The sequence below is a fragment of the Rhizobacter sp. P5_C2 genome (assembly GCF_054049715.1).
In genome coordinates this window covers 1-46,407 of sequence record NZ_JBFULV010000055.1, presented here as the reverse complement: position 1 = coordinate 46,407, position 46,407 = coordinate 1, and the positions used below count along the sequence as shown (strand labels likewise).

Sequence of the window (46,407 nt, the reverse complement as noted above, 5' to 3'; positions counted from 1 at the left end):
GCCCTGCACCCTCCCCGAGCCCGGCCCCTGCACCGAGCCCCGCACCCAGCCCGGCGCCAGCTCCGGCGCCGAGCCCTGCTCCCGCCCCCGCACCGTCCGCCAACACCTGGCCGGACCTCGGCAACACCCAGGCCCCCGCCCACACCGCGTCCCCGACCAGCAACAACGGCACGCCGTCGCTCGGCGGCACGCTGACCTTCACCAACATCGGCGCCAAGGGCTACTGGGGCCGCCGCACCGAGGCGCAGGCCGGCAGCGCGAGCTGCAACGTGCAGTCGGAAATCCTGAAGTTCCCGTGGGGTGATGAATCCTGCTGCCGCACCAAGCACGAGGTCACCAGCGACAAGATCAGCCCGTTCAACGAAGAACTCGGGCTGGTGCTCGACGGCCCGCTGCGCATCAAACAGCTGGTCGTCTACCAGCCGCTGGACGCCAACGACGGCAACTGGGCGATCCGCTCGTTCTGGGACCGCCGCACGCCCGACAAGCCGTACAACTTCCACTTCTCCGGACCGAAAGGTTCGAAGGTGCTGCCCAGCGAGCTCGGCAACAGCTGCACCGTCTTCGCTTCCCAGGAGAAGCCGTTCAAGTGCGGCCCCGGCAGCGACCCGTATTGCCCGGGATCCGACCTCGACTTCGTCGGCTGGAAGGGCTCCAAGCTCGTCGTGATGCTGGCCGGCATGCCCTACGCCGACGACGCGTCGATGAAGCCGCTGAGCTGCGTCACCGACGGCAAGGACGAGAAGGCGGAGGATTCGCCGTGGCTCGCGGTCGCCCCGTCGGAGCTGTACCGCGACGGCTGGTCGGGCTACAGCCCCTGCCACTGCTTCAGCAACACCCCCGGCAACGCCGGGCTCGGCGACGGCTGCGGCCAGATCAACATCCTCGAGGTCGTCTCCGAATCGCAGGGCACGCAGTACGGCAACCGCGACATCATCAGCACCGGCATCCGCTCCTACCAGGTCGGCTCGCTGGGCGGCTCGACCTGCGGCGTCAAGGGTTGCACGATGGACCACTTCGCGGCCGATGCCGACCTGCTCGATGCCAACAGCCTGACGGTGATGAAGCAGGGGGCGGTGATCGACGCCAACACCCGCGGCAGCGCCGGCCCGGTCTGGCGCCGCCCGGTGGACGACCGCTACTACCTGGTGCTGCTCGACGAGCAATCGCGCGCGGTGCAGGTGGCGATGGTCCACCCGGGCGCCATCCCGGCGTCGTTGAAGGCCATCGTGCCGGCCTTGCCGAACACGATCACCCGCGCGGCGATCGACAGCCTGATGGGCCTGCGCCTGCCGAACTAGGGTTCGACCGGATGCCCATAATTCACCAGGCGTTGAATTATGGGCGCCATGCCGTCGCCCGCCTCCGCCGCAGCCCATGCCGCCCCCAACGTCGTCGAGCTGCGCACCCGTGACGCCGAGCGCACGCAGCAGGAGATCCTGCGCGCCGCGATGCACGAGTTCGCCGAGCGCGGCCTGGGCGGCGCCCGCATCGACGGCATCGCCGAGCGCGCCGGCGTCAACAAGCGCCTGATCTACTACTACTTCGGCGGCAAGGACGAGCTGTTCCTCGCGGTGCTCGAGCAGACCTATGCCGACATCCGCAACGCCGAACGCGAGCTGCACCTCGAACGCCTGAGCCCGCCCGACGCGGTGCGCCGGCTGGTGTCGTTCACCTGGGAGCACTACCTCGCGCACCCGGAATTCCTGACGCTGCTCAACAGCGAGAACCTGCACCGCGCGCGCCACCTGAAGGCGTCCGGCCGCATCCTCGAGATGAACTCGCCGCTGGTGCAGACGCTCGGCGAGGTGCTCGAGCGCGGCCGCCGCGACGGCGTGTTCCGCGGCGGCGTCGACGCGGTGCAGCTCTACATCTCGATCGCCGGCCTCGCGTACTTCTACCTGTCGAACAACCACACGCTGTCGACCATCTTCGGGCGCGACCTGATGGCGCCCAAGGCCTTGTCGGAGCGCCTCTCGCACATCACCGAGGTGGTGATGGGCTACGTCCTGCGGGACTGACCGTCGCGGGACACGAGCCCCGACGTAATTCACCAACTGGTGAAAAGGACGGCACGATGACCCGCTGGCTCCTGTCCCCCGCGCTGCGCCCGGCCTGGCTGCTGGTGGTGCTGCTGGTGCTGTGGGACCTGGCGGTGCGGGTGTTCCGCATCCCGCCCTACCTGATCCCCACGCCGTGGTCGGTGGCGCACCAGCTGGTGGCCGAGGGGCCGATGCTGCTGCGCGAGACGCTGCCGACGCTGTACGCCACGCTGGCCGGCTTTGCGCTGTCGGCGCTGTTCGGCGTGCCGATCGCGATGTGGATCGCATCGTCGCGGCTGGTCGAGAGCTTCGTGTACCCGCTGCTGGTGTTCTCGCAGTCGATCCCCAAGGTCGCGATCGCGCCGCTCTTCGTCGTGTGGTTCGGCTTCGGCATCGTGCCCAAGGTGATCGCGGCTTTCCTGCTCGGCTTCTTCCCGGTGGTGGTGGCCACGGTGCAGGGCTTCAAGTCGGTCGAGGCCGACGTGATCGACCTGGCGCGCTCGATGGGCGCGAGCCCGTGGAAGGTGTTCCTCAAGTTCCGGCTGCCGACCGCGCTGCCGTCGATCTTCAGCGGCCTGAAGGTCTCGGTGACGCTGGCGGTGGTGGGTGCGGTGGTCGGCGAGTTCGTCGGCTCGAACTCCGGCATCGGCTACGTGCTGCAGAAGGCCACCGGCAGCTTCGACCTGCCGCTGATGTTCGCCGCGCTGGTGCTGCTGTCGCTGGTCGGCGTGCTGCTGTTCCTGGCGATCGAAGGGGTCGAACGCTGGCTGATGCCATGGCACGCGTCGCAGCGTGGCGGGCATCAGCCGATGCATTGAGCACACGAAACCGAACAACGAAGGAGACAAGCATGAGACGACGCACCCTGGCTCGCGCAGCTGCGCTGGCCGCCCTGGGCTCCACGCTGGCGCTGCCGGCCTTCGCGCAGTCGCGCGACAAGGTCGTGCTGCTGCTGAACTGGTACGTGTACAGCGAGCACGCGCCTTTCTTCATCGGCAAGGAGAAAGGCTTCTACGAGGCCGAGAACATCGACCTGGAGATCCAGGAAGGCCGCGGCTCGGCGGTGTCGATCCAGGCGGTGGCGGCGGGTTCGGCCACCTTCGGCTATGTCGACGTGCCGACGATGGTGAAGGCCGCTGCCAAGGGCGCGCCGGTGAAGGCAGTGGGCGTCGCGCTGCAGGTGAGCCCGATGTCGGTGATGGGCTTCTCCGAGAAGGGCGTGAAGACCGCGAAGGACATCGCGGGCAAGACCGTCGCGATGACGCCCGGCGATTCGATGAGCCAGATCTGGCCGCTGTTCCTGAAGAAGACCGGGCTGCAGGAAAGCCAGTTCAAGACCGTCTCGGGCGACGCGCAGACCAAGCTGAACGCGGTGATCAACGGCCAGGCCGACCTGCTGCTCGGCTACGTGATGGACCAGAACATCAAGCTGCAGGACGCGACGAAGAAGCCGGTGCAGGTGGTGCGCTTTGCCGACTACGGCGTCAACCTGATCAGCTCCGGCATCGTCGCCCACAAGGACACGCTGTCCGCCAAGCCCGACCTGGTGAAGCGCTTCCTGCGCGCCACCACGCGCGCACTCGAAGAGGCCGAGAAGAACCCCGAGGCGGCGGTCGACGCGACGCTGAAGGCGAACCCGAAATCGGGCCAGCGCGACACCATGCTGGCCGGCCTGAAGCTGACGACGGCGCTGTACCACACCGACGAGACGCGGGCGCTGCGGCCGCTGCGGGTGTCGATGAAGAACGTCGGCGAATCGCTGGACCTGCTGGTGCAGTACGGCGGCATGGACCCGGCCACGCGCGGCAAGCCGGAAGACTACGTCTCGCTGGATTACCTGCCGTGACCTGCCGATGAGCGCCGTGCTGAAACCCGTGGCCTTGGCCGAACCCGCGCCCGTGTTGATCGAGGCGCGCGGCCTGCACAAGACCTACCGCACGCAGGACGGCGACGTCGAGACGCTGCGCCCGCTCGACCTGTCGATCCGTGCCGGCGAGTTCGTCTCGGTGGTCGGCCCGTCGGGCTGCGGCAAGAGCACGCTGATGAAGCTGGTGGCCGGGCTGCTGCCGGCCAGCGGCGGCGAGTTGACGCTGTCCGGCCACGCGGTGCACGGCCCGCAGACCGACGTGGGCATCGTGTTCCAGAACGCGCTGCTGCTGCCGTGGCGGCGCGTCATCGACAACATCCTGCTGCAGGCCGAGATCCGCGGCCTGCCGATGGCGGCGGCCCGCGAACGGGCGCAGCAGCTGATCGAGATGGCCGGGCTGCGCGGCTTCGAGAACAAGTACCCGTGGCAGCTGTCGGGCGGCATGCAGCAGCGCGTGGCGATCCTGCGCGCGCTGCTGCACGACCCGCCGGTGCTACTGATGGACGAGCCCTTCGGCGCGCTCGACGCGATGACGCGCGAGCGCATGAACCTCGAGCTGCAGCGCATCTGGGGCGCCTCCGGCAAGACGGTGCTGCTGATCACGCACAGCATCCCGGAGGCGATCTTCCTGTCCGACAGGGTGTTCGTGATGACCGAGCGGCCGGGCGCCATCGCCGCGGTGTACGACATCGCGCTGCCGCGGCCGCGCTCGCTCGACGTGATGGGCAGCGAGGCCTTCGCCGCGTACGCGAAGACGCTGCGCGCGCACTTCTTTGCGCAAGGGTCGCTCGATGCGCACTGACTCTGGAACAAGCAAGTGAGAAGCGAAGGCATCCTGCTGGTCGTGCGCGCGGTCGACTGCGGCGTGCGGCCGGTCGCGCTGCGCCTGCCGTTCCGCTTCGGCGCGGTCACGCTGTACCGCTGCCCGCAGCTCTTCGTGCGCGTCACCGTCGAAGTGGCCGGCCGCGGCAGCTGGCAGGGCCATGCGGCCGAACTGATGGTGCCGAAGTGGTTCGACAAGCGCGCCGGCTTCTCGCATGCGCAGAACGTCGAGCACCTGGCCGATGCGGTCGAGCGCACGGTGCAAGCCTATGCCGGCGACGCATCGGCCAGCGCGTTCGAGCTGTTCCAGCGCCATGCGGCCGCGCTGGCCGACGCCGGCCGCCACGCCGGGGCGACCGAGCTGTCGAGCGCCTTCGGCCAGGCCGTGGTCGACCGCGCGGTGATCGATGCGCTGTGCCGGGCGCTCGGCCTGTCGATGTTCGATGCGGTCGCGCGCAATGCGATCGGCCTGCAGCCGAGCGCGCTGCTGCCCGACCTGCGCGGCTTCGACTGGAATGGCTGGCTGCCGACGCTGGTGCCGCGGCCGCACATCGAGGCCCGCCACACCGTCGGCATGCTCGATGCGTTGCAGGCGCAGCCCGCCGACGCCGGCCCGCTGCCGGTGAGCCTGCCGGCGGTGATCGCGCGCTACGGGCACCGGGTGTTCAAGATCAAGCTCGGCGGCGATCCGCAGGCCGACGCGCAACGCCTCGGCGAGGTGCTGGCGGTGCTCGACCGCGATGCGCCCGGCCACCGCTACACGCTGGACGGCAACGAGCAGTACGGCGACACCGCCGCGCTGCTCGACCTGTTCGCGCGGCTGGCCGCCCGGTCCGCGTACGCCGCGCGGCCCGATGCGCTGCTGTACCTCGAACAGCCGCTGCCGCGCGATCGCTCGTTCGACGGCGCACTGCCCGCACTGCCCTGCCCCTTGCTGATGGACGAGGCCGACGGCACGCTGGACGCCTTCGTGCGCGGCCGCGACGCCGGCTGGCACGGCGTGTCGAGCAAGGGCTGCAAGGGCTTCTACAAATCGCTGGTCAACCGCGCGCGCTGCGAGCGCTGGAACCAGGCCGCGCAACGCGACGGCCAGCCGCCCGCGTGGTTCATGTCGGCCGAGGACCTGACCTGCCAGGCCGGCCTAGCAGTGCAGCAGGACCTGGCGCTGGCCGCGCTGCTCGGCCTTTCGCATGCCGAGCGCAACGGCCACCACTACGCCGACGGCTTCGGTGCCGCGCCAGCGGCCGAACGCCAGGCTTTCGTGCAGGCCCATCCCGACCTGTACGACGCCGACGGCCGCCTGCGCATCGCCGGCGGCCGCATCGATCTCCATTCGCTGGCCGGCCCCGGCTACGCCCACGCGGCCACGCCGGACTGGTCGGCGATGCAGCCGCTGTCGCAGGCCGCCACATTCGTCTAACGCAAGGAGCCCCATGGCCACACAACGACTCGGTCTGATCATGCACGGCGTCACCGGCCGCATGGGCATGAACCAGCACCTGATCCGCTCCATCGTCGCGATCCGCAACCAGGGCGGCGTGGCGCTCGCCAATGGCGACCGGCTGATGCCCGACCCGGTGCTGATCGGCCGCGATGCCGGCAAGATCGAGGCGCTCGCGAAGGCGCACGGCATCGCGCGCTGGGGCACCAACCTCGACAGCGCGATGGCCGACCGCAACGACACGGTGTTCTTCGATGCCGGCACGACGCAGATGCGCCCGACGCTGCTGGCGCAGGCGATCCGCGCCGGCAAGCACGTCTACTGCGAGAAGCCCATCGCGACCAACCTGTCCGAGGCGCTGGAGGTGTGCCGCCTCGCGCAGCAGGCCGGCGTGAAGCACGGTGCGGTGCAGGACAAGCTGTTCCTGCCCGGCCTGCGCAAGCTGGACCTGTTGAAGCGTGCCGGCTTCTTCGGCCGCATCCTGTCGGTGCGCATCGAGTTCGGCTACTGGGTGTTCGAGGGCGACCTGCAGCCGATCCAGCGGCCGTCGTGGAACTACCGGCAGGAAGACGGCGGCGGCATCATCCTCGACATGGTCTGCCACTGGCGCTACGTGCTGGACAACCTGTTCGGCGAGGTGCAGTCGGTGTCGTGCCTGGGCACCACCCACATCCCCGAGCGCTTCGACGAAGCCGGCAAGCCGTACCACGCCACCGCCGACGACGCCGCCTACGCGACCTTCCAGCTGGCCGGCGGCGTGATCGCGCAGGTCAACAGCTCGTGGGTGACGCGCGTCCGGCGCGACGACCTGGTCACCTTCCATGTCGACGGCACGCACGGCTCGGCGGTGGCCGGGCTGACCGACTGCCGCAGCCAGGCGCGCGTGAACACGCCGCGCCCGGTGTGGAATCCCGACACGCGCCAGACCATGCCGTTCATCGATCAGTGGCAGGAGGTGCCCGACACCCAGCCCTACGACAACGGCTTCAAGCTGCAGTGGGAACAGTTCCTGCGCCACGTGGCCGAGGACGCGCCGTACCGCTTCACGCTGCCCGAAGGGGCCAAGGGCGTGCAGCTGGTGGAGGCGGCGCTGAAAAGCTGGAAGGAACGGCGCTGGGTCGACGTGCCGGCGCTGGCGCTCTGACGACACGAGGGATTGCGATGAGCCTGACCGCGAACTTGACCTTGCCGCTGCCGCAGCCCGACGGCCGCCTCGCGCGCTACACGCTGTCGGCGCGCGAGGCCTGGCGCGCGCCGGCCGAGCCGGCCTTCAACCGCATCGCATATTCGGCGGCGCACGTGGTGGCCGACCCGCTCGCGCCGATCGACCCGTGGCTGCAGTGCGCGATCGACTGGGACCGCACCATCGCCTACCGCCAGCGCCTGTGGCGCATGGGGCTGGGCGTGGCCGAGGCGATGGACACCGCGCAGCGCGGCATGGGGCTGGACTGGCCGACTTCGCTCGAGCTGATCGCGCGCTCGCTCGATGCGGCGCGCGACGTGCCGGGCGCGCGCGTCGCGAGCGGCTGCGGCACCGACYAGCTCGCGCCCGACGCGGCGCGCGGCGTCGACGACGTGATCCGCGCCTACGAGGAGCAGATGGCCGCGATCGAGAAGCTGGGCGGCCGGCTGATCCTGATGGCCAGCCGCGCGCTGGCCCGCGTGGCGCGCGGCCCGGACGACTATCTGCACGCCTACGGCCGCCTGCTGCGCCAGGCTCGCGAGCCGGTGATCCTGCACTGGCTGGGCGCCATGTTCGACCCGGCGCTGGCCGGCTACTGGGGCAGCGCCGACGTCGACCGCGCGATGGACACCGCGCTGGCGGTGATCGAGGCGAATCCGGCCCAGGTCGACGGCATCAAGATCTCGCTGCTCGACAAGGACCGCGAGATCGCGATGCGGCGCCGCCTGCCGCCCGGCGTGCGCATGTACACCGGCGACGATTTCAACTACGCGGAGCTGATCGCGGGCGATGGGGTCGGCAGCGCGCCGTCGCAGCGGCAGAGCGATGCGCTGCTCGGCATCTTCGACGCGATCGCGCCGGCCGCGAGCGCGGCGCTGGCGGCGCTGGCGCTGAACGACCGCAGCCGCTTCCACGCGATCCTCGCGCCGACGGTGCCGCTGTCGCGCCACATCTTCAAGGCGCCTACGCGCTTCTACAAGACCGGCGTGGTCTTCATGGCGTGGATCAACGGGCACCAGGACCATTTCGCGATGGTCGGCGGGCAGCAGAGCACGCGCTCGTTGCCGCACCTGGCCGAGTTGCTGCGGCTGGCGGACCGGGCCGGGCTGATCGAGCAGCCGGAGCTGGCGGCCCGGCGCATGCGGCACCTGCTGGGCCTGCACGGCGTGGACGCTTGACGAGACTTGACATGAGGGACTTCAGCGCCGACCACCGCTGGCTGTCGATCAACACCGCGACGGTGCGGGCGCAATGGCCGCTCGACCGCATCGTGCTGGAGTGCGCGACCCGGGGCATTCGCGCGATCTCGCCGTGGCGCGACCAGGTGGCCGCGGTCGGGCTCGACACGATCGCGCGTCTGGTGCGGGACACCGGCATCGAGTTGTCCGGGTACTGCCGCGGCGGCATGTTCCCGGCGGAGGACGCGCAGGGGCGGCAGCGTGCCCTCGACGACAACCGGCGTGCGGTCGACGAAGCGCGGGCACTGAACGCGCGGTGCCTGGTGCTGGTGGTCGGCGGGCTGCCCGGGGCATTGAACGGGCGGGCCGCGCACAAGGACCTCGGCGCCGCGCGGGCCGAGGTGCACGACGGCATCGCCGCGACGCTCGAGCATTCGCGCCGCGCCGGCATGCCGCTCGCGATCGAGCCGCTGCACCCGATGTACGCGGCCGACCGCGCCTGCGTCAACACGATGGAGCAGGCGCTGGACCTGTGCGATGCGCTCGACCCCGGGCGCAGCGGCGCGCTCGGCGTGGCGCTCGACGTGTACCACGTGTGGTGGGATCCGAAGCTGCAGTCGCAGATCGAACGCGCCGGCCGCGAGCGGCTGCTGGCCTTCCATGTGTGCGACTGGCGGCTACCCACGCGCGAGTTGCTGAACGACCGCGCGATGATGGGCGACGGCGTGATCGACATCCCGCGCATCCGTGGCTGGGTCGAGGACGCCGGCTACGCGGGCTACAGCGAGGTGGAGATCTTCTCCAGCGAGGATTGGTGGAAGCGGCCGGGCGGGGAGGTGCTGGACACCTGCATCGCGCGGCACCGCAGTTCTGTCTGACCGTCCCCAACAGGCCCTAGACTCGCGCCGTCTGCATTGACGGTCACGTCTTCATGAACAAAACGGCCAGGCTCTTGGTCACGCTCGCCCTGCTGGGAGGCTTCGGCGGCGCACTCTGGTTCTCGCTGCGAGGCCACCCGGCACAGCAGGCCGCCGCCGAGGCGGTCGCGGCGACCGAGCTGAGCGGCCTGATTGCGGTCGACGTCGAGGATTTCTTCAAGAACCCGCGCGTCGTGCAGGTGCTGGCCGCCCACCGCCTGCCGGTGCAGGTCACCCGCATCGGCAGCCGCGACATGGCGGCGCGGGTGCTGCCCGGCGCCACCCCCGATTTCTTCTTCCCCTCGGGCGTGGTGGCGGCGACGCAGGTCACCGAGGCGGGCCGAAAGGCCGGCATCGCGACCGCGACGTACTCGCCGTTCCACACCCCGCTGGTCATCGCATCCTGGGAGCCGATCGCGAAGATCCTGGTCGACAACAGCATCGCCCGCCCGCTGCAGCCGCAGGTGTACGGCGTCGACATGGACAAGCTCACGCAGCTGATGCTGGCGCGCAAGCGCTGGAAGGACCTGAAGCACGCCGCCGCCTACGACGTGAGCCGCAGCGTGCTGGTGTCGACCACCGACGTGCGGCGCAGCAACTCGGCCGCGATGTTCCTGGCGCTGGCCAGCAATGCGCTGAACGGCGAGACCGTCAGCGACCGCGACACCGCGCGCCGCACGGCGCTGCGGCTGGCCGAGCTGTTCAAGCGCCAGGGCTACCAGGAGAACTACGTCAACGGCAATTTCGAGGACTACGTGTCGCAGGGCATCGGCAAGACGCCGCTCGCGTGGATCTACGAGAACCAGATCGTCGGCCATGCGCTCGCCAAGGGCGGCATCGGCGGCGGCATGGTGCTGCTGTACCCGCAGCCCACCATCACCAACAAGCTGGTGTTCGTCGCCACCAGCGAGCGCGCGAAGGCGCTCGGTGCGCTGCTGTCGAACGACGCCGAGTTGCAAGGCATCGCGCTGCAGCACGGCTTTCGCATCGCCGATGCCGAGCGCTTCGCGAAGGCCGTGCAGCCGACCGGGTTGGCGGTGGAGACCCGGCTGACGCAGGTGGTGGACCCGCCGTCGTTCGAGCTGATGGCGGAAATGATCGACGTGGTGACGAAGGAGATGGGTCAATGAGGTTTGCCTTGCGTGTCTCGCTCGTGGCGCTGTTGTGCATGGCCTTCGCCGGCTGCGACCGGCCGGCGGCCGACACCGCGGCCACGCCACCCCCACCGCCGCCCGCGGCACCGGCGCTGCGGGTGCTGGCCACCACCGACCTGCGCGACATCGAGCCGCTGCAGCAGATGGTGCTGAAGGCCACCGGCGTGAACCTGCAGTTCCGCTTCGGCGGCACGATGGAGAGCACCGAGGCGGTGCTGAACGGCCAGTCCGGTGCCGACCTCGCCTGGTTCGCCAACGCCAAGTACCTGCTGTCCGACGCGCAGGGCCAGTCGCGCGTGAAGCTGCAGGAGAAGATCATGCTGTCGCCGATCGCCCTCGGCCTCAGCGAATCGGCGGCCCGCCAGCTCGGCTGGGACCGGCCGGAGCGCGCCGCCAAGGTCACCTGGAAGGACATCGCCGCCGCGGCGAAAGCCGGGAAGCTGAGCTACGCGCTGTCCAACCCCGCCACTTCGAACCAGGGCTTCATGGCCTTGCTGGGCGTGGTCGCGAGCGCCGCCCAGAAGACCGACGGGCTCGGCGCGGCCGATGTCGACCGCGGCGCCATCGCGGCGTTCCTGAAGGGCTACCGGCTGCCAGGCGACAACTCCACCTACCTCTCCGAGAAGTTCATCGAGCGCCAGGGCATCGACGTCAACGCCTTCATCAACTACGAGAGCTGGCTGCTGGGCTTGAACCAGTCGGGCAAGCTGCGCGAGAAGCTGGTGCTCGTCTATCCACACGAAGGCGTGAGCACCGCCGACTACCCGCTGCTGCTGCTGAACGACGCCCGGCGCGACGACTACCTGAAGGTGGTCGCCTGGCTGAAGGGCGAGGCGGCGCAGACCTGGCTCGCCCGCCAAACGCTGCGCAGGCCGGTGGTGCCGGAGGTGGCCGCGCAGGTCGCCGACATCCTGCCGCGCGACGCGATGCGCATCGAGCTGCCGTTCTCGCCCGACCGCGCGCTGGCCGACGGCCTGATCGACGCCTACCTGAACGAGTTCCGCCGCCCGATCGCGTCGACCTTCGTGCTGGACACCAGCGGCAGCATGGAGCGCGACGGCCGCCAGCAGCAGCTGATCCAGGCGCTCGACTACATCGCCGGCGTCGACCGATCGCTGACCGGGCGCATCGCGCGGCTGACGAATCGCGAGCGGCTGTGGATGCAGCCGTTCTCGGACAACCCCTACGACCTGCAGCGCTTCGAGATCCCGGCCGGCGCGCCGGCGGCCCGCGGCGTGCAGGTGATCGAGGACAGCGCGGCCAAGCAGAAGGCGCTGGCACAGGTGCGGGCCTTCGCGGCCGGCCTGAACATGCGCGGCGGCACCGCCTTGTTCGACGCGGTGCTGAAGTCGCTGAAGAACATGGCCGACGAGAAGCAGAGGAGCCCCGGCTACCAGTACTCGGTGGTGGCGTTCACCGACGGCGAGAACAACAAGGGCCGCACGTTCGAGGAATTCAAGCGCGACTACGAGCTGTTGCCCGAGGACGCCCGCTCGATCCCCGTGTTCATGGTGCTGTTCGGCGACGCCAACGAGAAGCAGCTGAGCGAACTGGTGAAGGTGACCGGCGGCCGGCTGTTCGATGCGCGCAAGACACCGCTGTACGGCGTGTTCAAGGACATCCGTGCCTACCAGTAGCTCGCTTGGCAGCCGCCTGCTGGGCGTGCTCACGTCGGCACCGAACTGGATCGGCCTCGCGCTCGCGAGCATCGCGCTGGTGTTGAAGGGGCTCGGCCTGCTCGGCAACGCCGCGTTGCCAGTGGCCGTGCTCGGCTACGCGGCCGGGTTCGTGGTCGGCGGGCTGTGGCTGGGCTTCCCGACGCTGTCGCGGCCCGGCTGGGAGGCCCTGCAGTTCAGCGACGACGGCGACACGCGCGAAGCGATGGAGCGTGCACTGCAGGGCGTGCGCGGGCTGACCCAGTACAACCCCGACGACCGCCTGCCCGCCAGCCTGCAGACCCGCGTGCTGGAGCTGTGCAAGGCGCTGGACGCGCTGCGCCGGCAGTGGGAGCGCTCGCGCGGCCACCTGTCGCTCGACGATGGGTTCGACGCGCGCCGCATCGCGATCGTCCACCTGCCGGAGGCATTGAACGCCTACCTGTCGATCCCGCCGTCGTATGCCCGCACCCGCACGCTGTCGAACGGCAAGACCGCGCTCGACACCTTCGCGCAGACCCTGGCCCAGCTGGAGGCGAACGTGGCGCAGCTCGCGGACGACCTGGCGTCGCAGGACGCCCAGGCCTTCCTCGCGCATTCGCAGATGCTGTCGCGCGAGCTCAGGCCGCCACCAGCACCGTCCGGCGAACCCGCCGCACATTGAAGGCGCTGGCGATCAAGACGCCCTGCACCACCGCGATCCCCAGCCAGACCTGCGCCGGCCGGTGCAAATCCATCAACGTGCCGAACAGCAGCGGCGCAATCGCCTGCCCGATGTCCAGTCCCGAGTAGACGACCCCATAGACGCGGCCGGTCGCGTTGTCAGGCGCCGAGCGCTTGACGATCAGGTCGCGCGACGGCCCGGCGATGCCCGCCGCGAACCCCATCGCACCGAACAGCACCGGCACCGCCAGCGCCGGGATCGCCGCGAAGCCGAGCACCAGCGCGATCGCCGCGGCCACGCCGAAGCCGGCGCCGACGATGCGCTCGCAGCGCGCCGGGTCGGTCACCAGGAAGCCGCCGACCACCATGCCGCCGGCACTGCACACCATGTAGACCGTCAGGCAGATAGCAGCCAGCTGCGTCGGCACGTCGTGCAGCAGGCGGGCCGCCTCGGGCGCGAAGGCCTGCACGCCGCTCAGCGCCATCGCATAGAAAAAGAAGAACGCGAAGCACATCCAGACCGCCGGGATCTGCAGGAAGTCGAGGCTGCCGCCCGCAGGTTGCGCCGCCGCGGTCTTGGCGGGTGCGACCACCTCGAGCGCCAGCTTCTCGCGGTTGAACCACAGCACCACCAGCACCGTGAACGCCAGCACGCCGGCACAGGCCAGCGCGACACGCCACGAGTACGCCAGCGTCAGCGGCACCAGCATGGCAGGGGCCAGCGCCCAGCCCAGGCTGCCGGTGATGCCGTGCACGCTGAAGGCATGGCCGAGCCGCGACGGGTGCACCTTGCGGTTCAGCAGCGTGAAGTCGACCGGGTGGAACACCCCGTTGCCGATGCCGGCCAGCACCGAGAACGCCGCCAGCATCCACCAGCTGGTGCTGATCGAGAACCCGAACGCCGCCAGCCCCAGCAGCGCCAGCCCGGCGAACAGGATCGGCCGCGGCCCGCAGCGGTCGACCACGAAGCCCGACAGCGCCTGCGTGATGCACGAGACGACGAAGAAGATCGACATCAGCAGCCCGAGTTCGGCATAGCCGACGTTGAAGGCATCCTTCAGCCACGGGAACAGCGGCGCCAGCAGCAACTGGCTGAAGTGACTGATGCTGTGCGCCAAGCCGACGAGGCCGATGACGGTGGCGTCCTTGCGCAATGCGGGTGCCGGGGTGGCCAGGGTGTTCATGCGGGTCCGGGAGGCTGGGAAAGAGCCCCGATGGTAGGCAGTGACGGCACGGCCGGATTGCGATAGCCTGTCAATCCTTGTCGAGATCCTGCCAACCATGATCACCCCACCGATCAGCCCGCTGACGCCGCACCTCTACACGCCGACGCCGCAGCGCCCGCTGCGCGCGAAGAAGCACCACCTGAGCACCGACACCCGCGTGGTCCCGCACGACCACCCGTGGGCGCAGATCGCGCTGTCGTCGACCGGCGTCGTGCGGCTGACGATGGAGCACGGCACCTACCTCGTGCCGCCATCGCGTGCGCTGTGGATCCCGGCCGGCATGGAGCACGCCGTCAGCGTCGTCGAAGACGCCGACCTGCGCACGCTGTACCTGCTGCAGCCGCGCGGCCGCAGCGGGCCGGGCGTCGCGCCGGCCGAGCAGGCGCCGTGGCGGCAGTGCCGGGTGCTCGAGGTCTCGGAGCTGCTGCGCGCGCTGGTGCTCGAAATGAACGTGCAGCCCGACGGCGGCCCGCCGCTCGACCACGACACGCTGCAGCGCGAGCAGCGGCTGAGCGCGCTGATCCTCGACGAACTGCGCCGTGCACGCCCGGTGCGGCTGGGCGTCGACCTGCCCACCGACAAGCGGCTGCGCACGCTCTGCGAGGCGGTGCTCGACGATCCGACACGCCATGCCACGCTCGATGGCTGGGCGCGCGACACCGGCGCGAGCCCGCGCACCGTCGCGCGGCTGTTCCGCCAGCAGCTCGGCACCACCTTCGTGCAGTGGCGCCAGCAGGTGCTGCTGGCCAAGGCCTTGTCGATGGCGGCGCGCAAGCAGCCGATGGGTGTGATCGCCGCCGAGCTGGGCTACGCGAGTGCCAGCGCCTTCAGCGCGATGGTGCGGCGCTCGGTGGGCGCGCCGCCGAGCCGTTTCTTCAGCTAGGACTTCAGCCAGGACAACCCCTTCCCCCGCAAGGGGGTAGTCAATTTGGGGATGGCCGGATGCGCCCCTCCCCCTAGACTGGACAGCATCAACTGCCGGGAGCACCCCATGTTGTCATCGCTGTTCGGAGACCTGCGCGGCGACCAACCCGAGGATCGCAAGCCCGGTTTCGCCGCCACCTCGATCATGGAGAGCATCGCCACCGAGGTGAACGACCAGGGGCAGATGGTCGACCGCCACCTGCGCGACCTGGTCGTCACCGGCTCGTCGGCGCAGGCCATCCGCGAGCACTTCGCCGCCACGCGCGCCGACCTCGAAACCGCCACCCGCCACATCGCGCTGCACGACCCGACCGGCGTCTGGGCCAGCGCCGTCGTGAAGGCGCTGTCGGACGCCAGCGGCCGGCCGATCGAGCGACTGCACCTGCGCGAGCACACCACGCTGCGCACGCTCGCGATGATCGAGCGCACGACGCTGGAGCGGCGCGACGAAGGCCTGCTGCGCATCTACCACGCCGACGTGCGCGCGCCGGGTCCCGACAACGCCGCGATCCCGATCGCGCTGATGGAGCGCAGCCACATGACCGCGGTGATCGTCGGCGCGATGCAGCCGCATGCGATCGACGGCATGCTCAACACGCTGTACGACGCGGTGAACCAGCCCGGCTGGCGCTGCCCGACGCTGCTCTTCATGCTGCCGCCGAACGGCGTGTGGATCGCCAACAAGATCGGCATGATCCAGTGGCCGCAGCGCCTCAAGGTGCAGGTGCTGAACGAATCGCTGTCGAGCGCGTCGGCGGTGTGGAACGCGCTGCTGGGCCAGTGGAACCGCGTGAAGACCGAACCGGTCTGGGGCCCGCCGCCGGTGGCCGCGCTCGCGTCGGTGCAGGGGCCGGACGGCTTCCCGATCAAGGTCGCCGATCTCGATGCGGCGGCAGCCGCCGGGGCCGCCGAGTCGTCGCTGCGGAGCAGCGCCGTCACGAAGGCGCCGGTGCGCGCGATGCTCGATCCGCAGCGCGCGGCGCATGCGCTCGACGCGATGCTGCAGGTCGACGGCCTGATGGGCTGCGCGGTCGTCGACACCGCAACCGGCCTGGTCGTCACGCAGAAGGTGCGCGAGGAGCACCCGGTCGACATCGACCTGGCGGCTGCCGCCTGCACCCAGGTGCTGCGCGTGCACGACCGCCATGCGCGCGACATGGGCCTGACCGATGCGGTGCACGAGATCATGACCAGCACGCCGACGCGCCACCACCTGATCCGTTCGCTGTCGCGGCACGGCGGGCTGTTCATTTTCGCGCTGCTCGACAAGCAGCGCAGCAACCTCGCGCTGGCGCGCTACAAGCTGATGGAGGCCGAACAGAGCCTGTCGTAGGGCCCACCGGGCGAGGGGTCGTCATCCCTCCGATACCATTGCCCGATCGCAGCGCTGCTGCGGCCGCAGCCAATGACATGAGCCAAGAAGTTCTCTTCGACTACCCGCTGCAAGACGCAGCCGGCGCCACCTGCACGGCCCACGCCTGGGCCAAGGTGCCCGAACCGCTGACGCCGGCCGGCCGTGCCGACCACAAGGCCCGCGCGAAGGCGCTGCTCGCGCAGCACGACGCGGTGCTGGTTGCCCACTACTACGTCGACGGCGACCTGCAGGACCTGGCGCTGGAAACCGGCGGCCTGGTCGCCGATTCGCTCGAGATGGCGCGCTTCGGCCGCGACCACCCGAGCAAGACGCTGGTCGTCGCCGGCGTGCGCTTCATGGGCGAGACCGCGAAGATCCTGAGCCCCGGCAAGCGCGTGCTGATGCCCGACCTCGACGCGACCTGCTCGCTCGACCTCGGCTGCCCCCCCGACGACTTCGCGCGCTTCTGCGACGCCCACCCCGACCGCAAGGTCGTCGTCTACGCCAACACCAGCGCCGCCGTGAAGGCGCGCGCCGACTGGATGGTCACCAGCTCCTGTGCGCTCGCGATCGTGCGGCACCTGAAGGACCGCGGCGAAAAGGTGCTGTGGGCGCCCGACCGCCACCTCGGCCGCTACATCCAGGAAGAAACCGGCGCCGACATGCTGATGTGGAACGGCGCCTGCATCGTGCACGACGAGTTCAAGGGCCTGGAACTCGACCTGCTGAAGGCCGAATACCCCGGCGCCAAGGTGCTGGTGCACCCGGAATCGCCGAAGTCGGTGGTCGAGCAGGCCGACATGGTCGGCTCCACCTCGCAGCTGCTGAACGCGGTGCTGCAGATGGATGCGAAGCACTTCATCATCGCGACCGACAACGGCATCCTGCACCGCATGCGCCAGCTCGCGCCCGACAAGATCCTGATCGAGGCGCCAACCGCCGGCAGCAGCGCCACCTGCAAGAGCTGCGCGCACTGCCCGTGGATGGCGATGAACGCGCTGCAGGGCGTCGTCGCCTGCCTGGAACACGGCAGCGGCGAGATCCACGTCGACGAGCCGGTGCGCAGCCAGGCGCTGGGCTGCATCGACCGCATGCTCGATTTCGTCAAGGCCAACCCGTCGAGCACGCAGAAGCTCGGCATGGTCAAGAACATCGGTGCCGCATGACGATCGCTTTCGAGTTCGATGAGACGCTGGAACAGGCCCGCACCCGCAACATCCGCGATGCGCTGGCCGAAGACATCGGCCGCGGCGACTGGACCGCGCAGCTCGTGCCGGCCGGGCGCCGCGTGCGCGCCCGCGTGCTGGTGCGCGAAGACGCGGTGCTGTGCGGCCGCGACTGGTTCGACGGTTGCGTGCGCGCGCTCGATGCGCAGGCCGCGATCGACTGGCACGTCGACGAAGGCGCGCGCATGGCGCCCGACACGCTGGTGTGCCACATCGAGGCCGATGCCCGCGCGCTGCTGTCGGCCGAGCGGCCGGCGCTGAACTTCCTGCAGCTGCTGTCGGCCACCGCCAGCGTCACGCGCCGCCATGTCGACGCGATTGCCGGCGCGTCGCCGAACCCGCGCGGCTGCGCGATCCTCGACACCCGCAAGACGCTGCCCGGGCTGCGGCTCGCGCAGAAGTACGCGGTGCGCATCGGCGGTGGCCAGAACCAGCGGCTCGCGCTGTGGCACGGCATCCTGATCAAGGAGAACCACATCGCCGCGGCCGGCGGCGTGGCGGCTGCATTGCGCAACGCCCAGGCGCTGCAATCGGGCGTCGACATCCAGATCGAGGTCGAGGGCATCGCGCAACTGCGCGAGGCGCTGGAGGCCGGCGCTGTCAGCGTGCTGCTCGACAACTTCGACGAGGCGCTGATGCGCGAGGCGGTGGCCGTGACGGCCGGGCGCGCGCTGCTCGAGGTCTCGGGCAACGTGCAGCTCGACCAGGTGCGGCGCATCGCCGAGACCGGCGTCGACCGCATCTCGATCGGCCGATTGACGAAGGACGTGAAGGCCACCGACTACTCGATGCGGGTGCTGGAGCGGATCTGACTGCGGGTGAGAGTTGCCGTCGGCGCGGACTTTTGCCGCACTCTCGGGATGGCCGCCGCGGCCCGCACTGACTACAGTCGATGGGACATCCTGACCGAATGGCGGACCCCATGAGCGCAGACTTCGACACGATCTTCAATTACAACGAGCGCGCCGTCTTCGAGGCGGTGTCCGCGGCGGCCACCCAGCACCCGCACCTGCATGGCAGCGAGTTGCTCGCCGACATCGCCTGCGTCGCGCTGAACCGGCTGCCGCCGCGCTACATCCGGCATGCGGTCGATTTCTCGTTCTACCTGAGCGAGAAGGAACGCCACGCGATCGAGGTGGCGATCAACGAGGCGGTCGATTTCGCGTTCCAGTTCGTGCTGGCCCGCACCGCGATGAAAGCCCGGAACTAGCCCCGGCTGGTCGCCGGCCGTACCAGGATGGTCGGGAAGCTGACCGGCAGCGTGCGCGGGAAATCGCGGCTGAAATGCAGCCCGCGGCTCTCATGCCGCATCAGCGCCGAACGCACGATCAGCTCGGCGCAATCGACCAGGTTGCGCAGCTCCAGCAGGTCGCGCGTGACGCGGAAGTTCGCGTAGTAGTCGTCGATCTCGTTGCGCAGCAAATCGATGCGGTGCAGCGCCCGCTCCAGCCGCTTGGTCGTGCGCACGATGCCGACGTAGTTCCACATCAGCAGGCGCAGCTCGTCCCAGTTGTGCGCGATCACCACCTGCTCGTCGGCGTTCTCGACCTGGCTCTCATCCCAGGCCGGCAGCCCGGGCTGCTCGCTCGGCGCGTTCGACAGGATGTGGTCGGCGCAGGTCTTGCCGAGCACCACGCACTCGAGCAACGAGTTGCTGGCCAGCCGGTTCGCGCCGTGCAGCCCGGTGTAGGTGGTCTCGCCCACTGCATACAGCCCCGGCAGGTCGCTGCGCCCGTGCAGGTCGCTGACGACGCCGCCGCAGGTGTAGTGCGCGGCAGGCACCACCGGGATCGGCTGGGTCGTGATGTCGATGCCGAGCTTCAGGCAGCGCGCATGGATGGTCGGGAAATGTTCCTTCAGGAACTCGGCGCCCAGGTGGGTCGCGTCCAGCAGCACGTAGTCGACGCCGTGCTTCTTCATCTCGAAGTCGATCGCGCGGGCCACGATGTCTCGCGGCGCCAGCTCGCCGCGCGGGTCGTGCGCCTGCATGAAGCGGGCGCCGTCGGGCAGCAGCAGGTGGCCGCCCTCGCCGCGCAGCGCCTCGGTGATCAGGAAGCTGCGCTCCTGCGGGTGGTACAGGCAGGTCGGGTGGAACTGGATGAACTCCATGTTGCCGACCCGGCAGCCGGCCCGCCAGGCCATCGCGATGCCGTCGCCGGTGGAGGTGTCGGGGTTGGTCGTGTAGCGGTACACCTTGCCGGCGCCGCCGGTGGCCATCACCACCGCCGACGCGGCCAGCGTCTCGACCCGCTGGTTGTCGATGTCGAGCGCGTAGATGCCGTAGCAGCGTGGCAGCTCGTCGCGCTTCAGGTGGCGCGAGGTGATGAGGTCGACCGCCATCCAGCGCTCGAGCATGCGGATGTTCGGGTGGCGCTTCACCTCGTCGAGCAGCACGTCGTGGATGGCCTTGCCGGTCGCGTCGGCCGCGTGCGCGATGCGGCGCACCGCATGGCCGCCTTCGCGCGTCAGGTGCAGGCCGAGCGGGCCTTCGGGGTCGGGCGAGAACGGCACGCCGCGCTCGACCAGCCATTCGATCGCCTGCGCACTGTGCTGCGCGATGAAGCGCGCGGTGTGCTCGTCGACCAGGCCGGCGCCGGCGTCCTGCGTGTCGCGCACGTGCGATTCGATGCTGTCGTCGGTGCCGAGCACGCCGACGATGCCGCCCTGCGCCCATGCGGTGGCGGCCTCGTCGAGGTTGCGCTTGGCCAGCACGACCACCGGGCGGGTCTGCGCGATGTGCAGCGCGACGGTCAATCCCGCCAGGCCCGCGCCGACGATCACGACCGGCAGGGAAGAAACAGCTTCAGCGCGCGACGGGGCCATGAGGCGGACGCAAAGTGGGAGGTGGGCGATTCTATCGGCGCGCCCATGGCCCCCGTGGCACCCATGGCAAAGGCCGGGCCGCGCGTCAAGCCCCAAGTCGGCGGAGCAACGACATGTTTTTTGCGACCTTTGCCCCTGTCACATCCTGAAACAAGCTCCTACACTGCCCCGTCAGATCATCCCCAGCAGCAGGTCCCATGTCGAGCATCCCCCCTTCTTCCACCGGTACCGATCCCCAGGGTGGAGGCGTCGAAGACGGCTGGCAGGCGACACGGGCCCAGACCCAGGTGGCCACCGAACTCCTCGCCGAGGCGGACGACGACGCGGCCGACGGGCAGCGCGACATCGGCCGCCAGGTCAGCGCCGACCAGCGCGAGCTGTTCGTCTCGTGCGACCCGGCCGAGGCGATGCAGCAGCAGTTCGAGCTGCTGCAACCCGACTACATCGCGCTGCACGACGTCGGCACCGTGTCGTCGCGCAAGCTGCTGGCCGGCGTGGCCACCGCCAGCAACCGCACGCTGCAGAAGCTCGTGATCCGCCGCCAGGGCTACGGCACGCCGCTCGCGACGCTCGAGTTCGTCGATTTCCCCGGGGCCGACGGCAACCTGCTGCGGCTGTACACCACGCAGGCCGATGCCGACACCGTGTCGCGCCAGGCGCTCGCGCGCGTGCTGATGGGCTACAGCCAACTCGCGGTGCTGATGCTCGGCGCGCTGCCGGCTCATCTGCTCGAATCGACGCTGAAGCCGCTGCACGAGGCCATGGTCACCGGCCCGTGGTTCAACCGGCACATGCTGCTGCTGCCGCTGACGGCGACCACCGCCACGCTGACGAGCTTCGCCACCGACATGGCCCGCGGCACCGGCGTGAACGTGCGCACCACGCCGCAGGTGACGCGGCCGGCCGATGCCTGGGGCTTCATCAGCGGAACCTGGAACAAGCTGCGCGAGCAAGGTGTCGGCGCGCGGCCGGCCGGCACACCGGCGCCGCCGCCCGGCCTGAACGCGATGCCGCCGATGGCGCCGCGGCCCAGCGGGTCGTTCTCGCCGTCGGTGCCGGCTGCGCTGGCGGCACCCACCCCGACATTGCCGCTGGCCACGCCGCCCGCGGTGGCCTACCCGACCTCGTACGCGGCGATGCCGCCGACGCCACAGCAGGCGATGTTCGCACCCTCGTCGACCGCGATGCGGCCGATGCCGCCGACCCGGCCGGTGGCGCCGACGCAGCCCGATTCGCCGCTGCAGCGCTACGTGAACCAGTTGATCGAGCTGACCGGCATGGTCAGCTGCTGCGTGTTCGACATCGCCAGCGGCCGCGACCTGGTGCATGCCGGCGCGCGGCCCTCACCCGACATCCTGGCCCACCATGGGGCGGCACTGCTCGGCGCGATGACGGCCACCGCCCGCACGATGGGTCTCGGCCACGCGGTGCCCGAGGCCGCGATCACGCTGGGAGCGCACCACCTGCTGCTGCGCGCGGTGCCGAACCATCCGGGACTGGCGCTGCATGCGGTGCTCGACAAGACGCACGCGAACCTGACGCTGGTGCGGCTGCAGGTCGTCCGGATGGACAACCTGCTCGACTGATCAATGCACGACGCGTGAGAAGCTGAACTCGGTCCCGTTCACATCCACCGGGATCACGTCCTTCGGCCCGAACCTGCCCTCGAGGATCAGCTTCGAGACCGGGTTCTCGATCTTCTGCTGGATCGCCCGCTTCAGCGGCCGTGCACCGAACACCGGATCGAAGCCGACCTTCGCCAGCGCCGCCAGCGCGGCCGCTGACACGTCGAGCTTCATCTCGAGCTTGTCGAGCCGCTGCTCAAGCGTCTTCAGCTGGATGCGCGCAATCGCCTCGATGTTCTTCGCGTCCAGCGCATGGAACACCACCGTCTCGTCGATGCGGTTCAGGAATTCCGGGCGGAAATGCTGCTTCACCTCTTCCCACACCGCCGCGCGGATGGCCTCGGGGTCCTGCCCCACCATCTGCATGATCTGGTGCGAGCCCAGGTTCGAGGTCATCACGATCACCGTGTTCTTGAAGTCCACCGTGCGGCCCTGCCCGTCGGTCAGCCGGCCATCGTCGAGCACCTGCAGCAGCACGTTGAAGACATCCGGGTGCGCCTTCTCGACCTCGTCGAGCAGCAGCACGCTGTACGGCTTGCGGCGCACCGCCTCGGTCAGGTAGCCGCCCTCGTCGTAGCCGACGTAGCCGGGCGGCGCGCCGATCAGCCGGCTCACCGAATGCTTCTCCATGAACTCGCTCATGTCCATGCGGATCAGGTGATCCTCGCTGTCGAACAGGAAGCCGGCCAGCGCCTTGCACAGCTCGGTCTTGCCGACACCGGTGGGCCCGAGGAACAGGAACGAGCCGGTCGGGCGGTTCGGATCGGACAGGCCCGCGCGCGAGCGGCGGATCGCATCGGCCACCGCGGTGATGGCTTCGTCCTGGCCGACCACGCGCTCATGCAGCTTGCCTTCCATCTGCAGCAGCTTCTCGCGCTCGCCCTGCATCAGCTTCGACACCGGGATGCCGGTCGCGCGCGCGACCACCTCGGCGATCTCCTCGGCACCGACCATCGTGCGCAGCAGCTGCGGGCGGCTCGCATCGGCGCCCTTCCTGACCTCGGTGGCCTGCGCGTCCTTCAGCGCCTTCTCCAGCTCCGGGAGCTTCCCGTACTGCAGCTCGGCCACCTTGTTGAAATCGCCCTTGCGCTTGAACTCCTCGATCTGGAAGCGGATGCGGTCGATCTCTTCCTTCACATGCGCCGAGCCCTGGGCGGCAGCCTTCTCGGCCTTCCAGATCTCTTCCAGGTCGGCGGCCTCGCGCTGCAGGCGCACGATCTCTTCCTCGATCAGGCCCAGGCGCTTCTGCGAGGCTTCGTCCTTCTCGCGCTTGACGGCCTCACGCTCGATCTGCAGCTGGATCAGCCGGCGGTCGAGCTTGTCCATCACCTCCGGCTTGGAGTCGATCTCGATCTTGACCTTCGCCGCGGCCTCGTCGATCAGGTCGATCGCCTTGTCGGGCAGGAAGCGGTCGGTGATGTAGCGGTGGCTCAACTCGGCCGCGGCGACGATCGCCGGGTCGGTGATCTCGACGCCGTGGTGCACCTCGTACTTCTCCTGCAGCCCGCGCAGGATCGCGATCGTGGCCTCGACCGTCGGCTCGCCGACCAGGATCTTCTGGAAGCGGCGCTCCAGCGCGGCATCTTTCTCGATGTACTTGCGGTATTCGTCCAGCGTGGTCGCGCCGATGCAATGCAGCTCGCCGCGCGCCAGCGCCGGCTTCAGCATGTTGCCGGCGTCGATCGCGCCCTCGGCCTTGCCGGCGCCCACCATCGTGTGGATCTCGTCGATGAAGACGATGGTCTGGCCCTCGTCCTGCGCGACTTCCTTCAGCACTGACTTCAGCCGTTCCTCGAATTCGCCGCGGAACTTGGCGCCGGCCAGCAGCAAGGCCATGTCGAGCACCAGCACCCGCTTGCTCTTCAGCGAATCGGGCACCTCGCCGGCGACGATGCGCTGTGCGAGGCCCTCGACGATCGCCGTCTTGCCGACGCCCGGCTCGCCGATCAGCACCGGGTTGTTCTTGGTGCGGCGCTGCAGCACCTGGATCGCGCGGCGGATCTCGTCGTCGCGGCCGATCACCGGGTCGAGCTTGCCGCGGCGGGCGCGCTCGGTCAGGTCGATGGTGTACTTCTTGAGGGCTTCGCGCTGGCCTTCGGCATCGGCGTTGTCGACCTTCTGGCCGCCGCGCACCGCGTCGATCGCGGCCTCGAGCGCCTTGCGGGTCAGGCCGTGCTCTTTCACGAGCGGGCCGATCGCCGACTTGGCATCGGTCGCGGCGAGCAGGAACATCTCGCTCGCGATGAACTGGTCGCCGCGCTTGGTGGCTTCTTTTTCAGAGGCCTGCAACAGCGCGCCGAGTTCGCGGCTGGCTTGCACCTGCTCGCCGCCCTGCACCTGCGGGAACTTGCGCAGTTCGGTGTCGAGCGCCGATTGCAGCTTGGCCGAATTGACGCCGGCGCGCTCGAGCAAGGCCTTGGGGCCGTCAGCCTGGGCCAGCATCGCGGCCAGCAAGTGTGCTGGCTCGATGTAGGGGTTGTCGCGGTTCAGCGCGAGGCTCTGGGCCTCGCCGAGCGCTTCCTGGAACTTGGTGGTGAGCTTGTCGAGTCGCATGGGACGAATCCTCCGATTGCACCGGATTTGAGGGGGATCGTCCCGGATTTCAAGCTAAGCCAGAACAACCCTCGCAAGCTTGTATCCGACACCGGCACAGGCCAGCGACCCCAGCACGTGGGCCAGAGTGTGACCGACGGCCAGCGTCCATTCGTTGCGCTGGATCAGCGCGAGCGATTCGCCGGAGAACGACGAGAAGGTCGTCAGCCCGCCGAGGAAGCCGGTCACCGCCAGCAGCCGCAGCAGTTCGTTCGGGCTGCGCTGGAACCAGTACAGCGCGATGCCGATCAGCAGCCCGCCGGCGCAGTTGACCAGCAGCGTGCCGAGCGGGAAGCCCGCCCATTGCGCGTTCAGCCACAGCCCGGCCCACCAGCGCAGCAGCGCGCCGAAGACGGCCCCGGTCGCGACCGCCAGCACCTGCAGCCATGTGATGCCGGCCGTCATGGTGCGAGGTTCCCGCTGGTGATGCCCCAGCGCTGCAGCGCGGCATCATCGTGGCTGCGGGCATCGACCCAGCGCGCGCCTTGCGGCGTGTGCTCCTTCTTCCAGAACGGGGCTTGCGTCTTCAGGTAGTCCATCAGGAACTCGCAGGCTTCGAAGGCGGACCCGCGGTGGGCCGACGTGACGGCCACCAGCACGATCTGGTCCTGCGCATCGAGCACGCCGACGCGGTGGATCACGCGCGCGGCGCGGATGTCGAAGCGGGCCGTCGCCGCGTCGATCATCGCGTCGATCGCCTTCTCGGTCATGCCCGGGTAGTGCTCCAGCTCCATGCGGCTGACGTCGGCGCCCTCGCTGCGGTCGCGCACCGTGCCGACGAATGCCACCACCGCGCCGACGCCGCCGTCGCCCGCACGCAGGCCAGCCACCTCGGCGCCGAGGTCGAAGTCGTCGGTCTGGATCGAAACGCGCGTGCGGCTCATGTCAGCCTCCGGTGACGGGCGGGAAGAAGGCGAGTTCGGCGTCGTCGTGCAAGGGCGCGGCCTCGTCGCACAGCGCCTGGTCGAGCGCGCAGCGCAGGGCCTTGGTTCGCGCCAGTGCCGTTGCATGGCGCTCGTCGCGGGCGATCAGCGCATCGCGCGCCGCGGCCACGTTGACACCGTCTTGCAGCTCCAGCGTCTCGCCGCTGCCCAGCGCCTCGCGCAGCGATGCGAAATAGCGGATCCGCAGCTTCATGCCAACAGCTCCGAGAAGGGGATGTAGCGCACCGTGTCGCCGGCCGCAATGGTCTGGCCGGGCGGGTTGTCGACGAGACCGTCACCCCAGACCGCCGAGCTCAGCACGCCCGATCCCTGGTTCGGGAACAGCGCCAGCCCGCCTTCCGGCGTGCGGCGCACCCGCAGGAACTCGCGGCGCTTGTCCGGCTTCGGCCACGCGAAATCGGCCCGCATCGGCAGCCCGTTCGGCATCTCGGCCGCGGCGCCTTGCAGCCGCAGCAGCACCGGGCGTACCGCCAGCAAAAAGGTGATGAAGCTCGACACCGGGTTGCCCGGCAGCCCCATGAACCAGGCCTCGGTGAAGTCGCCGCGCCGCACGCTGCCGAACGCCAGCGGCTTGCCCGGCTTCAGCGCGATCTGCCACAGGTCGAGCCGCCCTTCGGCCTGCACGGCAGGGCGCAGGTGGTCTTCTTCGCCGACCGACACGCCGCCGCTGGTGACGATCAGGTCGTGTCCTTGCGCGGCCCGCATCAGCGCATCGCGCGTCGCGTCGAGCCGGTCGGGCACGATGCCGAGGTCGGTCACCTCGCCGCCCAGCGCCTGGATCAATGCCCGCAGCGTGTAGCGGTTGGAGTTGTAGATCGCGCCAGGACGCAGCGGCTCGCCCGGCATCACCAGCTCGTCGCCGGTGGAGAACAGCGCGACGCGCGGCCGGCGCATCACCGACAGCGTGGCTGCGCCGACCGACGCGGCCATGCCGAGCGCCTGCGGGGTCAGCCGCTGGCCGTGGGTCAGCACGGTGCTGCCTTCTTGCACATCCTCGCCGCGGCGGCGCACCCACTGCCCTGCCCCCGGCACCTCGTTGATCCGCACCTGGCCGTCGAGTGCCTCGCACTGCTCCTGCATCACGACCGCATCGGCGCCGGGCGGGATCGGCGCGCCGGTGAAGATGCGCGCCGCGGTGCCGGGCTGCAGCTCGTGCGGCACGCTACCGGCCGGGATGCGCTGGCTCACCGGCAGCAGCGTGCCGGCGCTCGGCACGTCGGCGCTGCGCAGCGCGTAGCCGTCCATCGCGGTGTTGTCGAGCGGCGGCACGTCGAGCCGCGAGTGCACGTCGGCGGCCAGCACGCGGCCGAGGGCGTCGAAGGTCGACAGCGTCTCGGCCTGGTCGGCCGGCAGCGGCTGCACCGCGGCCAGCAGGCGCGCCAGGGCGTCGTCGAGCGACAGCAGCGGTGACCGAGCCGCAGACGGCGAGCGGTCAGGGGATGGCGGGAGGCTGGTAGTCATAGCGCGAAGCATCGGCCAGCAGGAAGGCGGCCGCTGCCGCAGGGTCATTCAGGTCGAGCAGCGGGCGCGACGTGGGCTCGGGCAGCTGATCGGCGCTGTCGGTCGCGATCGCGACGATGAAGGGATCGGTCGGGTAGTTCGCCTGCTTGCCGGTGGCCGCGCGCCAGACCTCGATCTTCGGCAGGTCGGCATGCTTGAAGCCCTCGACCAGCACCCAGTCGCACTCGACCAGCTCGGCAATCAACTGGTGCACCGTCGGCTCGGTCAGTTGCTCGTACTCGCGGATCTTGGCAAGGCGCCGGTCCGACGCGATCACGATCTCGAAGGCGCCGGCCTGGCGGTGGCGGTACGAATCCTTGCCGGGCTGGTCGATGTCGAAATCGTGGTGCGCATGCTTGACCACCGACACCCGGTGGCCGGCCGCGCGCAGCAGCGGGATCAGCTGCTCGACCAGCGTCGTCTTGCCGGAGCCCGAGTAGCCGCTGAAGCCGATGACTTTCACGGGTGCGCGGTGATGTAGTGCTTGACCGCCGACGCATCGACCGGCATCACGACGAAGCGCTTCGGCAGGTCTTCGATGCCCTGCAGCAGGTGCGGCCTGGCCGGTTGCCGGTTCAGCGCCTCGATGATGGTGTCGGCGAACTTGGCCGGCAGCGCGGTCTCGAGCACGATCATCGGCACCGCCGGGTCGAGGTGCTCGAGCGCGACCTTCAGCCCGTCGGCGGTGTGGGTGTCGATCATCGCGCCGAAGCGTTCGTACGCGAGGCGGATCGTCGCGAGCCGGTCGGCATGCGTGCTGTGCCCCGACACGAAGCCGTAGCCGGCGATGCGCGCGAACTCGTCCGGCGTGATCGAGAAGCGGCCGTGCTGCTCGATCTCGGTCTTGAACAGCGCGCGGGTGCGCTCGCCGTCGCGGCCCAGCAGGTCGAACACGAAGCGCTCGAAGTTCGACGCCTTCGAAATGTCCATCGACGGGCTCGAGGTCTCGAAGGTCTCGCTGCCGGCGCGCACGCGGTAGGTGCCGCTGCGGAAGAACTCGTCGAGCACGCGGTTCTCATTCGTGGCCAGCACCAGCTGCTTGATCGGCAGGCCCATGCTGCGCGCGACGTGGCCGGCGCAGATGTTGCCGAAGTTGCCCGACGGCACCGCGAAGCTGACTTCCTTCGCACCATCGCGCGTGGCCTGCAGCCAGCCGGCGAAGTAGTACACCACCTGCGCCAGCAGCCGCGCCCAGTTGATCGAGTTGACGGTGCCGATGCGGTTCGCGCGCTTGAAGGCCAGGTCGTTGGAGACCGCTTTGACGATGTCCTGGCAGTCGTCGAACACGCCTTCGATCGCGATGTTGTGGATGTTGGCGTCTTGCAGGCTGAACATCTGCGCCTGCTGGAACGGGCTCATGCGGCCGTGCGGGCTCAGCATGAAGACGTTGATGCCCTGCTTGCCGCGCATCGCGTGCTCGGCCGCGCTGCCGGTGTCGCCCGAGGTCGCGCCGAGGATGTTCAGCGTCTCGCCGCGGCGGCCCAGTTCGTACTCGAACAGGTTGCCGAGCAGCTGCATCGCCATGTCCTTGAACGCGAGCGTCGGGCCGTTCGACAGGCCCTGCAGGTACAGGCCGGGCCGCAGCGCAGTGATCGGGGCGATCTCGACGCTGTTGAACACCGCGTGCGTGTAGGTCTTGGCGGTCAGGCGGCGCAGGTCGGCGGCCGGGATGTCGTCGATGTAGAGCGACAGGATCTCGAACGCGAGCTCGTGGTACGGCAGCTCGCGCCAGCGCGCGAGCGTCGCGGCATCGACCTGCGGGTACTGCGTGGGCAGGTAGAGCCCGCCGTCGGGCGCGAGGCCTTCGAGCAGGATGTCGCTGAAGCCGCGTTCGGTGAGATCACCGCGTGTGCTGATGTATTTCACGACAGCTCTTCCTTGCGGATGCGCACGATCGGCGCCAGCACGGTGGGCAGCGCCTGCATCTGCGCCAGCGCCTTGTTCATCTCGCCCTCGACGGTGTCGTGGGTCAGGATGATCACGTCGGTGTGGGCCTCGCCCTCGGCGGACTCGCGCTGCAGCAGCGCGTCGATCGAGATCTCGTGCTCGGCCAGGATGCCGGTGATGCGCGCCAGCACGCCGGCCTGGTCGGCCACCTGCAGGCGCAGGTAGAACGACGTGACGACCTGGTCCATGCCGAGGATCGGCGTGTCGGTGAGCTGGTTCGGCTGGAAGGCCAGGTGCGGCACGCGGTGGTCGGGGTCGGCGGTGTGCAGCCGGGTGATGTCGACCAGGTCGGCGACCACGGCCGACGCGGTCGGTTCGGACCCAGCGCCCTTGCCGTACGACAGCGTCGTGCCGACCGCATCGCCGTGCACGACGACGGCGTTCATCGCGCCCTCGACATTGGCGATCAGCCGCTTGGTGGGCACCAGCGTCGGGTGCACGCGCAGCTCGATGCCGGCGTTGCGGCCGAGGTCGTCGCGCCGCTTCGTGATGCCCAGCAGCTTGATGCGGTAGCCGAGCTGCTCGGCATAGGTGATGTCGGCGGCCTGCAGCTTCGTGATGCCCTCGATGTGGGCGCGCTCGAACTGCACCGGCGTGCCGAACGCGATCGCGCTCATGATGGTCAGCTTGTGCGCGGCATCGACGCCCTCGATGTCGAAGGTCGGGTCGGCCTCGGCATAGCCCAGGCGCTGCGCTTCTTTCAGGACCGCGTCGAAATCGAGGCCCTTGGCCCGCATCTCCGACAGGATGAAGTTGGTGGTGCCGTTGATGATGCCGGCGATCCATTCGATGCGGTTGGCCGACAGGCCCTCGCGCAGCTGCTTGATGATCGGGATGCCGCCGGCCACCGCGGCCTCGAAGGCCACCATCACGCCCTTGGCATGCGCGGCCGCGAAGATCTCGGTGCCGTGCACCGCGAGCAGCGCCTTGTTGGCGGTGACCACGTGCTTGCCGGCGGCGATGGCTTCCATCACCAGCGTGCGGGCGATGTCGTAGCCGCCGATCAGCTCGACGACGATGTCGATCGCCGGGTTCGCGATCACCTCGCGCGCATCGGCCACCACCTTCGCCGCATCGCCGACGATGCCCTTCGCACGTTCGACATTGCGCGCCGCCACCATCGTGATCTGAATGCTGCGGCCGGCGCGACGCCGAATTTCCTCCTGATTGCGCTGCAGCACGTTGAACGTGCCGCTGCCGACGGTACCGAGGCCGAGCAGACCGACTTGGATGGGTTTCATGGTGCGAGAGCGCCCGAAGCGGGCCGGTTGGGAAATATCAAAACGGTACAGCCAAGCGGCCGCCGCGGAACCGGCTTCGCCGGGCCGCTGGCGGCGCCCCCCGGGGGGAGGCGCCGAAGGCGCTTCGGGGGGGTCATTTCAGTGCGAATGACGCTTGCGATAGTGGTCGAGGAAGCGCGCGATGCGGCCGATCGCGTCGGAGAGATCGTCGGAGTTCGGCAGGAAGACCAGCCGGAAGTGATCGGGCTGCAGCCAGTTGAAGCCGGTGCCCTGCACGATCAGCACCTTCTCGTCGGCGAGCAGGTCATAGGCGAACTGCTGGTCGTCGGCGATCGGGTACAGCTTGGGGTCCAGGCGCGGGAACATGTACAGCGCGGCCTTCGGCTTCACGCAGCTGACGCCGGGGATCTGCGTCAGCAGCTGGTGTGCGAGGTCGCGCTGGCGGCACAGCCGCCCGCCCGGGGCGACCAGGTCCTTGATGCTCTGGTAGCCGCCGAGGGCAGTCTGGATCGCGAGCTGGCCGGGCGTGTTCGAGCACAGGCGCATCGACGCGAGCATGTTCAGCCCCTCGATGTAGTCGCGCGCATGGCGCTTCTCGCCCGAGACGACCATCCAGCCGGCGCGGTAGCCGCAGGAGCGGTAGTTCTTGCTGAGGCCGTTGAAGGTGACGAACAGCACGTCGGTCGCGAGCGACGCGATGCTGGTGTGGGTGTTGCCGTCGTACAGCGTCTTGTCGTAGATCTCGTCGGCGAAGATGATCAGCTCGTGCTGGCGCGCGAGCTCGACGATCTCGAGCAGCAGGCTGTCGGGGTACAACGCGCCGGTCGGGTTGTTCGGGTTGATCACGACGATCGCCTTGGTGTTCGGTGTGATCTTCGCCTTGATGTCGGCGATGTCGGGGAACCAGTCGCTCTGCTCGTCGCAGACGTAGTGCACCGCGGTGCCGCCCGAGAGGGCCACCGAGGCGGTCCACAGCGGGTAGTCGGGGGCCGGCACCAGCACCTCGTCGCGGTCGTTGAGCAGCGCGTTCATGCTCATCGCGATCAGCTCGGAAGCGCCGTTGCCGAGGTAGACGTCGTCGACGGTGACGCCGGCGATGTTCTTCTCTTGCGAGTAGTGGACGACCGCCTTGCGCGGGGCGAACAGCCCCTTCGAATCGGTGTAGCCGGCCGAATGCGGCAGGTTGCGGATCATGTCCTGCACGATCTCGTCCGGCGGCTCGAGGCCGAACACCGCGAGGTTGCCGATGTTCAGCTTGATGATCTTCTGGCCCTCTTCCTCCATCTGCCGGGCCTTCTCGAGCACGGGCCCGCGGATGTCGTAGCAGACGCTGGCAAGCTTGCTGGACTTGGCGATGGGTTTCAACGGGGGCTCCGGGTCGGGGTCGCGGGTGCCATGCGATGCGGTGCTCGGCACGCCACGGTGGCGGGAGGGAAATTTTCGCACAGGCATCGCGGCGGACGGTCAAGACGGGTTGTCGTCGGAAGAAGACGCCGGGGATCCGCGCGATGTCGACGAAGAGGACTCGTGCGACTCGGGTGGCTTGCGGGGCGTCCATGCTTCGAGCTTTTGCTTGATGGGCCTCTCGCGCGGCGTCATCGGCTTGTCGTCGAGGCTGATGCCGGACAGGCTGCTCATCGATCTCCGCAAGCGCTTCGCCGCCAGCGAACCCGCGCCGCCCGGCCGCGGCGTGTCTTCCGGCTTCTCCCAGGCAAGCAGGTAGCGGACTCGGGCAGCACAGACCAGGCCAGTCCACAGCGTGCCCAGGGCTCGCGTGACCTGACCCGGCCAGGTGACGCCCGACAGGTCCAGCAATCCCGCCAGCACGCTCGGGAAGTCGGCGCCCGCCGCCCCGGTCGTCAAGCGGATGCTGGTGTGCCGCTTGAAGTCGTTTCCAGCCCGAGTTCGATCATCGTCGATGCGCGCATGCAAATCGCCGATCAACCTGTTGAAGCGACGGCACGCCGCCCCCATCTCTCTCAATGCCTGTTCTGCTTGTGTCGTTGCCATGCGCTCGCGTTTTGGATGTGTCCCTGAACGTCCAGTTCGTAACGCTCGGGTCGCAGTCGTGCCATCCAATTTCCAGATAACGCCATCTTCAAAAGTGGGCCAGATAGAAGAGAATTTCCGGATGAAACTCCAACCCGATCGCATCGAAGGCGTCAACGCCGTCTCCGGCCTGATCCCCGGGGCCGTCTCGATCAACGGCGTCGTGCATCGCAGCAGCATCGTCGTGCCCTGGCAGGGCGAGGTGGTGGCGTGGAATGTCGAGCGCTTCGAGGACCTCACGGCCGAGCACTTCGCCGCGATCGCGGCGCTGTCGCCCGAACTGGTGATCTTCGGCAGCGGGGATCGCATCCGGTTCCCGTCACCCGCGCTGCTGCGCCCGTTGATCGACAAGCGCATCGGCATCGAGACGATGGACACTGCGGCGGCCTGCCGCACCTACAACGTGCTGGTGTCCGAAGGACGCCGTGCGGTGGTCGGCCTGCTGTTGGGGGGCTGAGGGGATGCCGGGGCGCAATGGCCATGGCCTTATAATCAACGGCTACGCCTCCCGCGGCGCAACTCCCCAGAATTCTTCATGACGCCAGCCCTCAACAAACCCCTCCCGGAATTTGAAGCGCTCGCAACCGGGGGCGTGAAGTTCACGCCCGCCGCCTTCGCGGGGCAGATCGTCGTTCTTTACTTCTACCCGAAGGACAACACGCCCGGTTGTACCACCGAGGCCATGCAGTTTCGCGATCGGCACAAGGATTTCGTCAAGGCCGGCGCGGTGGTTTTTGGCGTCTCGCGCGACAACATGAGTTCGCACGACAAGTTCAAGCAGAACCTCGAGCTGCCGTTCGAGCTGATCGCCGATACCGAAGAAAAGCTCTGCCACATGTTCGGCGTCGTCAAGAACAAGATCATGTACGGCAAGAAGGTCAAGGGCATCGAGCGCAGCACCTTCCTGATCGACGGTGAAGGCGTGCTGCGGGTCGAATGGCGCGGCCTCAAGGTCGCCGGCCACGTCGACGAAGTGCTGAAGGCCGTCAAGGGCCTGAAGAAGGGCTGATCCGCTTCACACGGATCACGGCGCTCGAATCACCAAATCCACGATGGCGGGAGTTTTGTTGAGGTGTCATCGTGGATGTGCATAATGGGCCATGCCTGTGAGTTGTGAATTCAGACAGCCAGTCATCATCAAGCCGCTCGGGCAACCGCGCGGCTTTTTTGTTTTTACCTGACACACACCCATGCCACTGCCCAAGCCGCCTGCCAAACGCGCCGCCCTCCTGACCCCCGCCGACTTCGAATCACAGGCCGCCCCCAAGCCCGGCAAACGCACGCAGAACAAACGCAGCGAGGAACCCGCCTCGCCGGCGGTGCTCGACCTGTTCGATGCACCGCGCGAAGCCGCACCGGTGGTCACCGCCAAGGCCATCGCGCCGGTGACGGCGCCTTCGGCCGCGAGCCCGGCCACCACGGCGGCACGCCGCCCTGCCCCCGAGCCGAAGCTGCGCAAGCCGCGCGGCAGCGGCCCGGCGAAGCTGTTCGTGCTCGACACCAACGTGTTGATGCACGACCCGACCTGCCTGTTCCGCTTCGAGGAACACGACGTCTACCTGCCGATGATCACGCTCGAGGAACTCGACGATCACAAGAAAGGCATGTCCGAAGTCGCCCGCAATGCGCGCCAGGTGAGCCGCGACCTCGACGCACTGGCCGGCGGCCTGTCCGACCAGCCCGGGCGCGACATGGCCGACGGCCTGCCGCTGGCGACCACCGGCCACCGCGAGGCCGGCGGCAAGCTGTTCTTCCAGACCACGCTGGTCAACGTGACGCTGCCGCAAGGGCTGCCGCAGGGCAAGGCCGACAACCAGATCCTGGGCGTCGTGCAGGCGCTGCGCGACCAGCAGCAAGGCCGCGAGGTGGTGCTGGTGTCGAAGGACATCAACATGCGCATCAAGGCGCGTGCGCTGGGCCTGGCGGCCGAGGACTACACCAACGACAAGACGCTGGACGACGGCGACCTGCTCTACACCGGCGTGCTCGCGCTGCCGGCTGATTTCTGGGATCGCCATGGCAAGACCATGGAGAGCTGGAACCAGGGCGGCCTCACCTACTACCGCATCAGCGGGCCGATGGTGCCGGCGCTGCTCGTCAACCAGTTCGTCTACCTCGAGGCCCCGGGCGCGGCCCCGCTGTACGCCAAGGTCACCGAGATCACCGGCAAGACCGCGGTGCTGCGCACGCTGCGCGAGTACACCCACCAGAAGAACGCGGTGTGGGGCGTCACCGCGCGCAACCGCGAACAGAACTTCGCGCTGAACCTGCTGATGGATCCGGACTGCGACTTCATCACGCTGACCGGCACCGCCGGCACCGGCAAGACGCTGATGACGCTGGCGGCCGGGCTGTCGCAGGTGATGGACGACCGCCGCTACACCGAGATCATCGTGACCCGCGTGACGGTGCCGGTCGGTGAAGACATCGGCTTCCTGCCGGGCACCGAGGAAGAGAAGATGTCGCCGTGGATGGGCGCGCTCGACGACAACCTCGAGGTGCTGTCCAAGACCGATGGTGCCGCCGGCGAATGGGGCCGCGCGGCCACCAACGACCTGGTGCGCAGCAAGATCAAGATCAAGAGCCTGAACTTCATGCGCGGGCGCACCTTCCTGAACAAGTTCGTGATCATCGACGAGGCGCAGAACCTGACGCCCAAGCAGATGAAGACACTGATCACGCGCGCCGGGCCGGGCACGAAGATCGTGTGCCTGGGCAACCTGGCGCAGATCGACACGCCGTACCTGACCGAGGGCAGTTCGGGGCTGACGTTCGCGGTCGACCGCTTCAAGGGCTGGCCGCATTCGGGGCATGTCACCTTGGCGCGTGGCGAGCGTTCGCGCCTGGCCGATTTCGCCTCCGAGGTGCTCTAACCGGCGGACACTCGGTCGCGGATCTGCTGCAACGCGGTCGGATCCTCGATGGTGGTGAGGTCGCCCGGGTCGCGGTGCTCGCACACGGCCTGGATCGCGCGGCGCAGCAGCTTGCCGGAGCGCGTCTTCGGCAGCGCATTGACGAAGTGCACGCGCGACGGCCGCGCGATCGCGCCGAGCCCTTGCTCGACCGTCTTCATCACCTCCCCCTCCAGCCGCAGCCGCGCGCCCTCGTCGCCCGCCTGGCCCGCATCGCGCAGCACGACGAAGGCCATCGCGGCCTGGCCCTTCAGCGCGTCGGCCACGCCCACCACCGCCACCTCGGCCACCGCCGGGTGGCTGCTGATGCTCTCCTCGATCTCGCGCGTGCCGAGCCGGTGGCCGGCGACGTTGATCACGTCGTCGGTGCGCCCGAGGATGAAGTAGTAGCCGTCCTCGTCGCGCACGCCCCAGTCGAAGGTGCTGTAGACCATGCGCCCGGGGATCGTCTTCCAGTAGGTGTCGACGAAGCGCGCATCGTCGCGCCACACCGTCTGCATGCAACCGGGCGGCAGCGGCCCCTCGATCACCAGCACGCCTTTCTGGTTCGGCTTGGTCAGTTCCTCGCCGCTCAGCTCGTCGACCAGCTTCACGTCATAGCCGTACATCGCGACGCCGGGGCTGCCGAACTTGCCTGCTGCCGGCTCCACGCCATTGGCGATCGTCAGGATCGGCCAGCCGGTCTCCGTCTGCCAGTAGTTGTCGATCACCGGCTTGCCGATGCCCTCGGCGATCCAGCGCGCGGTCGGCTCGTCCAGCGGCTCGCCGGCCAGGAACAGCGCGCGCAGGCTCGACAGGTCGTGCCGCTTCAGCAGCGCGACGTCGTGCTTCTTCAGCACCCGCACCGCGGTCGGCGAACTGAACATCACGCTGACGCGGTACTTCTCGACCAGGCTCCACCACACCGCCGCATCGGGCCGGATCGGCAGCCCCTCGTACATCAGCGTCGCCATTCCGGCGATCAGCGGCCCGTAGACGATGTAGCTGTGGCCGACCACCCAGCCGATGTCGCTGGTGCAGAAGAAGGTCTCGCCGGCCCGCCCCTGGAAGATGTGCTTCATGCTCGCGGCCAGTGCCACCGCATACCCGCCGGTGTCGCGCTGCACGCCCTTCGGCCGGCCGGTGGTGCCGCTGGTATAGAGCGTGTAGCTCGGCTGCGTGGACTCGACCCAGGTGCAGGGCACGACAGCATCGAAGTGCGCCGCCCGCAGCGTCTCGTACGACGCATCGCGCTGCGCATCGAGTTGCATCGGCGCGAGCCCGCGGTCGATCATCAGCGTGCGCGGCGTGGGGTGATCGGCCAGCCGCATCGCCTCGTCGAGCAGCGGCTTGTAGGCGACGACCTTGCCGCCGCGGCTGCCGGCATCGGCGCTGACGATCAGCACCGGCTGCGCATCGTCGATCCGGCTGGCCAGGCTCGCACTCGCAAAACCACCGAACACCACCGAATGGATCGCGCCGATGCGGGCACAGGCGAGCATCGCGAACGCCGCCTCCGGAATCATCGGCAGGTAGACCAGCACGCGGTCGCCCTGCTTCACACCCAGCGCCAGCAGGATGGCCGCCATGCGCTGCACCTCGGCATGCAGCTCGCGGAAGCTGTAGCGCCGCTCGTCGCCGGTCTCGCTGGAAACGTGGATCAGCGCGTCCTGGTCGGCGCGCGCAGCCAGGTGCCGGTCGACCGCGTTGTGGCACAGGTTGGTCCGCCCGCCGACGAACCAGCGCGCGAACGGCGGGTGGCTGGCGTCGCAGACCTGGTCGAACGGCCGCTCCCACTCGATCAGCGCCGCCTGTTCCGACCAGAAGCCGTCGCGGTCGGCCAGCGAGCGTGCATGAAAGTCTCGGTAGGAGTCCATACCCTCTGTTACACCACAGAAACACCCCCGCAACAACCCAGGAAAAGCCTGAAAAGAACGTGCTAAGTGCCGGTTTTCAAAGGACTTTTGCCGTTGACGGTGGCCGGTGACTCTTTTATGCTGCGCGGCATGTTTCGGTTGGCCGTCCCTCTTTTCGTGCGCAGCTCCGTGGTGGCGTTGGCCTTCGCCTGCGGCAGCGCCTGGGCCGACACCGACCAGATCATCAACCTGCTGAGCGACAAGGGCCTGATTGCACCGGGTGGCGCGGCCGCCACCCCGGCCGCGGCGCCGCCCGCCGAGCCGGCATCTTCCCCTGCTGCAATGCCGGCCGCAGTCGCCCCCGAGAGCTTCACCCAGCACGTCCGCCAGAAGGCGTCCGACATGGTGCTGACCGCGATGAACTTCCTCGGCGTACCTTACCGGCGCGGCGGCAACGATGCCGATTCCGGCTTCGACTGCAGCGGCTTCACCCGCCACATCTTCGAGAGCAGCCTGGGCCTCGTGCTGCCGCGCCGTGCCGACGAGCAGGCGCGCGCCAAGGGCCTGCACGCCGTCAAGCGCGACGACCTGAAGCCCGGCGACCTGGTGTTCTTCAACACGCTGCGCCGCACCTTCTCGCACGTCGGCATCTACATCGGCGAAGGCAAGTTCATCCACGCGCCCAAGCCGGGCGGCGAAGTGCGGGTCGAGGACATGCGCTTCTCCTACTGGGCCAAGCGCTTCACCGGCGCCCGCCGTGCCGAGCAGGCCGATGATGCGCCGGCGCTCGAAGCGACCGCGGCCGCCGAGCCGCTGCCCGAGGTGCTGAAGCCGAGCAGCCCGCCGGCGACGCGCAAGGCCAGCCACAAGACACGCCGCAAACCGGCTGTGAAGTCCGCCCACGCCGTCAAGGCCTGAGCGGCCGAATCGCCCCACGCCCATCCGACAAATACCGGCCGGGCACAATCCGCCCATGGTCGACAAAGTGATCCCGCTGGCAGACCACCGCTACGCCTCCAGCGTGCCGGTGGTGCCCCAGCATTCGACGGCCCCCACCGGCCTGCTGGCCGACACGCTCGGCCGGCCGCTGCGCGACCTGCGCATCTCGGTGACCGACCGCTGCAACTTCCGCTGCAGCTACTGCATGCCGAAGGAAGTCTTCGACAAGCACTACGAGTTCCTGCCGCACAGCTCGCTGCTGAGCTTCGAGGAGATCGCGCGCCTGGCCGACGTGTTCGTCGCGCACGGCGTGCGCAAGATCCGCCTGACCGGCGGCGAGCCGCTGCTGCGCAAGAACCTGGAGCGCCTGGTCGGGATGCTGGCCACGCTGCGCACCGTTGACGGCGCGCCGCTCGATCTCACGCTGACCACCAACGGCTCGGTACTCGCGAGGAAGGCGCAGGCGCTGAAGGATGCCGGCCTGCAGCGCATCACCGTGAGCCTCGACGCGCTCGACGACGCGGTGTTCCGCCGCATGAACGACGCCGACTTCCCGGTCGCCGACGTGCTGGCCGGCATCGACGCGGCGCAGCGCGTCGGGCTCGGCCCGATCAAGGTCAACATGGTGGTCAAGCGCGGCACCAACGACGACCAGATCGTCGCGATGGCGCGGCACTTCCGCCACACCGGCGTGGTGCTGCGCTTCATCGAGTACATGGATGTCGGCGCCACCAACGGCTGGCGCATGGACGAGGTGCTGCCGTCGGCCGAGGTGGTCGCGCGCCTCGGCGCCGAGTTTCCGCTGCTGCCGATCGGCGCGCAGCAGCTGGGCGAGACCGCACAGCGCTGGCGCTATGCCGACGGCGGCGGCGAGGTCGGCGTGATCTCGAGCGTCACGCAGGCCTTCTGCCACGACTGCAACCGCGCGCGGCTTTCCACCGAAGGCAAGCTCTACCTCTGCCTGTTCGCGAACCGCGGCCACGACCTGCGCGCGCTGCTGCGCGAAGGCCGCAGCGATGCCGAGATCTCGGCGGCGATCGGCGGCGTCTGGAACCGCCGCGCCGACCGCTATTCCGAACTGCGCAGCGAGGCCGTTGCGCAGCCGTCGTCCGCACCGGCCGAGCGCCGCGTCGAGATGCATTACATCGGCGGATGAGCCCCGACGCGATGAACGCGGCCGACTCCGCGCGCCGCGCCGCCCCCGACCTGCTCGTGATCCGCGCGCTGGGCGTGGCCGACCTGCCGGCCTACAAGGCCTTGCGCGACGGCATGCTGCACGCCTTCCCCGACGCCTTCACCTCCGACGCGCACACCGAATCGCGCAAGCCGGCCGAGGTCTACCTGCCCCGGCTCGGGCTGGGCCACGTCGGCGGCGGCCAGTTCACGCTCGGCGCCTGGGACGACGGCGAGCTGCTGGGCGCCCTCACCTGCGAGCGCGAGAACCGCGCCAAGGTCCGCCACATCGGCCACATCGTCGGGATGATGGTGCAGGCGCAGGCGGCGGGCCGCGGCATCGGGCGGGCCTTGCTGGCCGCCTGCATCGAGCAGGCGCAAGCGGCAGACGGCATCGAGCTGCTGACGCTGTCGGTCACGTCGACCAACCGGCGCGCGGTGCGGCTCTACGAGGGCGCGGGCTTCGTTCGTTACGGCACGCTGAAGCACGCGATCAAGCTCGACGGCGTCTACCATGACAAGGACCTGATGTCGCTGACCCTGTCGGTTCCCTGCTGACACCCGCTCCCATGCCCGCATTGAACGACCTGGCCCTCGGGCTGCACGGCTACGACGCCGACGACCTGCCGGTGGACGTGGCGCGCGCCTTCATCGCGCGCATGCTGCCGCGCGTGCAGGCGGTCGAGCACCTGTCGCTGCGCGCGAGCCTGGGCCGCGTGCTGGCGCAGGACATCGTCTCGACGATCGCGGTGCCGCCGCAAGACAACGCGGCGATGGACGGCTATGCGTTCCGCGGCAGCGAGCTGCGCGCCGCCGGCGCCATCACGCTCACGGTGGCCGCGACCGAACTCGCAGGCCAGGTGATCGGGCAGGCGATCGCCGCGGGCCAGTGCGTGCGCATCATGACCGGCGCGGTGATGCCGGCCGGGCTCGACACCGTCGTGCCGCAAGAATTCGTGACCGTCGACGGCGACCGCATCACCCTGCCGGCCGGTGCCGTGAAGACCGGTGCGAACCGGCGACGAGCCGGCGAAGACCTGGCGCGCGGCAGCATCGCGCTGCACGCCGGCCGCGCGCTGCGGCCGGCCGATCTCGGGCTCGTCGCCTCGCTCGGCCGCGGCGAACTGCCGGTGTGGCGCCGCCCGCGCGTGGCTTTCTTTTCCACCGGCGACGAGCTGCGCTCGGTCGGCGAGACGCTCGACGAAGGCTGCGTCTACGACAGCAACCGCTACACACTGTGGGGCATGCTGCAGCGGCTCGGCGTCGAGGTGCTCGACCTGGGGGTCGTGCGCGACGAACCCGCCGCGCTCGAAGCCGCGCTGCGGCATGCGGTCGAGAACGCCGACGTGGTGATCACCTCGGGCGGCGTCAGCGTCGGCGAGGCCGACCACACGCGCGCGGTGATGGCGCGTCTCGGCGAGGTGCTGTTCTGGCGCATCGCGATGCGGCCGGGGCGGCCGATGGCGGTGGGCCGCATCGCGAGCAACGGCCGCGAGGCGGTGCTGTTCGGGCTGCCGGGCAACCCGGTCGCGGTGATGGTCGCGTTCTACACCTTCGTGCGCGATGCGCTGCTCGCGATGTCGGGGGCTGTGGGTGCGCCGCTGCCGATGCTGCAGGCGCGCTGCACGACGCTGATCCGCAAGCGGCCGGGGCGCACCGAGTACCAGCGCGGGATCGTGTCGCGCGCGGCCGATGGAGCGTGGCAGGTCGCGATCACCGGCGCGCAGGGCTCGGGCGTGTTGCGCAGCATGAGCGAGGCGAACGGGCTGGTGGTGTTGCCACATGCGCAGGGCGATGTGGCGGCCGGCAGCGTGGTCGAGATCCTGCCGTTCGACGGTTTGGTTTGACCTAGCGAACGCTCTCGACGCCCTTGTTCGCCAACTGGTCCGCACGCTCGTTCCCCGGATCGCCCGCGTGCCCCTTCACCCAGCGCCAGTCGACGTGGTGCAGGTTGCGCAACCCGTCGAGCCGCTGCCACAGCTCGGCGTTCTTCACCGGCTTCTTGTCGGCCGTCTTCCAGCCGCGCGTCTTCCAGCCGTGGATCCACTCGGTGATGCCTTTGCGCACGTACTCGCTGTCGGTGTAGAGGATCACGTCGCAGGTGCGCTTCAACGACGCGAGCGCCTCGATCACCGCGGTGAGCTCCATCCGGTTGTTGGTGGTCAGGCGCTCGCCGCCGAACATCTCTTTCTCGTGCTCGCCGGTGCGCAGCCACGCGCCCCAGCCGCCCTTGCCGGGGTTGCCCTTGCAGGCGCCGTCGGTGTAGATGAGGACCTGCGGGCGCTTGATCTGCGGCGGTTCGGGAAGTGCTTCGGTCATGGGGTCTCGGAAGAAGAATCTGCACGCTGGTGGGCGCGGTGGCTGGCCACCGTGGCCGCGCGCTGGCCCGCGGTGCGCTGCTGGCGGATCAGGCCGACCAGCCGCATGCCGCGCACGCGCTTCACCGCCACCAGCAGGTACACGCTGCCCAGCACCGGCCACCAGCGTTCGCCGATGCGTTCGGTCCAGGCATAGCGCGCCAGCCACGCATCGGTCTTGAGGGGCGGACGATAACAGCCGAAGCGCCCGCCCTGCACCTCGAAGCTGAGCAGCCGCAGCCAGTCGCGCAGCCGCCAATAGCCGAGGAACTCGCCGTCGCTGGGCAGGAAAAGCGGCTTCTGGCGCGAAAAGCCGATGTAGCGCAGCAAGCGGCCGAGCCGCTGGCGCAGGCCCCACAGGCTGGTCGGGTTGAAGCCGAGGATCACGACGCGCCCTTCGGGCCGCAGCACGCGCTCGACCTCGCCGAGGGCCAGGTGCGGATCGCGCGCAAGCTCGAGCGTGTGCGGCAGCACGACCAGGTCGAGGCTTTGCGAATCGAAGGGCAGCGCATCGAAATCGCAGCGCAGCACCACCGCCACGCGGCCGCCAGGCACATCGCCGGAGACAGCGACGGAAACATCCACAGCCACATCGGCGGGAACTTCTGCGGCCGGATCGCCCTCCACCACCGGCCTTCGCGCCTCCACACCCTGCGCGTCGAGGGCCACCCAACGGTGGGGCATGCGGTTGGCACGCAGGCCCTCGAGCTCGGTCATGCCGAGCTGCAAAGCGTGAAATCCGAACACATCGGCCACGTTTCGATCGAGTTGGGCCTGTTCCCAGGCCAGCAGGTAGCGCCCCGGGGGGGTCTCCAGCCACTGGGCCAAACCTATAATCCCGCCGACTTGTGTCATGAAACTGCTTGCCCTGCCAGCCTTCGCCGATAACTACATCTGGATGCTTCACGATGGCCGGCAGGCTCTCGTCGTCGATCCGGGTGAATCGGCACCGGTGGAGCAAGCGCTGGACGCACATGGCCTGAGGCTGTCGGCGATTCTAGTGACCCATCACCATGGCGACCATGTCGGCGGCGTCGATGCGCTGCGGCCCCGCCTGCAAGGCCCCGTCTACGGACCGGCGCGCGAGAAGATCCCGAACCCCTTCACACCGCTGAACGATGGCGATATCGCCGAGTGGCTGGGCCAGCGTTTCGAGGTGATCGACGTGCCGGGACACACCGCCGGCCACATCGCGTACTTCAGTGCAGCGAGCGATGGCGACGCGCCGATCCTCTTCTGCGGCGACACCCTCTTCTCCGGCGGCTGCGGCCGGCTCTTCGAAGGCACGCCGGCGCAGATGCTCCACTCGCTGTCGCGCCTGGCCGCGCTGCCCGGCGACACGCGGGTGTGCTGCGCGCACGAGTACACGCTGTCGAACCTGAAGTTCGCCCGCGCCGTCGAGCCCCACAACCGCGACCTGCTCGACTACACCGCCCGCTGCGAAGCGCTGCGCGCCGACGGCCGCGCGACGCTGCCGAGCTCGATCGCGCAAGAGCGCCGCATCAATCCCTTCATGCGCTGTGCACAATCCGAGGTGGCCACTGCCGCCGCCACCCACGGCGCCCGGCCCGACGACGAAGTCGACGTGCTGGCTGCGCTGCGCCACTGGAAAAACAACTTCTGATGACCGACCTGAGCTTGACGCTGCCCCTGATCCTGCGACGAGGCTGCGGCCTGGGCCTGTTCGCCATGCTGGCGCTGCTGGCCGCGTGTGCCACGACCACCCCCACCGAGGGCGGCATCGCGGGCGCAGCCTCCGCGGCCTCCGCACCCGAGGTGTCGGCGGCGGCCAGCGCCCCCGCGTCGGCCGCCTCGGGAGTCGACGGCAGCACGGTCGCCGAAGGCCCGGCCGTCGCGCCGCCGATCGATCCGCTGCGCCCCGAAGAGAAGGTCGACCTCAACGCGCCCACCGCGACCATCGACCTGTGGGCGCGGCTGCGCCACGGCTACGCGATGCCCGACCTCGACACCGACCAGGTGCGCACCGCCGAGCGCTGGTATGCCTCGCGGCCCGACTACGTGCAGCGCATGACCGAGCGCGGCAGCCGCTACCTGTTCCACATCGTCGAGGAGGTCGAACGCCGCGGCATGCCGACCGAACTCGCGCTGCTGCCCTTCGTCGAGAGCGCGTTCAACCCGCAGGCGGTGTCGTCGGCCAAGGCCTCGGGCATGTGGCAGTTCATGCCGGCCACCGGCAGCACCTTCTCGTTGAAGCAGAACGTGTTCCGCGACGACCGCCGCTCGGTGCTCGACTCGACGCGCGCCGCGCTCGACTACCTGGCCCGGCTGCACGACATGTTCGGCGACTGGCACCTGGCGCTCGCCGCCTACAACTGGGGCGAAGGCAACGTGCAGCGCGCCATCGCGCGCAACCGGCGCGCCGGCAAGCCGACCGACTACCTCAGCCTGAAGATGCCGAACGAGACGGCGTACTACGTGCCGAAGCTGCAGGCGGTGAAGAACATCGTGCTGCACCCGGAGACCTACCTGCTGGCGCTGCCGTCGCTCGACAACCACCCGTACTTCCTCAGCGTGCCGATCGAGCGCGACATCGACGTGGCGCTGGCGGTGCGGCTGGCCGGTGTGTCGCACGACGAGTTCCAGACACTGAACCCGCAGATGAACCGGCCGGTGATCCTGGCGGCCGGCACGCCGCAGCTGCTGCTGCCCTACGACAACGCGGCCCAGTTCGTGCGCAGCATCGGCGAGCACCGCGGCCCGCTGGCCACCTGGACGGCCTGGGTCGCGCCGCGCACGCTGCGCCCGGCCGATGCGGCCAAGCAGGTGGGCATGACCGAGGCGCAGCTGCGCGAGGTCAACAACATCCCGCCGCGCATGCTGGTGCGGGCCGGGTCGACGCTGCTGGTGCCGCGCGCCGAGAGCCGCCAGACCGATGTGTCGGAGCACCTGGCGGACAACGCGATGATGTCGCTGGTGTCCGAATCGCCGGCGCTGCGCCGCATGGCGCTGAAGGCCGGCAAGCGCGAGAGCGTGGCCACGGTCGCGCAGCGCTACCGCGTGAGCGCGGCGCAGGTGGCACTGTGGAACAAGACGACGGTCGGCGCGAACTTCAAGCCGGGGCAGACGGTGTATGTGTTCGTCGCGAGCAAGGCGACGGCGCGCAAGTCGGTGCGCACGGCGTCGAAGGCGCATCGGCCGGCCGCCAAGCGGACCACGCGGGTCGCGAAGCGCTGAGACCCCTGCCCCGTTCCTAGCGCCGATCGCTCAACGCATGGGCGATGGTGCCCAGGTCGACGTATTCGAGTTCGCTGCCGATCGGCACGCCGCGCGCCAGGCGCGTGACGCGCAGCCCGCGTGATTTGAGCGTCTCGCCGATCACGTGCGCGGTGGCCTCGCCTTCGGCGGTGAAGTTGGTCGCGACGATCACCTCCTCGACCGAACCGTCGGTGGCGCGCTCGATCAGCTGCGCGAGGCCGATGTCGTGCGCGCCGACACCATCGAGCGGGCTCAATCGCCCCATCAGCACGAAGTACAGCCCCTTGTAGCTGCCGGTGCGCTCGAGCGCCGCCTGGTCGGCCGGCGTCTCGACGACGCACAGCAGCCGCGCATCGCGCCGCTCGTCGGCGCAAGTGCTGCAGATCGCACCTTCGGTGAAGGTGTGGCAGCGTTCGCAGTGGCGCACGTCGGCCATCGCCTTCTGCAGCGACGCGGCGATGCGCGCCGCGCCATCGCGGTCATGCTGCAGCAGGTGGAAGGCCATGCGCTGCGCGGATTTCTGCCCGACGCCGGGCAGGCGGCGCAGCGCTTCGATCAATCCATCCAGTGCAGGCTCGGCCACGGATCAGAACGGGAACTTCATGCCCGGGGGCAGCGGCATGCCGGCGGTCAGCTTGCCCATCTTCTCGGCCGACACCTCTTCGGCGCGGCGGATGCCGTCGTTGAAGGCAGCGGCGACCAGGTCTTCGAGCATGTCCTTGTCGTCGGCCAGCAGGCTCGGGTCGATCACGACGCGCTTCACGTCGTGCTTGCAGGTCATCGTGACCTTCACGAGGCCGGCGCCGGACTGGCCTTCGACCTCGATGTGGGCGAGTTCTTCCTGCGCCTTCTTCAGGTTGTCCTGCATCGCCTGGGCCTGCTTCATCAGGCCGGCGAGTTGGTTCTTCATCATGGTGTGGGGTCCTCGTGTTTCAGTGGGGTTTGACCGAGCCGGGCACGATGCGCGCCGTCTTGAACTGCTGCATCAGGGCCTGCACCAGCGGGTCGTTGTGGATGATCTGTTCGGCCTCGGCCTGGCGACGCGCGCGCTCGGCGGCAGCGCGCAAGGCCGGTGAATCGGTGGGCACGCCGGGCTCGACCTCGAGCCGCACCGGGCGCCCGAGCTGCGTGGCCAGCGCCGCCTGCAGCTTGTTGCGCTGCACGTCGGCGCGCAGCGTCTCGCGCTCGACGCGCAGGCGCCAGACCTGCTCGGCGCCCTGCTCGTCGACGGCGATGCACTGGCCTTGCAGCGCGAGCTCGCGCACCAGCGCGCCGATGGCATTGGCCTGCACCATCTGCATGAAGATGTCGTTCCAGCGGTCGCCGAGCGGCGTGCGATCGACGCTCGGCACCGGGGTCGCGGCCATCGGCACCGGAACCGGCGCGGACGGTGCCCCAGCGCTGCGCGCACGCGGCTCGTCATCGGGCTCGGGCATCGGGGCCGACGAACCGGCGGGCTCGTCATCGAAGGGCACGTCGAGCCAGGGCGGCGGCTCGTTGTCGCGAACCTCGGGGCGCACCGCGGGGCGAACCTGCGCCGGCGCTGCTGCCACCGGCGGCCTGGCGATGGCAGGCGGAGAAGGCGGCGGCGCAGACACGGGC

Annotated in this window: 45 protein-coding genes; 27 read left to right on the top strand and 18 right to left on the bottom strand. The window is 69.3% G+C overall.

Going from position 1 to position 46,407, the window contains the following annotated elements:
- The 12 genes from ACXJLU_RS20200 to ACXJLU_RS20145 all read left to right on the top strand — a co-directional run.
- Positions 1-1,301, top strand: a 1,301-nt coding sequence (locus tag ACXJLU_RS20200; protein WP_457334020.1) for a DUF2403 domain-containing lipoprotein, incomplete at its 5' end; no start/stop codon positions are given.
- 48 nt (positions 1,302-1,349) lie between these two features.
- On the top strand, positions 1,350-2,021 hold the full coding sequence (locus ACXJLU_RS20195) for a TetR/AcrR family transcriptional regulator (RefSeq protein WP_457334018.1): 672 nt from the start codon (positions 1,350-1,352) through the stop codon (positions 2,019-2,021).
- A 56-nt stretch (positions 2,022-2,077) separates the two neighbouring features.
- Positions 2,078-2,860, top strand: a complete 783-nt coding sequence (locus ACXJLU_RS20190) for an ABC transporter permease (RefSeq protein ID WP_457334017.1) — start codon at positions 2,078-2,080, stop codon at positions 2,858-2,860.
- Positions 2,861-2,892: 32 nt separating this feature from the next.
- Positions 2,893-3,888, top strand: a complete 996-nt coding sequence (locus ACXJLU_RS20185; protein ID WP_457334015.1) for an ABC transporter substrate-binding protein — start codon at positions 2,893-2,895, stop codon at positions 3,886-3,888.
- A gap of 7 nt (positions 3,889-3,895) precedes the next feature.
- A complete protein-coding gene (locus ACXJLU_RS20180) occupies positions 3,896-4,711 on the top strand; it encodes an ABC transporter ATP-binding protein (protein ID WP_457334013.1) in 816 nt (271 codons plus the stop codon).
- Between the two features lie 15 nt (positions 4,712-4,726).
- Positions 4,727-6,151, top strand: coding sequence for an enolase-like domain-containing protein (locus ACXJLU_RS20175; RefSeq protein ID WP_457334011.1), 1,425 nt, complete (start codon positions 4,727-4,729; stop codon positions 6,149-6,151).
- Between the two features lie 13 nt (positions 6,152-6,164).
- Positions 6,165-7,316, top strand: a complete 1,152-nt coding sequence (locus ACXJLU_RS20170; RefSeq protein ID WP_457334009.1) for a Gfo/Idh/MocA family protein — start codon at positions 6,165-6,167, stop codon at positions 7,314-7,316.
- Between the two features lie 17 nt (positions 7,317-7,333).
- Positions 7,334-8,533 carry a dihydrodipicolinate synthase family protein gene (locus tag ACXJLU_RS20165; protein ID WP_457334007.1) on the top strand — a complete coding sequence of 400 codons (1,200 nt, stop codon included), beginning with the start codon at positions 7,334-7,336 and terminating at the stop codon, positions 8,531-8,533.
- Positions 8,534-8,544: 11 nt separating this feature from the next.
- Positions 8,545-9,411: a sugar phosphate isomerase/epimerase family protein gene (locus tag ACXJLU_RS20160; RefSeq protein ID WP_457334005.1), complete on the top strand. Its 867-nt coding sequence runs from the start codon at positions 8,545-8,547 to the stop codon at positions 9,409-9,411.
- Between the two features lie 53 nt (positions 9,412-9,464).
- The gene (locus tag ACXJLU_RS20155) at positions 9,465-10,580 is read left to right on the top strand and encodes a hypothetical protein (RefSeq protein WP_457334003.1); all 1,116 of its coding nucleotides are present in this window, start codon (positions 9,465-9,467) and stop codon (positions 10,578-10,580) included.
- Positions 10,577-12,241 (top strand): vWA domain-containing protein, encoded by a 1,665-nt coding sequence (locus tag ACXJLU_RS20150; protein ID WP_457334001.1) that lies wholly within the window; start codon positions 10,577-10,579, stop codon positions 12,239-12,241. The genes ACXJLU_RS20155 and ACXJLU_RS20150 overlap by 4 nt, the downstream gene beginning before the upstream one ends.
- Positions 12,228-12,923: a hypothetical protein gene (locus ACXJLU_RS20145; RefSeq protein ID WP_457333999.1), complete on the top strand. Its 696-nt coding sequence runs from the start codon at positions 12,228-12,230 to the stop codon at positions 12,921-12,923. Before ACXJLU_RS20150 ends, ACXJLU_RS20145 begins: the two co-directional genes overlap by 14 nt.
- On the opposite strand, the gene ACXJLU_RS20140 is transcribed toward ACXJLU_RS20145, so the two are convergent.
- Positions 12,880-14,106 (bottom strand): MFS transporter, encoded by a 1,227-nt coding sequence (locus ACXJLU_RS20140; RefSeq protein WP_457333997.1) that lies wholly within the window; start codon positions 14,104-14,106, stop codon positions 12,880-12,882. The two genes, ACXJLU_RS20145 and ACXJLU_RS20140, sit on opposite strands and share 44 nt — an antisense overlap.
- A gap of 97 nt (positions 14,107-14,203) precedes the next feature.
- Between ACXJLU_RS20140 and ACXJLU_RS20135 the strand changes: the two genes are divergently transcribed.
- The 5 genes from ACXJLU_RS20135 to ACXJLU_RS20115 all read left to right on the top strand — a co-directional run bounded on the left by ACXJLU_RS20135 (position 14,204) and on the right by ACXJLU_RS20115 (position 18,862).
- Positions 14,204-15,031: an AraC family transcriptional regulator gene (locus tag ACXJLU_RS20135; protein ID WP_457333995.1), complete on the top strand. Its 828-nt coding sequence runs from the start codon at positions 14,204-14,206 to the stop codon at positions 15,029-15,031.
- Between the two features lie 108 nt (positions 15,032-15,139).
- Positions 15,140-16,405: a roadblock/LC7 domain-containing protein gene (locus ACXJLU_RS20130; protein WP_457333993.1), complete on the top strand. Its 1,266-nt coding sequence runs from the start codon at positions 15,140-15,142 to the stop codon at positions 16,403-16,405.
- A gap of 77 nt (positions 16,406-16,482) precedes the next feature.
- Entirely contained in the window at positions 16,483-17,592 is a 1,110-nt protein-coding gene (nadA, locus tag ACXJLU_RS20125) for a quinolinate synthase NadA (RefSeq protein ID WP_073465354.1), read from the top strand.
- Positions 17,589-18,464: a carboxylating nicotinate-nucleotide diphosphorylase gene (gene nadC, locus ACXJLU_RS20120; RefSeq protein WP_457333991.1), complete on the top strand. Its 876-nt coding sequence runs from the start codon at positions 17,589-17,591 to the stop codon at positions 18,462-18,464. Before nadA ends, nadC begins: the two co-directional genes overlap by 4 nt.
- 110 nt (positions 18,465-18,574) lie before the next feature.
- Positions 18,575-18,862 carry a late competence development ComFB family protein gene (locus tag ACXJLU_RS20115; protein ID WP_457333989.1) on the top strand — a complete coding sequence of 96 codons (288 nt, stop codon included), beginning with the start codon at positions 18,575-18,577 and terminating at the stop codon, positions 18,860-18,862.
- Here ACXJLU_RS20115 and nadB read toward each other — a convergent pair.
- Positions 18,859-20,475, bottom strand: a complete 1,617-nt coding sequence (gene nadB, locus ACXJLU_RS20110; RefSeq protein WP_457333987.1) for an L-aspartate oxidase — start codon at positions 20,473-20,475, stop codon at positions 18,859-18,861. The genes ACXJLU_RS20115 and nadB overlap by 4 nt on opposite strands.
- Before the next feature lie 197 nt (positions 20,476-20,672).
- Between nadB and ACXJLU_RS20105 the strand changes: the two genes are divergently transcribed.
- Positions 20,673-22,061 carry a hypothetical protein gene (locus ACXJLU_RS20105; RefSeq protein WP_457333985.1) on the top strand — a complete coding sequence of 463 codons (1,389 nt, stop codon included), beginning with the start codon at positions 20,673-20,675 and terminating at the stop codon, positions 22,059-22,061.
- Here ACXJLU_RS20105 and clpB read toward each other — a convergent pair whose 3' ends face one another.
- The 10 genes from clpB to ACXJLU_RS20055 form a co-directional block, all read right to left on the bottom strand.
- A complete protein-coding gene (gene clpB, locus ACXJLU_RS20100) occupies positions 22,062-24,653 on the bottom strand; it encodes an ATP-dependent chaperone ClpB (protein ID WP_457333983.1) in 2,592 nt (863 codons plus the stop codon).
- Positions 24,654-24,707: 54 nt separating this feature from the next.
- Complete coding sequence (gene crcB / locus ACXJLU_RS20095) at positions 24,708-25,097, bottom strand: fluoride efflux transporter CrcB (protein ID WP_457333981.1); 390 nt, start codon at positions 25,095-25,097, stop codon at positions 24,708-24,710.
- Positions 25,094-25,576 carry a molybdopterin synthase catalytic subunit MoaE gene (moaE, locus tag ACXJLU_RS20090; protein ID WP_457333979.1) on the bottom strand — a complete coding sequence of 161 codons (483 nt, stop codon included), beginning with the start codon at positions 25,574-25,576 and terminating at the stop codon, positions 25,094-25,096. Before moaE ends, crcB begins: the two co-directional genes overlap by 4 nt.
- A 1-nt stretch (position 25,577) precedes the next feature.
- Entirely contained in the window at positions 25,578-25,829 is a 252-nt protein-coding gene (locus ACXJLU_RS20085) for a MoaD/ThiS family protein (protein WP_457333977.1), read from the bottom strand.
- A complete protein-coding gene (locus ACXJLU_RS20080; protein ID WP_457333975.1) occupies positions 25,826-27,097 on the bottom strand; it encodes a molybdopterin molybdotransferase MoeA in 1,272 nt (423 codons plus the stop codon). Before ACXJLU_RS20080 ends, ACXJLU_RS20085 begins: the two co-directional genes overlap by 4 nt.
- Positions 27,069-27,599 (bottom strand): molybdopterin-guanine dinucleotide biosynthesis protein B, encoded by a 531-nt coding sequence (mobB, locus tag ACXJLU_RS20075; RefSeq protein WP_457333973.1) that lies wholly within the window; start codon positions 27,597-27,599, stop codon positions 27,069-27,071. Before mobB ends, ACXJLU_RS20080 begins: the two co-directional genes overlap by 29 nt.
- The gene (thrC, locus tag ACXJLU_RS20070; RefSeq protein WP_457333971.1) at positions 27,596-29,002 is read right to left on the bottom strand and encodes a threonine synthase; all 1,407 of its coding nucleotides are present in this window, start codon (positions 29,000-29,002) and stop codon (positions 27,596-27,598) included. The genes mobB and thrC overlap by 4 nt, the downstream gene beginning before the upstream one ends.
- Entirely contained in the window at positions 28,999-30,324 is a 1,326-nt protein-coding gene (locus tag ACXJLU_RS20065) for a homoserine dehydrogenase (protein ID WP_457333969.1), read from the bottom strand. Before ACXJLU_RS20065 ends, thrC begins: the two co-directional genes overlap by 4 nt.
- Before the next feature lie 138 nt (positions 30,325-30,462).
- A complete protein-coding gene (locus tag ACXJLU_RS20060; protein WP_457333967.1) occupies positions 30,463-31,689 on the bottom strand; it encodes a pyridoxal phosphate-dependent aminotransferase in 1,227 nt (408 codons plus the stop codon).
- Positions 31,690-31,788: 99 nt separating this feature from the next.
- A complete protein-coding gene (locus ACXJLU_RS20055; protein WP_457333965.1) occupies positions 31,789-32,334 on the bottom strand; it encodes a hypothetical protein in 546 nt (181 codons plus the stop codon).
- Between the two features lie 121 nt (positions 32,335-32,455).
- Here ACXJLU_RS20055 and ACXJLU_RS20050 point away from each other — a divergent pair, with 121 nt between their 5' ends.
- The 3 genes from ACXJLU_RS20050 to ACXJLU_RS20040 all read left to right on the top strand — a co-directional run bounded on the left by ACXJLU_RS20050 (position 32,456) and on the right by ACXJLU_RS20040 (position 35,246).
- Positions 32,456-32,830, top strand: a complete 375-nt coding sequence (locus tag ACXJLU_RS20050; RefSeq protein WP_073465341.1) for an Mth938-like domain-containing protein — start codon at positions 32,456-32,458, stop codon at positions 32,828-32,830.
- 78 nt (positions 32,831-32,908) lie between these two features.
- Positions 32,909-33,382: a peroxiredoxin gene (locus ACXJLU_RS20045; protein ID WP_073465340.1), complete on the top strand. Its 474-nt coding sequence runs from the start codon at positions 32,909-32,911 to the stop codon at positions 33,380-33,382.
- 181 nt (positions 33,383-33,563) lie between these two features.
- Positions 33,564-35,246 carry a PhoH family protein gene (locus tag ACXJLU_RS20040; RefSeq protein ID WP_457333963.1) on the top strand — a complete coding sequence of 561 codons (1,683 nt, stop codon included), beginning with the start codon at positions 33,564-33,566 and terminating at the stop codon, positions 35,244-35,246.
- Here the strand turns inward: ACXJLU_RS20040 and ACXJLU_RS20035 are convergent.
- The gene (locus tag ACXJLU_RS20035) at positions 35,243-37,141 is read right to left on the bottom strand and encodes a propionate--CoA ligase (RefSeq protein ID WP_457333961.1); all 1,899 of its coding nucleotides are present in this window, start codon (positions 37,139-37,141) and stop codon (positions 35,243-35,245) included. The genes ACXJLU_RS20040 and ACXJLU_RS20035 overlap by 4 nt on opposite strands.
- A gap of 129 nt (positions 37,142-37,270) precedes the next feature.
- Between ACXJLU_RS20035 and ACXJLU_RS20030 the strand changes: the two genes are divergently transcribed.
- The 4 genes from ACXJLU_RS20030 to moeA are packed head-to-tail and all read left to right on the top strand — an operon-like array spanning position 37,271 to position 41,079.
- Complete coding sequence (locus tag ACXJLU_RS20030) at positions 37,271-38,038, top strand: C40 family peptidase (protein ID WP_457333959.1); 768 nt, start codon at positions 37,271-37,273, stop codon at positions 38,036-38,038.
- Between the two features lie 55 nt (positions 38,039-38,093).
- Positions 38,094-39,215 carry a GTP 3',8-cyclase MoaA gene (gene moaA, locus ACXJLU_RS20025; RefSeq protein WP_457333957.1) on the top strand — a complete coding sequence of 374 codons (1,122 nt, stop codon included), beginning with the start codon at positions 38,094-38,096 and terminating at the stop codon, positions 39,213-39,215.
- Positions 39,212-39,790 (top strand): GNAT family N-acetyltransferase, encoded by a 579-nt coding sequence (locus ACXJLU_RS20020; protein ID WP_457333955.1) that lies wholly within the window; start codon positions 39,212-39,214, stop codon positions 39,788-39,790. Before moaA ends, ACXJLU_RS20020 begins: the two co-directional genes overlap by 4 nt.
- Positions 39,787-41,079 carry a molybdopterin molybdotransferase MoeA gene (moeA, locus tag ACXJLU_RS20015; RefSeq protein ID WP_457334022.1) on the top strand — a complete coding sequence of 431 codons (1,293 nt, stop codon included), beginning with the start codon at positions 39,787-39,789 and terminating at the stop codon, positions 41,077-41,079. Before ACXJLU_RS20020 ends, moeA begins: the two co-directional genes overlap by 4 nt.
- A 1-nt stretch (position 41,080) precedes the next feature.
- Here moeA and rnhA read toward each other — a convergent pair whose 3' ends face one another.
- Together rnhA and ACXJLU_RS20005 are read right to left on the bottom strand one after the other, a co-directional pair.
- Entirely contained in the window at positions 41,081-41,551 is a 471-nt protein-coding gene (gene rnhA / locus ACXJLU_RS20010; protein ID WP_073465334.1) for a ribonuclease HI, read from the bottom strand.
- Positions 41,548-42,444 carry a class I SAM-dependent methyltransferase gene (locus tag ACXJLU_RS20005; protein ID WP_457333953.1) on the bottom strand — a complete coding sequence of 299 codons (897 nt, stop codon included), beginning with the start codon at positions 42,442-42,444 and terminating at the stop codon, positions 41,548-41,550. The genes rnhA and ACXJLU_RS20005 overlap by 4 nt, the downstream gene beginning before the upstream one ends.
- Here ACXJLU_RS20005 and gloB point away from each other — a divergent pair.
- Together gloB and ACXJLU_RS19995 are read left to right on the top strand one after the other, a co-directional pair.
- Positions 42,443-43,213 carry a hydroxyacylglutathione hydrolase gene (gene gloB, locus ACXJLU_RS20000; RefSeq protein ID WP_457333951.1) on the top strand — a complete coding sequence of 257 codons (771 nt, stop codon included), beginning with the start codon at positions 42,443-42,445 and terminating at the stop codon, positions 43,211-43,213. The genes ACXJLU_RS20005 and gloB overlap by 2 nt on opposite strands.
- Positions 43,213-44,784 (top strand): transglycosylase SLT domain-containing protein, encoded by a 1,572-nt coding sequence (locus tag ACXJLU_RS19995; RefSeq protein WP_457333949.1) that lies wholly within the window; start codon positions 43,213-43,215, stop codon positions 44,782-44,784. Before gloB ends, ACXJLU_RS19995 begins: the two co-directional genes overlap by 1 nt.
- A 16-nt stretch (positions 44,785-44,800) precedes the next feature.
- On the opposite strand, the gene recR is transcribed toward ACXJLU_RS19995, so the two are convergent.
- The 3 genes from recR to ACXJLU_RS19980 form a co-directional block, all read right to left on the bottom strand.
- Positions 44,801-45,388: a recombination mediator RecR gene (gene recR, locus ACXJLU_RS19990; protein ID WP_457333947.1), complete on the bottom strand. Its 588-nt coding sequence runs from the start codon at positions 45,386-45,388 to the stop codon at positions 44,801-44,803.
- Positions 45,389-45,391: 3 nt separating this feature from the next.
- Positions 45,392-45,718, bottom strand: coding sequence for a YbaB/EbfC family nucleoid-associated protein (locus ACXJLU_RS19985; RefSeq protein WP_073465330.1), 327 nt, complete (start codon positions 45,716-45,718; stop codon positions 45,392-45,394).
- 19 nt (positions 45,719-45,737) lie between these two features.
- The coding region (locus ACXJLU_RS19980; RefSeq protein ID WP_457333945.1) for a DNA polymerase III subunit gamma/tau C-terminal domain-containing protein at positions 45,738-46,407 on the bottom strand (670 nt) is incomplete at its 5' end.

Excerpts from the sequence above, each read along its gene's own strand:
- ACXJLU_RS20040 (WP_457333963.1), top strand. The coding sequence starts at position 33,564 with ATGCCACTGCCCAAGCCGCCTGCCAAACGCGCCGCCCTCCTGACCCCC.
- moaA (WP_457333957.1), top strand. The coding sequence starts at position 38,094 with ATGGTCGACAAAGTGATCCCGCTGGCAGACCACCGCTACGCCTCCAGC.
- ACXJLU_RS20045 (WP_073465340.1), top strand. The coding sequence starts at position 32,909 with ATGACGCCAGCCCTCAACAAACCCCTCCCGGAATTTGAAGCGCTCGCA.
- ACXJLU_RS20190 (WP_457334017.1), top strand. The coding sequence starts at position 2,078 with ATGACCCGCTGGCTCCTGTCCCCCGCGCTGCGCCCGGCCTGGCTGCTG.
- nadC (WP_457333991.1), top strand. The coding sequence starts at position 17,589 with ATGACGATCGCTTTCGAGTTCGATGAGACGCTGGAACAGGCCCGCACC.
- clpB (WP_457333983.1), bottom strand. The coding sequence starts at position 24,653 with ATGCGACTCGACAAGCTCACCACCAAGTTCCAGGAAGCGCTCGGCGAG.
- ACXJLU_RS20135 (WP_457333995.1), top strand. The coding sequence starts at position 14,204 with ATGATCACCCCACCGATCAGCCCGCTGACGCCGCACCTCTACACGCCG.
- ACXJLU_RS20170 (WP_457334009.1), top strand. The coding sequence starts at position 6,165 with ATGGCCACACAACGACTCGGTCTGATCATGCACGGCGTCACCGGCCGC.
- ACXJLU_RS20080 (WP_457333975.1), bottom strand. The coding sequence starts at position 27,097 with ATGACTACCAGCCTCCCGCCATCCCCTGACCGCTCGCCGTCTGCGGCT.
- moaE (WP_457333979.1), bottom strand. The coding sequence starts at position 25,576 with ATGAGCCGCACGCGCGTTTCGATCCAGACCGACGACTTCGACCTCGGC.
- ACXJLU_RS20150 (WP_457334001.1), top strand. The coding sequence starts at position 10,577 with ATGAGGTTTGCCTTGCGTGTCTCGCTCGTGGCGCTGTTGTGCATGGCC.
- ACXJLU_RS20160 (WP_457334005.1), top strand. The coding sequence starts at position 8,545 with ATGAGGGACTTCAGCGCCGACCACCGCTGGCTGTCGATCAACACCGCG.
- ACXJLU_RS20115 (WP_457333989.1), top strand. The coding sequence starts at position 18,575 with ATGAGCGCAGACTTCGACACGATCTTCAATTACAACGAGCGCGCCGTC.
- ACXJLU_RS20105 (WP_457333985.1), top strand. The coding sequence starts at position 20,673 with ATGTCGAGCATCCCCCCTTCTTCCACCGGTACCGATCCCCAGGGTGGA.
- ACXJLU_RS20085 (WP_457333977.1), bottom strand. The coding sequence starts at position 25,829 with ATGAAGCTGCGGATCCGCTATTTCGCATCGCTGCGCGAGGCGCTGGGC.
- ACXJLU_RS20065 (WP_457333969.1), bottom strand. The coding sequence starts at position 30,324 with ATGAAACCCATCCAAGTCGGTCTGCTCGGCCTCGGTACCGTCGGCAGC.
- ACXJLU_RS20155 (WP_457334003.1), top strand. The coding sequence starts at position 9,465 with ATGAACAAAACGGCCAGGCTCTTGGTCACGCTCGCCCTGCTGGGAGGC.
- ACXJLU_RS20185 (WP_457334015.1), top strand. The coding sequence starts at position 2,893 with ATGAGACGACGCACCCTGGCTCGCGCAGCTGCGCTGGCCGCCCTGGGC.
- nadA (WP_073465354.1), top strand. The coding sequence starts at position 16,483 with ATGAGCCAAGAAGTTCTCTTCGACTACCCGCTGCAAGACGCAGCCGGC.
- crcB (WP_457333981.1), bottom strand. The coding sequence starts at position 25,097 with ATGACGGCCGGCATCACATGGCTGCAGGTGCTGGCGGTCGCGACCGGG.
- ACXJLU_RS20035 (WP_457333961.1), bottom strand. The coding sequence starts at position 37,141 with ATGGACTCCTACCGAGACTTTCATGCACGCTCGCTGGCCGACCGCGAC.
- ACXJLU_RS20005 (WP_457333953.1), bottom strand. The coding sequence starts at position 42,444 with ATGACACAAGTCGGCGGGATTATAGGTTTGGCCCAGTGGCTGGAGACC.
- ACXJLU_RS20055 (WP_457333965.1), bottom strand. The coding sequence starts at position 32,334 with ATGGCAACGACACAAGCAGAACAGGCATTGAGAGAGATGGGGGCGGCG.
- ACXJLU_RS20195 (WP_457334018.1), top strand. The coding sequence starts at position 1,350 with ATGCCGTCGCCCGCCTCCGCCGCAGCCCATGCCGCCCCCAACGTCGTC.
- ACXJLU_RS20050 (WP_073465341.1), top strand. The coding sequence starts at position 32,456 with ATGAAACTCCAACCCGATCGCATCGAAGGCGTCAACGCCGTCTCCGGC.
- ACXJLU_RS19995 (WP_457333949.1), top strand. The coding sequence starts at position 43,213 with ATGACCGACCTGAGCTTGACGCTGCCCCTGATCCTGCGACGAGGCTGC.
- ACXJLU_RS20030 (WP_457333959.1), top strand. The coding sequence starts at position 37,271 with ATGTTTCGGTTGGCCGTCCCTCTTTTCGTGCGCAGCTCCGTGGTGGCG.
- gloB (WP_457333951.1), top strand. The coding sequence starts at position 42,443 with ATGAAACTGCTTGCCCTGCCAGCCTTCGCCGATAACTACATCTGGATG.
- nadB (WP_457333987.1), bottom strand. The coding sequence starts at position 20,475 with ATGGCCCCGTCGCGCGCTGAAGCTGTTTCTTCCCTGCCGGTCGTGATC.
- ACXJLU_RS20130 (WP_457333993.1), top strand. The coding sequence starts at position 15,140 with ATGTTGTCATCGCTGTTCGGAGACCTGCGCGGCGACCAACCCGAGGAT.
- ACXJLU_RS20020 (WP_457333955.1), top strand. The coding sequence starts at position 39,212 with ATGAGCCCCGACGCGATGAACGCGGCCGACTCCGCGCGCCGCGCCGCC.
- ACXJLU_RS19985 (WP_073465330.1), bottom strand. The coding sequence starts at position 45,718 with ATGATGAAGAACCAACTCGCCGGCCTGATGAAGCAGGCCCAGGCGATG.
- ACXJLU_RS20140 (WP_457333997.1), bottom strand. The coding sequence starts at position 14,106 with ATGAACACCCTGGCCACCCCGGCACCCGCATTGCGCAAGGACGCCACC.
- ACXJLU_RS20180 (WP_457334013.1), top strand. The coding sequence starts at position 3,896 with ATGAGCGCCGTGCTGAAACCCGTGGCCTTGGCCGAACCCGCGCCCGTG.
- rnhA (WP_073465334.1), bottom strand. The coding sequence starts at position 41,551 with ATGACCGAAGCACTTCCCGAACCGCCGCAGATCAAGCGCCCGCAGGTC.